The sequence below is a fragment of the Actinomadura sp. 1N219 genome (assembly GCF_044326405.1).
In the GTDB taxonomy this organism is placed as follows: Bacteria; Actinomycetota; Actinomycetes; order Streptosporangiales; family Streptosporangiaceae; genus Spirillospora.
The window spans coordinates 1-55,700 of sequence record NZ_JBIRAY010000004.1 but is presented as its reverse complement, the minus strand read 5'-3'; the positions used below and the strand labels follow the sequence as shown (position 1 = coordinate 55,700).

General features: G+C 69.9%; 53 protein-coding genes and 1 riboswitch (1 of these 54 running past the window's edge). Of the genes, 28 read left to right on the top strand and 25 right to left on the bottom strand.

Translation table 11 applies throughout. The features are described from left to right. The 3 genes in view from ACH35V_RS15065 to ACH35V_RS15055 are tightly spaced (at most 26 nt apart) and all read right to left on the bottom strand, a layout consistent with a single transcriptional unit that may run on beyond the window. Positions 1–857: the 5' portion of a N,N-dimethylformamidase beta subunit family domain-containing protein gene (locus ACH35V_RS15065; protein ID WP_395972806.1), read on the bottom strand. 775 nt of this gene lie to the left of the window's left edge; only the first 857 of its 1,632 coding nucleotides appear in the window; its start codon is at positions 855–857; the stop codon falls past the left edge of the window. 6 nt (positions 858–863) lie between these two features. Beyond that, positions 864–1,826, bottom strand: coding sequence for an agmatinase (speB, locus tag ACH35V_RS15060; protein ID WP_395972805.1), 963 nt, complete (start codon positions 1,824–1,826; stop codon positions 864–866). A gap of 26 nt (positions 1,827–1,852) precedes the next feature. Beyond that, positions 1,853–3,310, bottom strand: coding sequence for an aminobutyraldehyde dehydrogenase (locus ACH35V_RS15055; protein ID WP_395972804.1), 1,458 nt, complete (start codon positions 3,308–3,310; stop codon positions 1,853–1,855). Positions 3,311–3,565: 255 nt separating this feature from the next. On the opposite strand from ACH35V_RS15055, the gene ACH35V_RS15050 reads away from it, so the two are divergent. From ACH35V_RS15050 to ACH35V_RS15030, 5 genes are all read left to right on the top strand, one after another. After that, positions 3,566–4,396, top strand: coding sequence for an SAM-dependent methyltransferase (locus tag ACH35V_RS15050; RefSeq protein ID WP_395972803.1), 831 nt, complete (start codon positions 3,566–3,568; stop codon positions 4,394–4,396). After that, the gene (locus tag ACH35V_RS15045) at positions 4,393–4,611 is read left to right on the top strand and encodes a DUF397 domain-containing protein (protein WP_395972802.1); all 219 of its coding nucleotides are present in this window, start codon (positions 4,393–4,395) and stop codon (positions 4,609–4,611) included. Before ACH35V_RS15050 ends, ACH35V_RS15045 begins: the two co-directional genes overlap by 4 nt. Before the next feature lie 139 nt (positions 4,612–4,750). Beyond that, positions 4,751–5,593: a helix-turn-helix domain-containing protein gene (locus tag ACH35V_RS15040; protein WP_395972800.1), complete on the top strand. Its 843-nt coding sequence runs from the start codon at positions 4,751–4,753 to the stop codon at positions 5,591–5,593. A 23-nt stretch (positions 5,594–5,616) separates the two neighbouring features. Further along, positions 5,617–5,814 carry a DUF397 domain-containing protein gene (locus ACH35V_RS15035; RefSeq protein ID WP_395972799.1) on the top strand — a complete coding sequence of 66 codons (198 nt, stop codon included), beginning with the start codon at positions 5,617–5,619 and terminating at the stop codon, positions 5,812–5,814. A 378-nt stretch (positions 5,815–6,192) separates the two neighbouring features. Beyond that, positions 6,193–6,963 (top strand): ATP-binding protein, encoded by a 771-nt coding sequence (locus ACH35V_RS15030; protein ID WP_395972798.1) that lies wholly within the window; start codon positions 6,193–6,195, stop codon positions 6,961–6,963. 70 nt (positions 6,964–7,033) lie between these two features. Here the strand turns inward: ACH35V_RS15030 and ACH35V_RS15025 are convergent, their stop codons facing one another. Further along, the gene (locus tag ACH35V_RS15025) at positions 7,034–7,996 is read right to left on the bottom strand and encodes a superoxide dismutase (RefSeq protein WP_395972797.1); all 963 of its coding nucleotides are present in this window, start codon (positions 7,994–7,996) and stop codon (positions 7,034–7,036) included. A 94-nt stretch (positions 7,997–8,090) separates the two neighbouring features. Here ACH35V_RS15025 and ACH35V_RS15020 point away from each other — a divergent pair, with 94 nt between their 5' ends. After that, positions 8,091–8,621 carry a MarR family winged helix-turn-helix transcriptional regulator gene (locus ACH35V_RS15020; protein ID WP_395972796.1) on the top strand — a complete coding sequence of 177 codons (531 nt, stop codon included), beginning with the start codon at positions 8,091–8,093 and terminating at the stop codon, positions 8,619–8,621. Between the two features lie 291 nt (positions 8,622–8,912). Here ACH35V_RS15020 and metE read toward each other — a convergent pair whose 3' ends face one another. Next, a complete protein-coding gene (metE, locus tag ACH35V_RS15015) occupies positions 8,913–11,195 on the bottom strand; it encodes a 5-methyltetrahydropteroyltriglutamate--homocysteine S-methyltransferase (RefSeq protein WP_395972794.1) in 2,283 nt (760 codons plus the stop codon). 101 nt (positions 11,196–11,296) lie between these two features. Further along, positions 11,297–11,506: riboswitch (cobalamin riboswitch) on the bottom strand. 243 nt (positions 11,507–11,749) lie between these two features. Between metE and ACH35V_RS15010 the strand changes: the two genes are divergently transcribed. Next, positions 11,750–12,406 (top strand): hypothetical protein, encoded by a 657-nt coding sequence (locus ACH35V_RS15010; protein WP_395972792.1) that lies wholly within the window; start codon positions 11,750–11,752, stop codon positions 12,404–12,406. Positions 12,407–12,471: 65 nt separating this feature from the next. Here the strand turns inward: ACH35V_RS15010 and ACH35V_RS15005 are convergent, their stop codons facing one another. Beyond that, the gene (locus tag ACH35V_RS15005) at positions 12,472–13,023 is read right to left on the bottom strand and encodes a hypothetical protein (protein WP_395972791.1); all 552 of its coding nucleotides are present in this window, start codon (positions 13,021–13,023) and stop codon (positions 12,472–12,474) included. A gap of 189 nt (positions 13,024–13,212) precedes the next feature. On the opposite strand from ACH35V_RS15005, the gene ACH35V_RS15000 reads away from it, so the two are divergent. Beyond that, entirely contained in the window at positions 13,213–13,998 is a 786-nt protein-coding gene (locus tag ACH35V_RS15000) for an SDR family NAD(P)-dependent oxidoreductase (RefSeq protein ID WP_395972790.1), read from the top strand. A 21-nt stretch (positions 13,999–14,019) separates the two neighbouring features. Here the strand turns inward: ACH35V_RS15000 and ACH35V_RS14995 are convergent, their stop codons facing one another. From ACH35V_RS14995 to ACH35V_RS14985, 3 genes are read right to left on the bottom strand one after another with little or no spacing between them, the layout of a single operon-like run. Further along, complete coding sequence (locus ACH35V_RS14995; RefSeq protein ID WP_395972789.1) at positions 14,020–14,217, bottom strand: DUF397 domain-containing protein; 198 nt, start codon at positions 14,215–14,217, stop codon at positions 14,020–14,022. Positions 14,218–14,250: 33 nt separating this feature from the next. Continuing rightward, positions 14,251–14,436, bottom strand: a complete 186-nt coding sequence (locus ACH35V_RS14990) for a DUF397 domain-containing protein (protein ID WP_395972788.1) — start codon at positions 14,434–14,436, stop codon at positions 14,251–14,253. Further along, positions 14,427–15,239 carry a helix-turn-helix domain-containing protein gene (locus ACH35V_RS14985; RefSeq protein WP_395972787.1) on the bottom strand — a complete coding sequence of 271 codons (813 nt, stop codon included), beginning with the start codon at positions 15,237–15,239 and terminating at the stop codon, positions 14,427–14,429. The genes ACH35V_RS14990 and ACH35V_RS14985 overlap by 10 nt, the downstream gene beginning before the upstream one ends. A 154-nt stretch (positions 15,240–15,393) precedes the next feature. Here ACH35V_RS14985 and ACH35V_RS14980 point away from each other — a divergent pair, with 154 nt between their 5' ends. Together ACH35V_RS14980 and ACH35V_RS14975 are read left to right on the top strand one after the other, a co-directional pair. Continuing rightward, positions 15,394–15,792, top strand: coding sequence for an ATP-binding protein (locus tag ACH35V_RS14980; protein ID WP_395972786.1), 399 nt, complete (start codon positions 15,394–15,396; stop codon positions 15,790–15,792). Further along, positions 15,771–16,148 carry a hypothetical protein gene (locus ACH35V_RS14975; RefSeq protein ID WP_395972785.1) on the top strand — a complete coding sequence of 126 codons (378 nt, stop codon included), beginning with the start codon at positions 15,771–15,773 and terminating at the stop codon, positions 16,146–16,148. Before ACH35V_RS14980 ends, ACH35V_RS14975 begins: the two co-directional genes overlap by 22 nt. A 26-nt stretch (positions 16,149–16,174) precedes the next feature. Here ACH35V_RS14975 and ACH35V_RS14970 read toward each other — a convergent pair whose 3' ends face one another. From ACH35V_RS14970 to ACH35V_RS14950, 5 genes are all read right to left on the bottom strand, one after another. Further along, positions 16,175–17,494 (bottom strand): hypothetical protein, encoded by a 1,320-nt coding sequence (locus ACH35V_RS14970; protein WP_395972784.1) that lies wholly within the window; start codon positions 17,492–17,494, stop codon positions 16,175–16,177. A gap of 52 nt (positions 17,495–17,546) precedes the next feature. Beyond that, positions 17,547–18,446, bottom strand: coding sequence for an SRPBCC family protein (locus ACH35V_RS14965; protein ID WP_395972783.1), 900 nt, complete (start codon positions 18,444–18,446; stop codon positions 17,547–17,549). Between the two features lie 111 nt (positions 18,447–18,557). Then, on the bottom strand, positions 18,558–19,652 hold the full coding sequence (locus ACH35V_RS14960; protein ID WP_395972782.1) for an EcsC family protein: 1,095 nt from the start codon (positions 19,650–19,652) through the stop codon (positions 18,558–18,560). A 140-nt stretch (positions 19,653–19,792) separates the two neighbouring features. Further along, the gene (locus ACH35V_RS14955; RefSeq protein WP_395972781.1) at positions 19,793–20,626 is read right to left on the bottom strand and encodes a phosphoribosylaminoimidazolesuccinocarboxamide synthase; all 834 of its coding nucleotides are present in this window, start codon (positions 20,624–20,626) and stop codon (positions 19,793–19,795) included. A gap of 68 nt (positions 20,627–20,694) precedes the next feature. Next, positions 20,695–22,152, bottom strand: coding sequence for an aminotransferase class I/II-fold pyridoxal phosphate-dependent enzyme (locus ACH35V_RS14950; RefSeq protein ID WP_395972780.1), 1,458 nt, complete (start codon positions 22,150–22,152; stop codon positions 20,695–20,697). A 133-nt stretch (positions 22,153–22,285) separates the two neighbouring features. On the opposite strand from ACH35V_RS14950, the gene ACH35V_RS14945 reads away from it, so the two are divergent. Next, positions 22,286–22,642 (top strand): DUF3140 domain-containing protein, encoded by a 357-nt coding sequence (locus ACH35V_RS14945; protein WP_395972779.1) that lies wholly within the window; start codon positions 22,286–22,288, stop codon positions 22,640–22,642. Positions 22,643–22,702: 60 nt separating this feature from the next. After that, positions 22,703–22,900, top strand: a complete 198-nt coding sequence (locus tag ACH35V_RS14940) for a hypothetical protein (RefSeq protein ID WP_395972778.1) — start codon at positions 22,703–22,705, stop codon at positions 22,898–22,900. Positions 22,901–22,922: 22 nt separating this feature from the next. Here ACH35V_RS14940 and ACH35V_RS14935 read toward each other — a convergent pair whose 3' ends face one another. From ACH35V_RS14935 to ACH35V_RS14925, 3 genes are all read right to left on the bottom strand, one after another. Next, complete coding sequence (locus tag ACH35V_RS14935; protein WP_395972777.1) at positions 22,923–23,111, bottom strand: hypothetical protein; 189 nt, start codon at positions 23,109–23,111, stop codon at positions 22,923–22,925. A 115-nt stretch (positions 23,112–23,226) separates the two neighbouring features. Beyond that, positions 23,227–24,114: an arylamine N-acetyltransferase gene (locus tag ACH35V_RS14930; RefSeq protein WP_395972776.1), complete on the bottom strand. Its 888-nt coding sequence runs from the start codon at positions 24,112–24,114 to the stop codon at positions 23,227–23,229. After that, positions 24,111–27,251 carry a BTAD domain-containing putative transcriptional regulator gene (locus ACH35V_RS14925; RefSeq protein ID WP_395972775.1) on the bottom strand — a complete coding sequence of 1,047 codons (3,141 nt, stop codon included), beginning with the start codon at positions 27,249–27,251 and terminating at the stop codon, positions 24,111–24,113. The genes ACH35V_RS14930 and ACH35V_RS14925 overlap by 4 nt, the downstream gene beginning before the upstream one ends. Before the next feature lie 72 nt (positions 27,252–27,323). Between ACH35V_RS14925 and ACH35V_RS14920 the strand changes: the two genes are divergently transcribed. After that, positions 27,324–28,220: an NAD(P)-dependent oxidoreductase gene (locus ACH35V_RS14920; protein WP_395972774.1), complete on the top strand. Its 897-nt coding sequence runs from the start codon at positions 27,324–27,326 to the stop codon at positions 28,218–28,220. Here ACH35V_RS14920 and ACH35V_RS14915 read toward each other — a convergent pair. Continuing rightward, positions 28,195–29,595, bottom strand: a complete 1,401-nt coding sequence (locus tag ACH35V_RS14915; RefSeq protein ID WP_395972773.1) for a sensor histidine kinase — start codon at positions 29,593–29,595, stop codon at positions 28,195–28,197. The genes ACH35V_RS14920 and ACH35V_RS14915 overlap by 26 nt on opposite strands. 121 nt (positions 29,596–29,716) lie before the next feature. Here ACH35V_RS14915 and ACH35V_RS14910 point away from each other — a divergent pair, with 121 nt between their 5' ends. Further along, the gene (locus ACH35V_RS14910; RefSeq protein WP_395972772.1) at positions 29,717–30,877 is read left to right on the top strand and encodes a DUF2332 domain-containing protein; all 1,161 of its coding nucleotides are present in this window, start codon (positions 29,717–29,719) and stop codon (positions 30,875–30,877) included. A 33-nt stretch (positions 30,878–30,910) separates the two neighbouring features. Here the strand turns inward: ACH35V_RS14910 and ACH35V_RS14905 are convergent, their stop codons facing one another. After that, complete coding sequence (locus tag ACH35V_RS14905) at positions 30,911–31,708, bottom strand: class I SAM-dependent methyltransferase (protein ID WP_395972771.1); 798 nt, start codon at positions 31,706–31,708, stop codon at positions 30,911–30,913. Between the two features lie 102 nt (positions 31,709–31,810). On the opposite strand from ACH35V_RS14905, the gene ACH35V_RS14900 reads away from it, so the two are divergent. The 3 genes from ACH35V_RS14900 to ACH35V_RS14890 all read left to right on the top strand — a co-directional run bounded on the left by ACH35V_RS14900 (position 31,811) and on the right by ACH35V_RS14890 (position 39,753). Next, the gene (locus ACH35V_RS14900; protein ID WP_395972770.1) at positions 31,811–34,921 is read left to right on the top strand and encodes an ATP-binding protein; all 3,111 of its coding nucleotides are present in this window, start codon (positions 31,811–31,813) and stop codon (positions 34,919–34,921) included. 1,692 nt (positions 34,922–36,613) lie between these two features. Continuing rightward, positions 36,614–38,020 carry an FAD-binding oxidoreductase gene (locus tag ACH35V_RS14895; protein ID WP_395972769.1) on the top strand — a complete coding sequence of 469 codons (1,407 nt, stop codon included), beginning with the start codon at positions 36,614–36,616 and terminating at the stop codon, positions 38,018–38,020. 503 nt (positions 38,021–38,523) lie between these two features. After that, a complete protein-coding gene (locus tag ACH35V_RS14890) occupies positions 38,524–39,753 on the top strand; it encodes a DUF222 domain-containing protein (protein WP_395972768.1) in 1,230 nt (409 codons plus the stop codon). 2,286 nt (positions 39,754–42,039) lie between these two features. Here the strand turns inward: ACH35V_RS14890 and ACH35V_RS14885 are convergent. Beyond that, complete coding sequence (locus tag ACH35V_RS14885) at positions 42,040–42,522, bottom strand: pyridoxamine 5'-phosphate oxidase family protein (RefSeq protein WP_395972767.1); 483 nt, start codon at positions 42,520–42,522, stop codon at positions 42,040–42,042. A 241-nt stretch (positions 42,523–42,763) separates the two neighbouring features. On the opposite strand from ACH35V_RS14885, the gene ACH35V_RS14880 reads away from it, so the two are divergent. Continuing rightward, a complete protein-coding gene (locus tag ACH35V_RS14880) occupies positions 42,764–43,207 on the top strand; it encodes an ATP-binding protein (protein ID WP_395972766.1) in 444 nt (147 codons plus the stop codon). Here the strand turns inward: ACH35V_RS14880 and ACH35V_RS14875 are convergent. Continuing rightward, entirely contained in the window at positions 43,191–43,343 is a 153-nt protein-coding gene (locus ACH35V_RS14875; protein WP_395972765.1) for a hypothetical protein, read from the bottom strand. The two genes, ACH35V_RS14880 and ACH35V_RS14875, sit on opposite strands and share 17 nt — an antisense overlap. Before the next feature lie 309 nt (positions 43,344–43,652). Between ACH35V_RS14875 and ACH35V_RS14870 the strand changes: the two genes are divergently transcribed. The 3 genes from ACH35V_RS14870 to ACH35V_RS14860 all read left to right on the top strand — a co-directional run bounded on the left by ACH35V_RS14870 (position 43,653) and on the right by ACH35V_RS14860 (position 46,428). Then, positions 43,653–44,612, top strand: a complete 960-nt coding sequence (locus tag ACH35V_RS14870) for a GlxA family transcriptional regulator (RefSeq protein ID WP_395972764.1) — start codon at positions 43,653–43,655, stop codon at positions 44,610–44,612. 2 nt (positions 44,613–44,614) lie between these two features. Continuing rightward, complete coding sequence (locus tag ACH35V_RS14865; RefSeq protein WP_395972762.1) at positions 44,615–45,217, top strand: DJ-1/PfpI family protein; 603 nt, start codon at positions 44,615–44,617, stop codon at positions 45,215–45,217. 77 nt (positions 45,218–45,294) lie between these two features. Then, on the top strand, positions 45,295–46,428 hold the full coding sequence (locus tag ACH35V_RS14860) for a hypothetical protein (RefSeq protein WP_395972760.1): 1,134 nt from the start codon (positions 45,295–45,297) through the stop codon (positions 46,426–46,428). On the opposite strand, the gene ACH35V_RS14855 is transcribed toward ACH35V_RS14860, so the two are convergent. Beyond that, positions 46,421–47,344, bottom strand: coding sequence for an arginase family protein (locus tag ACH35V_RS14855; RefSeq protein WP_395972759.1), 924 nt, complete (start codon positions 47,342–47,344; stop codon positions 46,421–46,423). The two genes, ACH35V_RS14860 and ACH35V_RS14855, sit on opposite strands and share 8 nt — an antisense overlap. Before the next feature lie 34 nt (positions 47,345–47,378). On the opposite strand from ACH35V_RS14855, the gene ACH35V_RS14850 reads away from it, so the two are divergent. Then, positions 47,379–48,986, top strand: a complete 1,608-nt coding sequence (locus ACH35V_RS14850) for a CocE/NonD family hydrolase (protein WP_395972758.1) — start codon at positions 47,379–47,381, stop codon at positions 48,984–48,986. On the opposite strand, the gene def is transcribed toward ACH35V_RS14850, so the two are convergent. Next, entirely contained in the window at positions 48,983–49,570 is a 588-nt protein-coding gene (gene def, locus ACH35V_RS14845) for a peptide deformylase (protein ID WP_395972757.1), read from the bottom strand. The genes ACH35V_RS14850 and def overlap by 4 nt on opposite strands. Positions 49,571–50,317: 747 nt before the next feature. On the opposite strand from def, the gene ACH35V_RS14840 reads away from it, so the two are divergent. Further along, positions 50,318–50,572, top strand: a complete 255-nt coding sequence (locus ACH35V_RS14840; protein ID WP_395972756.1) for a hypothetical protein — start codon at positions 50,318–50,320, stop codon at positions 50,570–50,572. 9 nt (positions 50,573–50,581) lie between these two features. Then, positions 50,582–51,382 carry a hypothetical protein gene (locus ACH35V_RS14835; protein WP_395972755.1) on the top strand — a complete coding sequence of 267 codons (801 nt, stop codon included), beginning with the start codon at positions 50,582–50,584 and terminating at the stop codon, positions 51,380–51,382. 48 nt (positions 51,383–51,430) lie between these two features. Here ACH35V_RS14835 and ACH35V_RS14830 read toward each other — a convergent pair whose 3' ends face one another. Then, positions 51,431–51,667, bottom strand: coding sequence for a hypothetical protein (locus tag ACH35V_RS14830; RefSeq protein WP_395972754.1), 237 nt, complete (start codon positions 51,665–51,667; stop codon positions 51,431–51,433). Positions 51,668–51,738: 71 nt separating this feature from the next. Between ACH35V_RS14830 and ACH35V_RS14825 the strand changes: the two genes are divergently transcribed. Beyond that, positions 51,739–51,990, top strand: coding sequence for a hypothetical protein (locus ACH35V_RS14825; RefSeq protein WP_395972753.1), 252 nt, complete (start codon positions 51,739–51,741; stop codon positions 51,988–51,990). Positions 51,991–52,003: 13 nt separating this feature from the next. On the opposite strand, the gene ACH35V_RS14820 is transcribed toward ACH35V_RS14825, so the two are convergent. Continuing rightward, entirely contained in the window at positions 52,004–53,239 is a 1,236-nt protein-coding gene (locus tag ACH35V_RS14820; RefSeq protein ID WP_395972751.1) for an MFS transporter, read from the bottom strand. A gap of 119 nt (positions 53,240–53,358) precedes the next feature. On the opposite strand from ACH35V_RS14820, the gene ACH35V_RS14815 reads away from it, so the two are divergent. From ACH35V_RS14815 to ACH35V_RS14805, 3 genes are all read left to right on the top strand, one after another. Further along, on the top strand, positions 53,359–53,715 hold the full coding sequence (locus ACH35V_RS14815; protein ID WP_395972750.1) for a DUF488 domain-containing protein: 357 nt from the start codon (positions 53,359–53,361) through the stop codon (positions 53,713–53,715). 303 nt (positions 53,716–54,018) lie between these two features. Next, a complete protein-coding gene (locus ACH35V_RS14810; RefSeq protein WP_395972749.1) occupies positions 54,019–54,678 on the top strand; it encodes a DUF4360 domain-containing protein in 660 nt (219 codons plus the stop codon). Between the two features lie 13 nt (positions 54,679–54,691). Further along, a complete protein-coding gene (locus ACH35V_RS14805; RefSeq protein ID WP_395972747.1) occupies positions 54,692–55,339 on the top strand; it encodes a DUF4360 domain-containing protein in 648 nt (215 codons plus the stop codon). Positions 55,340–55,700 lie beyond the last annotated feature (361 nt).

Here is a 55,700-nt window from a genome sequence, read left to right as displayed (position 1 = left end):
CTCCAGTACTCGTCGTGCCCCACCACGATCACGCAGCGGTAGTCGTCGAGGACGGTCTCGTCCACATGCAGGTCATGCTGGGTGAGGTAGTCGAGTTCGTAGCCGTGCCGCTCCGCCCACAGGACGAACAGCCGCTCGTACGTCGCCCAGAACGCGTCGGCGTGGTGGCGGCTGTAGCCGTTCAGGCGCGCCCATTCGTAGGTCGCGTAGCGCGGCGCGCCGCCGATCGGCAGCGTGAGGTGGTTCGCCTCCCGGGGCGCGCCCGCCGGCTTGCGGATCATCCCGCGCGCTATCGGCCGCCGCGTGGACGACAGCGGGCTTCCGGCGTCGTCGCGCGGATCGTCGCCAAGCCCCCGGTAATGGTTCGCGCCGCCCCAGTCGTTGTACGCCAGCATCGTGCCCGTCGTCAGGACGAGCGCCGCCTTCGGACGCCGCCCCGGTACGGCCTTGACCACGAAGAAGTGCTCGCGCTCCCAGAGTTCGCCGTCGCTGAGCACCGCCCGGACGGTCACGATGTAGAACCCGGGACGCCAATCGTCCGGAACGGTCAGCCTGAGACCGGCGGGCCAGCCGCACCCTTGCGCGTACGCGTCGGCGGGCGCGTCGAACCGTCCGGCGGTGACGCCCTCGCGCCGCCACACCGTCTCCGGGTTCAGGCCGTCACGGGTGATCTCCAGGGTGAACGCCGGGACGCTCGCGCTCAGATGGAAGGCGACCGTCTCGCCGGGAAAGTAGGAGAACCGGTCGGTGTAGCACCACACCTCCTCGGCGTCCGGGGCGGCGAACGCCGTTTCCGACGGCCACCCCCGCGGCGACCAAGCGAAAGCGGGCTTGGTGGTGTGCACAGTGCCTCCCATCCGGGCTCAGTCCCCCTTCGTCCGATGCTCGACGGCGAGCACGCTCAGCAGCTCGTACCCGACGTGAGCTGCGGCGATTCCGGTGATCTCGGCATGGTCGTAGGCGGGCGCGACCTCGACGACGTCCGCGCCCACCAGGTTCGCCCCGGCCAGGCCGCGCAGCGTGCCGAGCAGCTCCCTGCTGGTCAGCCCGCCCGCCTCCGGGGTGCCGGTGCCGGGCGCGTGCGCCGGGTCCAGCACGTCGATGTCGACCGACACGTACACCGGACGGTCGCCCAGCCGCGCCCGCATCCGCTCGACGGCGGCGGCGATCCCGCCGGTCTCGTAGTCGTCGGCGCGGACGACCTGGAACCCGAGCACGCCGTCGTCCACCAGGTCCTCCCGCGAGTACAGCGGCCCGCGGATGCCGATGTGCATGCAGTGCTCGGGGTCGAGCAGCCCCTCCTCGGCGGCCCTTCGGAATGGCGTGCCGTGCGTGTAGGGGGCGCCGAAGTAGGTGTCCCAGGTGTCGAGGTGCGCGTCGAAGTGCAGCACGGCGATCGGGCCGTGGTCGCGGTGCAGCGACCGGAGCAGCGGCAGCGCGATCGTGTGGTCGCCGCCGAGCGTCAGGAGCTTCGCGCCGTCCGCGCGCAGCTCGTCCGACCGCCGCTCGATCGTGCGGATCGCGTCCTCGATGTCGAACGGGTTCACGCCGATGTCGCCCGCGTCCGCGACCTGCTGGACGCCGAACGGCTCCACGTCCAGCGGCGGATGGTACGGCCGCAGCAGCTTCGACGACGCGCGGACGTGCCCCGGCCCGAACCGCGCGCCCGGACGGTAGGAGACGCCGGTGTCGAAAGGCACCCCGACGATCGCCACGTCCACGTGATCGACCTGGTCGGTGCGCGGCAGCCGCGCGAACGTCCCCGGTTCGGCGTACCGGGGCACCTTCGTCGCGTCGGTCGGCCCGATTTTGGGTGCGTCCGTCATGGGGTCGCGGCCTCCAGACTCAGGGGTCACCCGTGCTCCTCGCCGAGCGCGGACAGGACGTGCTTCACGCGCGTGTACTCCTCGACGGAGTAGAGCGACAGATCCTTGCCGTAACCCGACTGCTTGACGCCGCCGTGCGGCATTTCATGGACGGGCGGCAGATGGCAGTTGACCCCGACATGCCCGGCGTCGATGGCGCCGGACACGCGCAGCGCCCGCGCGTGGTCGCGCGTCCACACGCTGGACGCCAGCCCGTACGGCGAGTCGTTGGCCTGCCGGACCGCGTCGGCCTCGCCGCTGAACGTCTGCACGGTGACGACCGGTCCGAAGATCTCGGTGCGGCTCAGCTCGTCGGACGCGCTGACCCCGTCCACGACGGTCGGCCGGTAGAAGTAGCCGGGCCCGGCGGGCTCGCCGCCGACCAGCACCTTCGCGTGCGACGGCGCCCGCGCGACCAGCCCGCCGACGTGGGCGAGCTGGTCAGGGTTGTTGAGCGGCGGAATGTAGAGCGCGCCATCGTCAAGCTCATCCGGCTCGTCCGGCGAGAACCCGACCGCACGCGCCTGCTGGACGAGGGCGTCCACGAACGCGTCGTGCGCGTCCTCCGCCACGATCACCCGGGTCGCGGCCGTGCAGTCCTGCCCGGCGTTGAAGTAGCCCGCGAACCCGACGCCCTCCGCCGCCGCCTCGATGTCGGCGTCGCCGAAGACCAGCACGGGCGCGTTGCCGCCGAGTTCCAGATGGGCGCGCTTGACCGTGTCGGCCGCGGACCGGGCGACGGCCCGTCCCGCCGCCGTGCTCCCGGTGATCGACACCATCGCCGGAACGGGATGCGCGGCCAGCGCCGCGCCCGTCTCCCGGTCGCCGCACACCACGTTGAAAACCCCGGGCGGCAGGATCTCGGCGAACAGTTCGGCCAGGTACAGGGCACTGGCCGGGGTCGTGTCGGACGGCTTCAGCACCACCGTGTTCCCCGCCGCCAGCGCGGGACCGAACTTCCAGACCGCCATCATCGCCGGGTAGTTCCACGGCGCGATCGCCCCGACGACCCCCACCGGCTCCCGCCGGACGGACGACTCGTGCCCGCGCACGTACTCCGCCGTCGCCTTGCCTTCGAGCATCCGGGCCGCCCCCGCGAAGAACCGGAGCTGGTCGACGATCGGCGCGACCTCCTCGCGCAGCGTCAGCGCCAGCGGCTTGCCGGTGTCGCGGCACTCGACCGCGATGAGGTCGCCCGCGTTGCGTTCGATCGCGTCCGCCATGCGGAGCAGGTGGGCCATCCGTTCGGCGGGGGTCGTCCGGCGCCACCCGGCGAACGCCCGCCGCGCCGCCGCGCAGGCCCGGTCGACGTCGTCCGCGCCCGATCGCGGCGCCGTCGCGTAGACCTCCCCGGCCACCGGGTCGACGATCTCCATCCGCCCGCCGCCGGACGGCGCGGTGAACTCGCCGTCGATGAAGTTCCGCAGCTCGGTCCCGCCACTCATCGCGCCCCCTCCGATCACCGCGTCCCCTCCGATCACCGCGTCCGCTGCTCGCCGCGTCCTGCCTGCCACGATCGGCTCGCCATGACGCTTCGCGGCCATGCTAGGAAGCCGCCCCCGCGCTCCTCGCCGTGCGAATGGACCCGTCCGGCCGGGCCGGTTGTACGTTTCGTCCCTTCGGGGCCGTAACGATCGCCGGGGCGGGGAAGCTGTTTCATAATTCGTGCATCACAAATCGCGGCAACGGAGGCGCATTCAGTGGACGAGATCGAGCAGGCTCCCCCCGGGGTGGACATCACCGTCCCCAGCCCGGCCCGCATCTACGACTACATCCTCGGCGGCACGGCCAACTACAAGGTCGACCGCGAGGCCGCGGAGAGGGTCCGCCAGGCCATGCCCGACATGGTGGACACCGCCTGGGCCAACCGCGGGTTCCTGCAGCGTTCCGTGCGGTGGCTCGCCGAGAACGGCGTCCGGCAGTTCATCGACGTCGGCGCCGGACTGCCGACGGGCAACAACACGCACGACGCCGTGCAGGCGGTCGCGCCCGACGCCCGGATCCTGTACGCCGACTTCGACCCGCTGGTCGAGATGCACGCGAAGACGCTGCTGCGGGACGTCCCGGGCACGGCCTGCATCACCGCCGACTTCCGCGACCCGGACGCGCTGCTCGGGAACGAGGAGACCCGCGCGATGATCGACCTCACGGAGCCGGCGGCGCTGCTGCTGGTGACCCTGACCCACTTCATCTCGGACGAGGACGACCCCTGGGGCCTCATCCAGGAGTACATGCGCCGGCTGGCGCCGGGAAGCTACCTCGCCCTGTCCGCCGTGACCAGCGACCGGCAGGTGGAGGGCGCGATCGACGACCTCAAGAAGGTGTTCGCCAGGTCGTCGTCCGGCGGCGCCTACCCGCGGCCCCGCGCGGAGATCGAGCGCTTCTTCGCCGGGCTGGAGATCGTCCCGCCGTACGAGGGCGCGCCGGCGGAGATCTGCTACCTCGGAGAATGGGGCGCCGAGGACCCCGAGGCGGCCGACAGTGAGGGCTCACGCTGGGGATACTGTGCTGTGGCGAGGAAGAACCCATGACGCGAAAGCCGACCGTGGAAGACCTGGGCGTCGACCCGGACGCCCTCGACTGGAAGCGCTCCGGAAACGACGAGGGCGCGATCGAGGTGGCGTTCACCGGCGAATGGACGCTGGTGCGCACGTCCGGCGACCTGATCTCGGTGTTCGACGAGAACGAGTGGGCCTGCTTCCTCGACGGGGTGAAGAAGGGCGAGTTCGACGACGCGGCGTCCTGAACCGGCGTCGCGTCCTGAACGGCGTCCCGAACTGGCGCCGGGTCCTGGACCGGCGCTTTGAATCCGGTGCCGTATCTGTGATTCACAAATTCGGAAGGCGTATGCTGATGGCGGTCGTCTGTCAAGGGAGGTGGTTCCGTTGAGCGAGGCTTACGGGGCCACCATCGCCAAGCGGGGGCTGGCACGCCGTCTGAGGGACCTGCGCGTCGAGGCGGGATACACGGCCAACCAGGTGTGCGACCGGCTGAACTGGGGCCGGGGCAAGGTCGGCCGGTTCGAGGCCAACACCTGGGTGCGGCCCGAGCTGAGCGACATCCGCGACCTGGCGCGCATCTACGACGGCAGCGACCTCAACGAGCTGGAGGAGCTCGCGGCGCAGGCGCGGCAGCGGGCCTGGTGGCGCGAGTACTCCGACGTGTTCGAGAACGAGTTCCCGGGCTACGAGGGCGACGCGTCCAGCATCCGGGTCATCATGCCGCTGGTGCTGCCGGGCCTGCTGCAGACGCTGCCCTACATGCAGGCCCTGCTGGCGTCCGGGACGAAGTCCCCGGAGTGGCGCGAGCGGGCGCTGCGGGCGCGGCTCCGGAGGCAGCAGGTCCTGGACCGTGCCGACGGCACGGCCCCGCAGCTCATCGCCCTGATCACCGAGGCGTCGCTGATGTACGAGTGGGGCGATGCGGGCGATCGCCGCGCCCAGCTCCGCCACCTGCTGACCGCGTCCGCGCGCCCGAACGTCGAGCTGCGGCTGCTCCGCCTGTCGGACGGCCTGCACCCCGGCATGTCGACGCTGGTCAACATCTTCCGGTTCCCGGGCGACGAGCCGCCCGTGGTCTTCCTCGAGAACGACGCCGACATCCAGGAGATCGACACCCCCGGCAAAGTGGAGGCCTATGACCAGATCTTCGAGCAGATCCGCGCGGCGGCCTTGAGCACCGCCGACACCGCGGAGCACCTGGAGAAACTGATCGCGACACTGGAGTAAGACTTACCTGGAGAAGAAGCGACATGAACCTCTCTCAGGCACGGTGGTTCAAGGCCACCGCGAGCGCGAGCAGCAACGGGGGCTGCGTCGAGGTCGCCGACCTCGAGACGGCCACGGGGCTGCGTGACAGCAAGACGCCGGAGGCCGGGGCGCACGTCGTCCCCCGGACGGTGTTCGCCTCGTTCCTCGACGACGTGCGGGCCGGCCGATACGACCGCTGACCGGCGGAAAGCGCGACCCGGGTGCGCTGGACGCCGGGCCGCACACTGGATCCCCCAGGGCTGCACCCCTGGGGGATCTTCACGTGTGCGGCCCTCTCTCAGGCGCCGTCCACGCTACAGCGCGGGGGACGAACCGTCCCGTGTCCGCCGGTACATGCTTCGATCACTCCGGGCAGGACTGTTCTGGGCGCCTTCGGGCGTATCGGTGAACGTCTCATTTGCAGTTGCGGAACCTTTGTCGTGAACCGGGTTTCGGCCGCGGGAATGTGCGAAGCTTGGATCTGTGATTCACACATAGCGAGTCGCGAACCACTGAGGTTCATGTCGCGAATGTCTGAATCACACCGATGGCTCCGCGAAACTCGGAGAGTGGGCGTCATGACGAAGACCGCGGCAGTGTGCGGGATTCCCTGGAGGCTGGAGGACGGCGGCTGCGCCGTCCTTCCCCTGCCGGGCGACGAGTCCATCGCCGCGGTGGCGCGGTCCCAGGTCAAGGGGCTGCTGCCCGCGCTCGGGCTGTCCGTCCGGGACGTCCACGACCTCGCCATCATGGTCAGCGAGCTGGCGACCAACGTGCTGCAGCACGCCACGTCCGCCTCCGGCGACGGGCTCCCGGGGGCCGAGCTGTGGGTGTACCAGCGGAGCGGCGAGCGGGGCCGCGACGAGCTGGTCGTCAAGGCGTTCGACACGCTCCGGCAATGGCGCCGCCGCCGCGAGACGGCCGGTGACGTGCACGAGCACGGCCGCGGCCTGGAGATCATCCGGATTCTGGCGGACGGCCGGTGGGGGCATCACCCGTCCCGGTCCCGGCTGGGCTCCCCGGCCGTCCGGGGCAAGGCCACCTGGTTCGCGCTGCCCATCACCCGCACCGTGCCCGGCCGCCGCCACGCCCGGCAGGTCGACGGGCCGCAGGCGATGCGGAACCTGGAGACGCTCCTCGTCCAGCGCGGCGTCGGCCGTCTCAGGCGCAAGGACGAGCTCGGCGTCAGCATGCTCACCGGTCCCGGCGATCTGACCGTGTGGTGCGAGACCGCGACGTTCCGCTGGTGCGCACGCTCCGGCGAGACCGGAAAGCTCCCCGTCTCCGACATCACGGAGGTGTGCGAGCAGGTCGTCCGGCTCTACGAGGCCCTGGACGACCGGGAGTAGGAGGGGGCCGCGTAGCCTGACCGCACCGGAGAGCGGCGGTCAGGCCATGCGGCACCGTTCCGACGGCCGCTCAGGGACGCGGAATGGCGACGGCGTCGTACGAGACGTGCGGGGTCGGTTCCGTGCTGAAGAACTGGATGTTCGGCAGGTACAGCCGGGAGCCGAACGCGGCGATGGTCGTCGGCAGGTCGAACCGGCTGTCCGTCACCCGCCGCACGACGCGCCCTTCGGTGCCCGCCGCGTTCAGCCGCAGGACGGCCACGGTGTTGAACCGGTTCTGGACGGCGTACAACGTCCGGCCGTGCAGCAGCATGCCGTCGCCTTCCGAGAGCGACTCGCCGTGCAGGTCCACGCGGCGGGTCGTGCCGGACGCCGGGTCGACGTGGAACAGTCCGCCGGTGTTCCCCTGCACGACGAGCAGGCCCCGGCCGTCCGGGGTGGGCGTGATGCCGTTGGCGTTGAAGGCGGCGCTGCCGGGCCCGGTCTGGTAGACGAGGTCGCCGGTCAGCGGGATCCGGACGGCGTCGTCCGGCAGCCGTCCCCCGTCCAGCGGCAGCTTGTAGAGCACCGGGTTGGTGGAGTCGGTGATCCAGGCGGCGCCCTGCGTGAGGATCACGTCGTTGACGAAGGTCGCGCCGGTGGCCAGCCGGTAAGAGGCCAGCAGCTTGCCGGTGCGGGTGTCGATGACCCGCGCGTCACCGCCCGCGCCGCCCGCTACGAACAGCCGTCCGTGCGCGTCGGTCTTCATCCCGAGCGCCTGCGTGCCGGGGCCGGGCCCGCGGCTGAGGATCGCGCCGCGTCCGGTGCGCAGGTCGGCGCGGTAGACGGAGCCGTCGGCCATGGAGCCGACGTAGGCGAACGGGCCGGGCCCGGTCGCGATCCCCTCGGGCTGGAACCCGTCCGGCAGCCGGATCGTGGACGGGAACGGGTCGACGGCGGCGGTCTGGTCGGCGGCGGCCTGGGCAGGCGCGCTCAACGTCCCGGCCAGGACGAGCGGGAGCGCGAGCAGAGCGGAGATTCTTGAACGTCGCACGGGAGGACCTTTCAACGCTGAAATGTTCAACACTGAAGACCGTACGCCGGTGATACCTTGGCGTCAAACACTTCAACGTTGAGAGGTGGAGGTCGTGGAGCAGGAACGTGACGCCGTGGACCTCATCGTGGAGCAGTGGGCCCGCGCCCGCCCGGACCTGGACGCGTCCCCCATGCGGGTTCTCGGCCGCCTGTCCCGGGTGACCCGGCTCGTCGAACGCGAGCTCAAGGCGCTCTTCAGCGAGTTCGGGCTGGAAAGGGGCGAGTTCGACGTCCTGGCCACCCTCCGCCGCGGCGGCTCGCAAGACGGGATGACCGCCGGCATGCTGGCCCGCTCCTCGATGGTGACCTCGGGCGCCGTCACCAACCGGCTCGACCGGCTCGTCGCCAAGGGCTACATCACGCGCGACGTCGACCCGGCCAACCGGCGCACCGTCCTCGTCGCCCTCACCCCCACCGGCCGCGACCTCATCGACCGAGCCGTCGCCGCCCACCTCGACAACGAACAGCGCATCCTCGCCGCACTCGACCAGCACCAGCAGGACGACCTGGCCGCGACCTTGCGCACCCTCCTCCTAAGCCTCGGCGACGAGTCGACCGCCCCCCGCCCACTAGGCGACCCCTGACCCTCGGCGACGAGTCACGCGACCCCCGGCACGCCAGGCGGCCTTTGAGACCCGCCCGCAGACCAGCACCAGGCCGACCCCGGGAGTCTCGCAGGGGCCGGCCTGTCGTGCTGGGTCGGACGTGGTCTGGCGGTCGTGTCGGCTTGCCGTCACGCTGCTGTTCGGGCTCGGCGACGACGCACGCGACCTCCGGCACGCTGGGCGGCCTTGGAGCCCCGCTTCCAGATCAGCACAGGCCGACCCCGGCGGGACGTCCCGTCGGGGTCGGCCTTTGCGCTGGTCGGACGGGGGTCAGTTGGTCGTGGGCGTGACGTCGGCGCGGACGCGGCGGGCGGCCGTGACCAGGTTTCGCAGGGACGCTTCCGTCTCGGGGTAGGCGCGGGTCTTCAGGCCGCAGTCGGGGTTGACCCAGAGCCGTCCGGGGTCGACGGCCCGTAGCGCGCGCCGCAGGTTCTCCTCGATCTCGTCGGCGCCGGGGACGCGCGGCGAGTGGATGTCGTACACCCCCGGCCCGATGCCGTTCTCGTACCCGGCGGCGCGCAGGTCGGCGACGAGTTCCATGTGCGAGCGGGCCGCCTCGACGCTGGTCACGTCGGCGTCCAGCGCCCCGATCGCGCCGATGATCTCGCCGAACTCGGAGTAGCACATGTGCGTGTGGATCTGCGTCGTGTCCGCGACGCCCGAGGTCGCGAGGCGGAACGCGCCGACGGCCCACTCCATGTAGGCCGGACGGTCGGCGCCCCGCAGCGGCAGCAGTTCGCGCAGCGCGGGCTCGTCCACCTGGATGACGCGGATCCCGGCCGCCTCCAGGTCGGCGATCTCGTCCCGCAGCGCGAGGGCGATCTGCCGGGCGGTGTCGGCGAGCGGCTGGTCGTCCCGCACGAACGACCAGGCCAGCATCGTCACCGGGCCGGTCAGCATGCCCTTGACCGGCTTGCTCGTCAGCGACTGCGCGTACGTCGCCCACTCCACCGTCATCGGACGCGGCCGCGCGACGTCGCTGTGCAGGATCGGCGGCCGGACGTACCGCGACCCGTACGACTGCACCCACCCGTGCTCCGTGGCGGCGTACCCGTCGAGCTGCTCGGCGAAGTACTGCACCATGTCGTTGCGTTCGGGCTCGCCGTGGACGAGGACGTCCAGGCCGAGGTCCTCCTGCAGCGCGATGACGCGGGCGATCTCGTCCTTCATCGTCTGCTCGTAGGCGTCGGCGGTGAGGCGTCCGGCGCGGAGGTCGGCGCGGGCGCGGCGGATCTCGGGGGTCTGCGGGAACGAGCCGATCGTCGTCGTCGCCAGCGCGGGCAGGCCCAGCTCGTCCCGCTGCGCGGCGAACCGGACGGCGCGGTCGCCGCGGCCCGTCCCGTCGCCGAGCGAGTCCAGCCGGGCGCGGACGCCCTGGTCAACGCTCGCGGGCGGCGCCGGCGTCTCGGCCGGGGACGGGCCGTCCTCCAGCCCCTGCAACGGGCCGTCTTCGCGCAGCGCCCGCCCGACCGCGACGACCTCCGCGACCTTCTGCCGCGCGAACGCGAGCCGTCCTCGGACGCCCGGGTCGAGCGAGGTCTCGGCGTCCAGGTCGATGGGGACGTGCAGCAGCGAGCACGACGTGCTCACCACGATCTGATCGACGAGCCCGAGCAGCGACGCGCAGGTGGCCTTGGCGCGGCGCTGGTCGGCGCGCCATACGTTCCGTCCGTCCACCACACCGGCGACGAGCGTCTTGCGCGGCAGCCCGCCGACCGACGCGAGGACGTCGAGGTTGTCCGGCCCGGCCGCGAAGTCCAGGCCGACCGCCTCGACACGGCTGCCCGCCAGGACGCGCAACGCGTCCGCGCCGATCGTGCCGAAGTACGTGGCGACCATCAGCCGCGGCCTGCTCGTCAACCGCCCCAGCCGCGCATACGCACGAGCGAGCGCCGCGATCTCCTCCTCGCTGCGGTCGGCGACGAGGGCGGGCTCGTCCAGCTGAACCCATTCGGCGCCCGATCCCGCCAGCCGTTCCAACACCTCCGCATACACGTCGATGAGCCCGTCGAGCAGATCGAGCGGCCGGAATTCGCCCGGCGCGTCCTCCGCCGGCTTGGCCAGCAGCAGGTAGGTGAGCGGCCCGACGAGCACCGGCCGCGTCTCGATCCCGAGCGCCTTGGCCTCCCGGTACTCGACCAGCGGTTTGGCCGCCGAGCCGTCCGCCAGCCGGAACCGCGTGCCCGGGCCCAGCTCCGGGACGATGTAGTGGTAGTTCGTGTCGAACCACTTCGTCATCTCCAGCGGCGGGACGTCCTGCACCCCGCGCGCCATCGCGAAGTACCGGTCGAGCCCGCGCAGATGGCGATACCGGTCGGGGACGGCGTCGACGAGCACGCTCGTGTCGAGCACCTGGTCGTAGAACGAGAACGTGTTGGACGGGATCGCGTTTAGACCGGCGTCGCGCAGGCTCGTCCAGACGTTTGCGCGCAGCTCGGCACCCGTCTTGGCGAGCGCGTCGGCGTCGGCGCGTCCGGCCCAGAAGTCCTCGGTGGCGAACTTCAGCTCCCGGCGCGGCCCGATTCGGGGATATCCCAGGATCGTCGTGTTCATGGCGCTTTCCCTCGCTGTGCCATTGGCGGACGCGCGGGGAGGTGCGCACGATGGACCGTACGCCGCTGACCTTCCCGCGAGGCCGCAGACCACCGCGCGCCGGGCGGCGCGCGGGCGGAGGCAGGTCTTCGGACTCGCGGGCATCGCTTCCCGGAAGAAGCGTCCTACTAACCGTCGCTTCCCAGGCCGTCAGGCCCAGTGCGTGATGACGGCGGTCGTTCCCACTCACCGCTGCGGGGCAGTCCCGGATTCGCACCGGGTTCCCTCTTACGACACTCGAAACCGAGTGAACCGTCCGCAATCCGGAGTCTATCGACACCTCGACCCGGTGAACTCAGGCGAGCGCCTCGCAGTGAACGCGACGGCCTTCGGCCCGACTCCGCGACGTCCCCGGCGTCCCCGGCGGCCGCTCGCGCCACCAGCCGCTCCGGCGCCCGCGAGAGCCAGGCGCGACGTACCCAGTGGTTGAGCTGACCGCGAATGTGACGATTCCAGAGTCGGTGACATGGTCTGTCCGAATGCGGCCAATGATCTTGTTAATGGGCGCATGTGCGGTGACCGTGGTGATTCACGCTCCCCATCTCAGCGGGCTGGCGCCGTTTGCCGCTGAACCCGGCACGTCCCTTTCAAGGACGTCGATTCTGTTTCGCATGCCAGCATTTCCGGAGGGCTCATTCATGAGTGCCATTTCCACGACCGCCAGACTGGGCATCGTCGGCGCCGGTGTCGCCGCCCTTACCTCGACCGTTCTCGCCTTGGGCGCGTCGGCCGCCGCCGCCCCGTCCGTCACGGGCTCCACCCTCATGGAGACGGCCACGCACCAGCAGTGCGTGGCCGAGATGGACACCACGTCCATGAGGTGCTTCCAGACCGAGCAGGAAGCCGACGCCTACGCCAATGCCAGGCAGGCCACGTCGGCATGGAAAGTGCATGTCATCCTCTACGACCCGAGCGGCTACGCCAAACCGTCGATCAGGCTGGGGTCCGAGGGCAAATGCACGAAAAAGAAGGGGGACGTGGACGGCGTCCAGCCGGATCTCGGCGACCTCGGCTGGAATGACAGGGCAAGTTCATTCGTCACCCGCAACCGCTGCGACATGAAGGCATGGAACGGCAAGGGATACGACGGCAAGCACTTCAAGAAATACCGCGACCACGACATCGAGCTCACCGGCTTGAACAACAAGATCTCCTCGTTCAAGACCACGTGACCCGGTGACGTCCACGCCGTTCAGGGAGGACGTCCGGGACGTCCTCCCTGAACCAAAGGCGCTGGTCAGGTGCGGAGATTGTCCTGCGTGGCGCAGCCTCGGCTGTTCACGCAGACCTGGATCTTGACCGGGAGCCCCTCGCGGAAGCCGCCGGTCCAGTTCTTACGCTCGTTGGGCTTGAGCTTCCACTGGAAGTAGATCTTGTTGTTGACCCACGCGAAGAAGTAGGCCGTTGTGCCCGTGCTGTTGGCGACGCCCCATTTCTCGCCACGGGCCCTGAACCTGACTTCCGCCCAGGTGTCGCCGGCATCGCCGGACCAGTACCGGTGCGCATAGCCGCTGACGCCGCCGTCGTCGCCGTCCACTGGCTGGCGGTCGGTCAGCGACTTCCATTCCCCTCGCAGTTGCGACGCCTGCGCAGGCGCCTTGGACGGCGTCGTCCCCGTAGTCGCTTGCGCCGGTGAGACGAGCCCCCCGGCCATTACCGGCGCGGTCACGGCGAAGACCGCGGCAGTCGCCATCGCGCCGACCTTGCCGGCGCGCCCTCTGGTGCGGATTTGCATGAGCTTTTCCCCCGTAAGTGAGGTGATCACGTACACCCATGAGATGCCGCTCATGTCAGCGCGGTTCGTGTCCTAAACACGCCACAACCACCCCGCCCACCCCCACGTCCGCACGCACGCGGTACCAACCACCGGGGGCGGCTCAAAGAAAGAGTCAAATCCAGGCGTACGTCACCCTGGATAAGGTCGGAATGACCTGAGTGATGGTGATCACCGGACTGCGCGACGACGGGAGTTATGAGCATGCTCGAGAACAAGAACGCCATCATCTACGGCGGGGGCGGCTCGCTCGGTGGCGGTATCGCCAAGACCTTCGCCCGCAACGGGGCGAAAGTCTTCCTGACCGGGCGGACCCGCGACAAGCTCGATGCGGTGGCCGGAGAGATCACCGATGCCGGTGGCGTCGCTGAGGTGGCCGTGGTCGACGCCCTGGACGAGCGGGCCGTGGACGAGCACGCCAGGAGCGTTGTCGCCGCGGCAGGCAGCATCGATGTGTCCCTGAACCTCATCACGCGCGGGGACGTGCAGGGGATCCCGCTGGCCGAGATGACCACCGCCGACTTCACCCGTGCCATCACCACCGGGGTGACGACGAGCTTCATCACCGCGCGGGCGGCGGCCCGGCACATGATCGAAAAGGGATCCGGCGTGATACTGGCGTTGAACAGCGGCTCAGCTCACGGCAGCCCGATGATGGGCAACACGGGACCGGCCGACGCGGCGATCGACACCTTCATCCGCAATCTCGCGGCCGAGGTCGGGCCGCACGGCGTCCGCGTCCTCGGCATGTGGGTGGCCGGAGTTCCCGACACCTTGTCGCCGGAAAAGCTCTGGACGGCCGACCACAACCTGAACCTTGCGGATGAGGCGGCCTTTCAGGGACTTCTCACTCAGTTGGATGAGATGCGGATGCTTCGCCGCTCACCGCGCCTGGCCGACATCGCGGAGTTGGCCACGTTCCTCGCCTCCGACAAGGCCGACGCCGTGACCGGTTCCTTCGTCAACGCCACCGGAATGTTTCCCAGCTAACACGCGCACCCACCTGCAGCTTCAGGATGGAAGACACTCACCCTTGAGGGTCTCCGCGAAACGCCGAAAGTCGCTGCGGCTCAGGATGAGCTTAGGCCCATCGGGATCTTTGCTATCCCGAACGGCCACACTCTCAGTAACGGCGGCAACTTCTACGCAGTCTCCGCCGTTCTCTGTGGACTTGCTTGCCTTGCGCCACGCGGAGTGATTTAGGTCCATTTCTCGACCTCATTCCTGGAGACCGGCTTGCTACTAGATGTTGTTGAGGATCTGAGTGAGGCGGCGGAAATCGGTGTGGCTCATGGTGAGTTTGGGGCCTTCAGGATCCTTGCTGTCGCGGATAGCCACGGTCTCAGGATCGCTGGCGACCTCTACGCAAGCGCCACCATTTTCGCCGCTCTTCATGGCTTTGCGCCAAGTGAGGTTGCTCAAGTCCATTTGGTTTCTATCACCTTTCTTATCATCTCCCGTGTCATGTTCGCCGGGAGAGCCTTGCTTCCCAATGTCCTCAGAGCTTGAGCTAGCCCAGTGAGATCGTTCTCGTCTTCGGTCGTGATGCCGCGTACTGTCGTCTCAAGATACGCCACCTCGCTCCGGTCGTTCATTGTCGCGAGAATGAACGCCCCACCGGTCGCGGCAGGAACACCATCATCGTGCATGACGACTTGGATCGTGACGTTCGGTAGCTCGCTCATTACTATCAAGTGCTCTAGCTGCTCCCTCATGATCTCTGGCGAACCGGTGAGGGTGCTGAGCGCATTCTCGCTCACGAATGCAAGCAGAGTGGTGGGAGCGGGGACATCGCGCGTAAGGATCTCCTGACGGGCCATGCGCGCCGCTACCTTCTCATCGGTCCCTAGGAAGGCGCGAGCGTAGCGCTCTTTCTGGAGGAGGCCGGGGATGATGGTGTGCTCCCACCAAGTCAGTACGTTGGCCTCGGCCTCTACCTCGGGCCAGTCGAACCAGGTAGGGACGCCCAGGCGCCCGTCGTCCCTGGCGAGGTCGTCGTAGAGGTTGAGCAGGACGCCGCCCGCCTTGAGTTCCGGGTCCATGATCTCGACGAACTGGCGTTTGCACCGTTTCTTCCCGCTCTCGACCTGCGAGACGAAGGATGCGGTCTTGCCGGTGCGCTGCCCGACGCGGGCCTGACTCAACCCAGCACGTTCTCGGTACCGCCTGAACTGGCGTCCAAAAGCCGCCAGCGCGGGTGACGTCACTGCACGTCGTCGGGGGGATGCCATGATCGTCACTCCTCAACCGGCCGAAACCGCTCGTTACCGAAACGACAAGATCGCTGACGAGATGTTGTGTCTTTCCGAAGGTTAACAATAACTCTCTGTCGATGGGTGGCTTACTGAGAGAAATGAGGACCCAACACGTTCAGAGGGCGGAGCGATGACAGCAGGGGCTTTTGCGCCGGAGAGGCCGGCGCTTGTTCTGGAGCCGACGGACCAGGCGCCCGCCAAGGCGCGGCGCTATCTCAGTGAGCGGTTCCGTGAACTGGGGTGCGACGACGACTACGTTGGACGGGTCGTGGTTACGGAACTGGTTACGAATGCGTACAAGCACGTCGGATTCGGGCAGATCGTGGTGCGGGTTTTCCCGGACAAGCGGGACGATCTGGTCGTGATCGAGGTCGGGGACGAGGGCGTGGGGACGCCGGTCGTCCGGGACGAGGACCACGCGTCCACGAGCGGGCGGGGGCTGCTGCTGGTGGTGCAACTCGTCCGCGACTGGGGTGTCCGGTCGCTCGACGGGGAGGGGAAGGTCGTATGGGTTCGTTGCGGCCGCTGAACGTCCGGGCGGAGCTGTTCGTGCTGCGGTGGCGGACGCGTCTGGGGCGGGCCACGGCGATTCACTACCTCGATCTGCTCGACGTGGCGGTCGCGTCCAAGGGCTACAGGTGCGTCAAGGTCTACCAGGCTGAGGAGGTCCCCATCCGTCCGCCGCTGCTGTGGGTCTTCGCGTTCAGCCCGGACAACCACGTCAAGGTGGCGGTGAGCGTGCGCGCCACGCCTGGCGGTACCTGGAGCTACTACGAGGCCGGACGAGGCAGGCACGGCTACCTCTCGCCCTGCGGCGACGCCAAGCACGCCACCGAGCAGGTGGACGCGCTTCTCAGGCACCGCATGTTCCCCGCCACCTGGTAGGCCGTCCGGTGCGGTGTGTCCGCGACTCAGGGTGAGTCAGGGGCGTCCAGTTTTGCCGCGATGGCGTAGTGGATTTCGATGTCGCGGTAGGTGGTGTTCTCTTCGACCTTGTCTGGCAGGTTGGTGCGGTCGCTGCCGGACGTGGAGTCGCCGCTGGCGTTCCCCGTGAACACGACCGAGACTTCGGGGGCCACATCGAAGCGGAGTTCGTCGGCTTTCACCTTGGCTGTGAAGAGGATGTCGGCTGTGCGGCGGCGTTCTGCGTCTGGGAGCCCGTCATGAGTCATGGTCGGTCGGCTCCTTTTCGGATGAGCGGGCTGCTGGGAGATCATCCGGAGTAGTGCCCGGCCGAGATCACGTACGGACTCCTCGGTCCCGTGCAGGGCGGTCTGGAGGTCCGTGCTCTCCTCGCTGTCGGACTTGGCTTCGTGTGTGTCGTCCTCGTCGCCGGTGCCGTTGACCGCCTCGCTTGCGCTTTCGCCCGCGTTTTCGGCTGCGCGCCCGGCGCTCTCGGCTGCTCCGCCCGCGCCTCTGCCCGCGTTTTCGGCTGCGTGTCCGGTGCTCTCGGCTGCGCGTCCGGTGCCTGCGCCTACGTCTTGGGCTGCTTTGCCTGCGCCCTTGCCGACGTCTTGGACGGCTCCACCTGCGCCTTGGCCCACGTCTTGGACGGCTCCGCCTGCGCCTTGGCCGACGTCCTGGACGGCTCCACCTGCGCCTTGGCCCACGTCTTGGACGGCTCCGCCCGCGCCCCGGCCGACGTCCTGGACGGCTCCGCCCGCGCCTCGGCCTACGTCCCGGACGGCTCCGCCTGTTCCCTCGCCGACGCTTTCCACTGCGCCGCCTGCGCCCCGGCCCACGTCCTGGACGGCGCCCTTCGCGCCCCTGCCGACCTCGCCCACCGCGGTGCCCGTGCCGGTGCCGATGTCGCGGACCGCGGTCTCCACACCGCGGCCGATGTGCTGGAGGATCTCGGGGTTGCGGTCGAGCGTGGTCAGGACGCGGTCGACGATGACGGCCACGTTGTCGAGCCGGACCTCTAGGTGCGCCTGCGCCTCGACGCCTTTGATGTCCAGCTTGACCTTGCCGAGGAACACGTCCGCGCCGACGTTCAGCCTGAGCAGGTCGAGGACTTGGGCGACGAGTGAGACGTGCGCGTCCAGGTTCTCGACTTCGAGGGAGATCTCGTCCACCTTGAGCTGCGGTACGTCGAGATAGACGTCCGGTCCCTCGCTCGGTTGCGGCCGACTGTCGGGAGTCACGGGCCTGCCGGTGAGACCTTCCGGCCTGTCGCCGGATGCGTTCCGCTCGCGTTCTGGTTCCGGATTGCCGGACGCGTCGTCGCCCATCGTTTCCCCCGATATTCGGTCCGTTTGAATTGCCGTACCCGCGGACGCGGGTCTATGCCCGGCCGTGCTCGCGGTCCCGGCCTTCGGACTCCTGTTCCTCCTTGACGGCATCCTCGTGGGTCCTGACCACTTCGCCGTCGCGGATCTCACCGCGCCAGCCCTCGACCTCCTCCTGGTTCAGGAGCGTCTGCGTCATCATGTGGCGCTGGACGTTCTTGAATTCCAGGCGGAGGCGGCGGCCCTGGGCGCGCCACAGGTTCGCGGTCTTCTCGAAGAATCCGTCCGGGTGGTATTCGGCCACCAGCAGGACCCGCGTCATGGTGGGCGCCAGCTCGTGGAAGGTCACGGCGCCGTCGACATATCCGTGGGGGCCCTTGGACGTCCACACGATCCGCTCGTCGGGGACCTGTTCGGTGATCGTGGATTCCCAGCTGCGGTGGGACCAGAGGATCTGCGCCCGCCAATTGACCTTCTCGTCGGACTCCTGCTCGACGCTCTCCACCTTCTTGGTGAAGCTCGGGAAGTCGGTGAACCGCGTCCACTGGTCGTAGGCGACGCGCCGCGGCAGGCCCACGTCGAACTCCTCGACGATGTTGGTGGCCTTCGCCTTTCCGGCGCCTCCGTCCTTTCCGGAGCCGCCGCCGCCAACGGCTTCCTTCGCCTTCTCCTTCGCGCCCGCCACGCCCGCGCCGAGGCCCGCCTTCAGTGGGCCCGCGCCCTTGGCGAGCTTCTCCGCGCCGGCCGCCGCTGCCTTCTTTCCGGCTCCATCGCCGTCCGCGGCGTCGTTCAGCCGCCGGGTCATCCCCTCGATCCTGCCGCTGGCCTTCTCCAGCGTCCGCACCATCAGCGTCTGGACGAACTCCCGGCCGGCGTCCTTGAGCCCCTCCACGGGACCGCGCTGGCCGGTCCTGCCGTCAGCGCGTTCGTCGGTGCCTGTCTCCGGCATGGTCATCACTTCGCTTCGTCATTGCCTCCGTCTTAGATGGCATAGCCGAGAAAACCCAGACAAAACGACAAGACGGCCTCTGAGCAGCGAAAACGAAAGATCTACCGTCCGGCCGGGTCACTCGCCGTCGTCGGGGTGCCGGAGGTTTTCGGGGAGCGGCAGTCCGTACTTCTCGGCCAGGTGGAGGGTCTGGGCGTAGAGGCGGGCCTGATGCACGACGTCGCCAAGGACGTACGCGTTGGTGCCAGCTCCGGTGAACACCGCGACCACCGGCATGGCTTTCGTGACCTTGCCGACTGGAACCGCGCGGCCGTTCGCGAACTGTTGCATGAGCCTCTCGACCGCCGCCATCAGCTTGTGGTCGTCTCGCAGCTTCTGGCTCCACCGCACCCGGTTCTTGGCGGCGTTGAACGCCGCGCCGGCCTTCAGAACGGTCTTGGCCTTCGGTGCTTGGTTGCGGTAGGCGCGCAGGACCATTCGATCGACAAGGTGCCTCATCTCGTCGTCGGTCACGTCGAAGCCGTAGGCGTAGCAGACCCGCGTCGCGACGGCCGTGCTCAGCACGTGCGTCACGAGCGCGTCCAGGGTGACGGCTGCGACGCCGCCCGCGAACGGGACCATCGCGAGCACACCCATCGCTCCACCTTGAAGCGCTCCGCTCGTGCGCCATTTCAGGGCCATTTTCCGGGTGAAGTCGTCGAGGAGTTCGAGGTCGAATTCCTTGAGATCCTCCAGCTTCGCGACGTCGCGGCCTGCCGCTCGGTGGTGCTCCAGCACTTTCTCGGGCGCCATGAGCTCGGTCGTCCAGTCGGTCACGAGTTCGAGGAGATGAACCCCTCCTTTGACGGCGGGGATCAGTGCCGCGTCGGTTGCCCGCTCAATGCCGTCCTTGATGACCGGGGGCGTTGCGTCCGAGACGACCTTGCCGGCCTTCCGGGCGGCGCCCCTGACTTGGTCACCGGCCTCACCGAACGCGGCTCGGGCCTTCGGCGGGATTAGTTGGCGGCGCTCGACCTTCTTCGCCCAATGTCGCTGCAGATCCGCCCACCGCCGCTCCTCGTAGGGGGACATCGCGCGGACTTCTTCGGGGCTTTGGCTCACATCGGCGAAGGCTAACGAGAGAACCGCCATTAATTGCCGGTTCGGGAATTGCCGCTCGACGGGCCGTCGGTGTGCCCGGGGCGTCTCGGTGGTCGGCCCGCTCTCGCTCACTGGTGGTGAATCTGGCCGTCTAGCTGCTCTGATGACGGTGCGGAGGGGTGTGTCTCAGCCTGATTCCGCAACTAGACCGCCGGTGCCGGATGCTGGGGCTGGCCACAGCCGGACGGCTAGTACGGCTGGGTGAGCTGGGGTTAGGAGTGCCAGGAGTGGCCCGTTAGGCGTTCGTAGACTTCTATGTAGCGGGCGCGGGTGGCTTCTACGACGTCCTGGGGGATGGCGGGGCCGGGTGGGGTGCGGTCCCAGTCGAGGGTGCTGCTCCAGTCGCGGACGTACTGCTTGTCGAGCGAGTGCTGCGGGCCGCCGGGCTGCCATTGGTCCGCGGGCCAGAAGCGGGACGAGTCGGACGTCAGGACCTCGTCGCCCAGGGTGAGGGTGCCGTCGGGGGCCCGTCCGAACTCCAGTTTCGTGTCGGCGATGATGATGCCGCGGTCGGCGGCCACGGACGCGCCGCGCCTGTAGATCTCCAGTGTGACGTCCTTCAGGCGGGCGGCGGTGTCGTCGCCGATCTCGGTGACGACGTCGTCGTAGGTGATGAACTCGTCGTGCCCGACCGTGGCCTTGGTGGTGGGGGTGAAGATCGGCTCGGGGAGCTTCGAGCCTTCGACCAGGCCGGATGGGAGGGGGACGCCGGAGACGGCGCCGCCCTTCTCGTACTCCTTGAGGCCCAGGCCGGCCAGGTAGCCGCGGGCGATCCACTCGACGGGGAGCATGGTGAGGCGGCGGCAGCGGACGGCGCGTCCCTCCCACTCGTCCGGGACGTTCGTCGCCGAGATGATGTGGTTCGGGACGATGTCGGCGAGCTGCTCGAACCACCACAGGGAGAGCTGGGTCAGGATCTTCCCCTTGTCGGGGATCAGCGTCGGCAGGACGACGTCGTACACGCTCACCCGGTCGGACGCGACGAGGATCAGGTCGTCCCCGTCCGCGTAGACGTCCCTGACCTTGCCCGAGTGGACCAACTCCATGACGCTCCTCAACTCGTCGTCCGCCGAAAAGGAGTTTGGCATAGGGGATGTGCGGGGCGGTCGCCCGGTCAGTCCTCGACGAACACGCGGACGGTCTTGACGGACGAGTCCGCCGCGTCCGGGACGACCATTCCCGCGTCGACGCCGCTGCGCAGGTAGTCCATGACCGGGGCGGTGATGCGCTCGCCGGGCAGGACGACGGGGATGCCCGGCGGGTACGGGGTGAGCATCTCCGCGCAGATCCGTCCGGCGGCCTCGTCCGCGGACACCTGCTCGGCGGGGCCGAAGAAGGCGTCGCGGGGGAGGACGGCGAGTTCCAGGCGCAGTTCGTCCGGCGGCGGGACGTGGACCTCCGGCGCAGGCTCGATGTGTTCGCGCAGGTCGCGGAGGGCTGCGAGCAGGGGCGTCACCGTCTCCTCGCTGTCGGCGACGGTGAGCTGGGCGCTGATCCGGCGGTGGTCGGCGAGATGCAGATTGATGTGATGGTGCGCGCGGAGCCAGTCGGCGGCGCGGTAGCCGGTGGTGCCGAGGTCGGCGATGTCTATGACGATGGGCAGCGGGTCGAGGCTGTGGGCCAGGCCAGGGCCGGTGAACTCGTCCGGGCCCTGGACGGTGAAGCCGGGAACGGCGGAGATCTGCTCGCGGACGTCGGCGGCGAGATCGAGGGCGTGCTGCAGGAGGTCGCGGCCGTGCTCGACCATCTGGCGGCGCCAGCCGTCGAGGCCCGCGTAGAGCAGCACGGACGGGCTGGTGGTGCCGAGGAGGTCCTCCCGGGCCTTGAGGACGGACGGGTCCACCAGATCCCCTTGCTGATGGAACACCGAGCCCTGCTCCAGCCCGGCGCCCATCTTGTGGACGCTCGTCACGCACACGTCGGCGCCCGCGTCCATCGCCCAGGTCGGCAGGTCGGAATGGAAGGGGAGGTGCGCGCCCCACGCCTCGTCCACGATCAGCGGGCGGCCGCGCTTGTGGCAGGCCGCCGCGATCGCGGCGAGGTCGGCGCACGTCCCGTACGGGGTGGGGCTCGTGACGAGGGCGCCGCGGGCATCGGGGTGCTCGTCCAGCCGGGCCGCGAACGCCTCGGCGGACGGCGGGTGCGCCAGCCGCCGGGACGCGTCCCACTGCGGCTCCACCCAGATCGGGCGGACGCCGGACAGGATCAGGCCCGACACGACCGACTTGTGCGCGTCCCGTCCGACCAGGAGTTTCTCCCCGGGCCCGGCGACCGACAGCATCGCGCTCTTCACCGACAGGCTGCTGCCGCAGGTGGAGAAGAACGTCTGCTCGGCGTGGACGGCGTCCGCCATCAGTTCCTGCGCGCGTTCCAGCACCCCGTGGCTGGACGTGCGGTCGTCCAGGCCGGAGATCGCGAGGACGTCGGAGCGGAACACCGCGTCGCCCAGCACGGCCCGGACGCGCGGGTCCGCGCCGCGGCCCTGCTTGTGGCCGGGCGGCGTGAACGGGACCTGGCCCTCCCGGTGGAACGCGGCGAGGGCGTCGAGGACGGGGGCCTGCGAATGGTCCATGCCCGCCGTCTTCCCGAGCCGCCCGCCATCTAACGGCCCCGCGATCGAATGGCCCCGCGGCCGCGGGACGGGTGAATGGGGTGGGCGGCGTCGGGTAGGGCGGGTTCGGAATGGGCGACAGGGAGTTTATCCAATGAAAGATCGCATACCGGCCGAGGCCGAGCTGGCCTGGGAGGACTTCCACCGGCTCGTCAACATGACCTCCGACGAGCTGCGCATCTGGCTGATGACGGACGCCTCCGGCGAGGAGGCGTTCCCGCCCGGCCCGAGCCCGGGGGTGTCCGAACTGGGCGCCCGGGTGGTGGACGTCCTGCGCAAGCGGAAGGTCGACCTGACCGAGGGCGACGCCGACGTGATGCGCCAGGTCGTGGACTACGTGGAGGACCGGCTGGAGAACCGTCCGCCCGACGCGGAACGGGACGAGCAGTGGCGGCACGCGCTCATGACGGTGGGACATGACCCCCTGCGTCCCGAACCGTCCAGCGCGTAGACGTCGTCGAGTGTGTAGACGCCGTCGAGCGTCTAGGCGCCGTCCAGCCGCAGAGGAGGGATGAAGATGCCGAACCCGCAGCAGCCCGAGATCCGGCGATCGGAGCGGACCTCGGTGACGAACGAGCCCGCGCCCGAGGCCGCCGACCCGAAGAAGACGAGGGCGAAGGGCCACGCGCACGGCACCGACAAGGGCGGCAAGGGAGGCGGTGAAGGCGGCGGAACGCCCCCCGACCAGCAGCCGCCCCACCCCGACTAGCGGTGGCAGCGGAGAGACGCGGTCAGGGGACTTCGGTCTGCGGGCTGTAGCCGTCGTCCTCGCCGCCCGGGGTCTCGGCCTCGGCGACCGGCGGGTCGGTGGGGCCGGGGGTGTGCTCGTCCGCGAAGTCGTGGTCGTCCTCCTGCGGCGCGTTCCCGTCGGCGCGGCGGTCGGCGACCGGTTTGTCCTCGTCGTTCCTGCGTTCGCTCATCACCCCTCCAAAACGGCGGTTCCGACGTCTGGGCGATACCCGGAGGACGCGGTTCAACCGCCGCTTTTGGCTAGGGTGGACGACACCGCGGCGAACTCGCCCGCCTCGACCTCTCCTAGCCGTCCTGGTCAGCGCGGTTGCGTTCGAAGTCGATTAGGCGGGTCACGTCTTCGCCTTCCAGGACGATTCCGAACTCGTCCGCCAGCGTCTCGGGCAGCTGTTCCGGGGTGAGCGTGCGGGTCTCGGTGGAGGCGTTGGGGCGATTGGTGGTCAGGGTCGTCCCGTCCAGGACGAGGTGTGCGTCGACCTTGAACTTCTGCGTGAACGGACGGGTCGAGAACGGCGAATGCGGGTTCGCCCAGACGAAGAAATTGCCCACCTCGAAATCGATGCGGAACTGCTCGTTCATCGTGAACGTGTGGCGCTGGACCCAGCCGTCCTTCCCACGCTGGTGGAGTTCCCAGCCGACCGTGCTGGGCGTCCAGGCGGTGGCGGTCCGGCCCTTCTGGAGGCGGAAGCCCCAGCCGTCCTGGTCGGCCTCCTCGCCGTCGAGCAGCCGCAGCGGTTCCAGCGGCCCGGCGCCGAAGCCCACGTCGCACAGCCAGGCGGGCTCGTCCCGCGGCTGGCCCGGCGGGCGGACGTGGAGCAGCGCGTGCGTGGCGGGCAGCAGCTTGCGGGCGCCGAGCGTGACCCGTCCGGCCAAGGCGGTGACCTCGTAGCCGAGCCGTTCCAGCACCGCCGCGAACAGCCGGTTGTGCTCGTAGCAGTAGCCGCCGCGTGACCGTCCGACCAGCTTCGCCTGGACGGTGTCCAGCGACAGGACGACCGGCCGCCCCAGCATGATCTCCAGGTTCTCGAACGGGATGGACGTGGTGTGCGCGCGGTGCAGGGCGCGCAGCGTGTCCCCGGTCGGGGCGAGATCGCCGTCGTGGCCGACCCGCTTCAGGTAGGCGGGCAGGTCGAGGAGGTCGCCCTGCCATCCGTATCCGAGATCCTCGCTCATGGTCTCCCCTGTTTCCTCTCGCCGTGGACCGTGCCCCCGTGAGAGGTAACACCGGACGCGGCCCGGATCCTCCCGGCGATGCGGTCGACGTCGCGGCGTTCGGCGGCGGGCAGCGGCGCCCCGGCGGCCTCGCGGAGCGCGGCGGCCTCGGCGAGCAGGCCGGTCGCCGCCGCGTGATCGCCCGCGAGGGAGCGGGCCCCGGCGAGACCTTCGAGGGCGAGCGCGACGGCGCGCGGGTCGCCGACGGCGCGGGCTTCGGCGAGGCCCTCGGTGTGCAGGGCGAGCGCGGTGTCGGCGTCGCCGCGCTCCTCCGCGACGAAGCCGAGCTGGGCGTGCGCGAACGCGATCCCGGCCGTCCCGCCGATGCCGCGCAGCCAGCCGAGCCAGGTGCGCAGGTGCGCCTCGGCGGCGTCGAGGTCGCCGCGCGCCCGCGCGACGAGCCCGAGCCCGATCTCGGCGAACTCCTGCGCGGACCTGGCGGCGTGCCGTCCGGCCAGATCCAGGGCCCGTTCGTGCAGGTCGCGGGCCTTGTCGAGGTCGCCGGTGAGCAGTGCGACGCGGCCCAGCCCGGACAGCCGGTACGAGACCTCGGGCCACATCCGCAGGTCCTCGGCGACGCGGAGGGCGGCGCGGTGGCGGCGGGCGCACTCGTCGTGGTCGCCGGTGATCTCGGCGTGGCGGGCGAGGGCATCGGACGCCTCCAGCCGTCCCCACGGATCGCCCAGCTCGTCGAAGATCGCCAAGCTGGTCTCGGCGTCGTGGCGGGCGGCCGCGAGCCGGCCGTGTCCCAGGGCGGACTTGGCGCGGGTGGCGAGCGCGGCGGCCGTGAACCACCGGTCGTCGCGTGCGCGGAACACCGACAGGGCGTGGTCGACGCGTTCCTCATTCGCGGCAATGTCGCCGTATGCCCAATGGACGTGGCTGAGGAACCATTCCGCTTTGGCTTGCGCGAATTCGTCCTCTCGGGGGGCGGAGACGGAGGGGGTGGCGGCGGTTAGGGCGGTTTGGCGGAGGTGTTCTGAGTCCTTGCTTTCGCCGGACAGCATGGTGAAGGCCGCCAGCCACATCGCGGTTTCGCCCGAGGGTGGGGCGGACGGGGGCGATGCCGATTCGAGGGCGCTGCGGGCCTCGCCGAAACGTCCGCGCAGGAACCAATACCAGCCCAGCGCGTTCGCCAGCCTGACGGCGTCGCCGTGTTTGAGCGCGGCGGTGAGGTTGGCGGCCTCGCGGTCGAGAACGTCCAGCCAGCCGGCCTGCTCGGGGCCGCGCAGCCGCTCGGCCGCGCGCTCGGCGAGGCCGGTGTAGTAGCGGGCGTGACGGCGGCGGAACTCGTCCTCCTCGCCTGCCTCCTTCAGCCGCTCCAGGCCGTAGGCGGCGACCGATTCCAGGAGGCGGAAGCGGCCGTTCGCCGCGTCTCCCTCCGCCTCCGTCCGGGTGATCAGTGAACGGTCGACCAGTCTCGCGAGCACGGCGGCGTCGGTGTCGCAGACCGTCTCGGCCGCGTCGAGGGTGCAGCCGCCCGCGTGGACGACGAGCCGCCGCAGCGCGACCCGCTCCGGCCCGGTCAGCAGCTCCCAGCTCCAGTCGATCATCGCGCGGAGCGTCCGCTGCCGTGCCGGGCCGCCGTGCCTGCCGCCCGCGAGGACGCGGAACCGGTCGTCCAGCCGGGCCGCCAGCTCCCGCACCCCGAGCGCGCGGACGCGGGTCGCCGCCAGTTCGAGCGCGAGCGGCAGCCCGTCCAGCCTCCGGCAGATCGACGCGACCCACGGCGCGGACGACTCGTCCAGCGCGAACCCCGGCGCCGCCGCCGCGGCCCGCGCGACGAACAGCCGCACCGCGCCGGACTTCAGCAGCGCCCCCGGCGCCGTCTCGCGGCCGGGCAGATCCAGCGGCGGGACGATCCGCAGCCGCTCCCCCGGCAGGCCCAGCGGTTCGCGGGACGTGGCGAGGATCCGCAGCCCCGGAGCCCCGGCGAGGAGCCGTCCGGCCAGGTCGGCGGCGGGTTCGATGACGTGCTCGCAGTTGTCCAGGACGAGCAGCGAACGCCGGGCGCTGAGCGCACGCGTGAGCCGCTCCACCGGACCGTCGCCGCCCTCGTCCCACAGTCCGAGGACGCGCGCGACCGGCTCGGCGATGTCCGACGCCGATTCCGCCTGCTCGGCGGCCAGCTCTACGAACCACACCCCGTCCGGGTGGTCGGCGGCCGACCGCGCGGCCGTCTCCAGGGCGAGCCGGGTCTTGCCGACGCCGCCGGGCCCGGTCAACGTCACCAGCCGGTCCGACACGAGCTGCGCGCGGGCCCGTTCGACGGCGTCGCCGCGCCCGATCAGCTCCCCGAGGGCAGTCGGCAGTTTCGGCGCGGCGCGCGGCCGTCCCGCCTCGGACGGCGCCTGTTCCAGCATCGACATGTAGAGCGCGACCAGCTCGCGGCTCGGGTCGACGCCCAGCTCGTCGGCCAGCCGTTCTCGCAGGTCGTGGTATCCGGCGAGGGCTTCGCTCTGGCGTCCGGCACGGTAGAGGGCGCGCAGGTGCGCGGCGCGGAGCCGCTCCCGCAGCGGATGCCGGACGACCTCCGCCGCCAGCTCCGCACTCAGCGCGGCGTGCTCGCCCAGCTCAAGGCGGGCCTCGGCGTGCTCCTCCAGTGCGGCCAGCCGCCGATCCTCAAGCTCGGTCGCGACGCCGTGCGGAAGGTCGAGGCCGTCGAACGCGGGGCCGCGCCACAGCGCCAACGCCTCTCCCAGCAGGCGCGCCTTGGCCAGCGGATCGGTCACCTCGCCCGCCTGGACGACGAGCGCTGCGAACTGTCCGGAGTCCACGGCGTCCGGGGGCACGTCGATCAGATAGCCGGGCGGACGTGACACGAGCAGCGCCCGCGCACCCGGTTCTGCATCGTCCAGGACCCGGCGCAACTGCGAGACGCGGGCCTGCAGCGTGCCGGACGGGTTGCGCGGCGGACGGTCGCCCCACAGCGCGTCCACCAGCCGATCGACCGAGACCGGACGCCCGGGTTCGGTCAGCAGCATCGCCAGCAGCGTCCGGACCTTCGGCTCGGGGACGTGCACACCCGCGCCGTGGTCCGCGCCGTCGGCCTCGCTGCTCGTCCACACGGCGAGCGGCCCCAGCACCCCGAAACGCACGATGTCCAGCGTACGCACCCGCTACGGAACCACCCGAAGCATTTCCGTAGCGCCCGAAGCGACGCTGAATCCATGACGAAATCACCGGTCACGGTCATCGGCCTCGGCCCAATGGGCGCGGCCATGGCAGCCACGTTCCTCGGCAACGGGCATCCGACCACCCTGTGGAACAGGACCGCGGCCAAGGCGGAGCCGCTCGTCGCGAAAGGCGCGACCCTCGCCGCGACGCCCGCCGACGCGCTCGCCGCGTCCGACCTGATCGTCATCAGCCAGACCGACTACGCCGCGATGTACGACTCCCTCGACGGCGACGGCGACGGCGACGTCGCCCACGCGCTCAAGGGCCGCGTCGTGGTCAACCTCAGCTCCGGCAGCCCCGACGAGCTGCGCCGCGCAGGCGAATGGGCGTCCCGGCACGGCGCGGACCTGCTGACCGGGGGCGTCATGACGCCCCCGCAGGGCATCGGCCAGCCGGGCGCGTACGTCTTCTACAGCGGCCAGGAGGCGACCCTCGACCGCCACCGCGAAACGCTCAGCGAGCTGGGCGACGCCATGTTCGTCGGCTCTGACCTGGGCTTGTCGATGCTGTACTACCAGGCGCAGCTGTACCTGTTCTGGTCGACGCTGGCCGCCTACATGCACTCCGTGGCGCTGCTGGGCACGGCCGGCGTGTCCGCCGAGCAGTTCCGCCCGTTCGCCGCCACGACCGTCCGGGACCTCGCGACGGACGGCCCCATGGGATTCCTGAAGATCCTCACCGAGATGTTCGACGCGGGCGTCCACCCGGGCGACGACCACACGCTCAGGATGCAGGCGGTCGGCGCCGACCACGTCGTGGAGGCCGCCCGCGAAGCGGGGATCGACACGGCCGGACCGCTCGCGCTCAGGGACCTGTTCTGGCGCGCCGTGGACGCCGGACACGGCTCCGACGGCCTGTCCAGCGTCATCGAGGTGATCCGCCGTCCTTGACGAGAGGGAGGCGGAGGACGAACCGGGCGCCGCGCGGGCTGTCCGCGATGCGCAGCGTGCCGCCGTAGACCTCGGCGATCTCGCGCGCGATGGGCAGCCCGAGCCCGGTGCCTTCCGGGTCCCGGGTCCGCGACTCGCGAAGCCGCGCGAACCGCTCGAAGACCCGTTCCCGCGCCTCCTCCGGGATGCCTGAACCGTCGTCCAGCACCTCCAGGACGGCGTCGTCCCCGTCCCGCGCCACCGAGACCCGGATGTCGTCCGTCGCGTGCCGTTCGGCGTTGCTCAGCAGGTTGCCGAGCACCCGCGCCAGCCGCACCGGGTTCGCCCGGACGAGCACGCCCGGCGCCAGGTCCGTCGTGATCGGGACGCGCGGCGGGCGCCGCTCGACCTCCCGGCGGGCGAGGCCCGCGAGGTCGATCCGCTCCACTGGGACCGGGGCGCGGGAGTCGAGCCGCGACAGTTCCAGCAGGTCGACGACGATGTCGTTCAGCCGCCGCGTGTCGCGCAGCGCCGACTCGACCATCGGTCTCCACTCGAAGCCGTCGGGCTCGTCCAGCGCGGTCTCCAGTTGCATCTGCAGCGCCGCGAGCGGGTTCCGCAGATCGTGCGACGCGTCCGAGATGAACCGGCGTTCCCGCTCCGTCGCCTCCTGCAGCCGTTCGAGCGTCGCGTTGACGGTCTCGGCGAGCGCCTGGATCCTCACGCCCGTCTGCGGGACGGGCACCCGGTGGCCGAGGCCCCGCGCGCTGAACTCCGCCATCTCCGCGCGGATCTCGTCGACCGGGACGAACGTCCGCCCGATCGTGTGCCACGTCCACCACGCGATCAGCGCCAGCAGCGCCGTCGTGATCAGCGCGAGGCCCAGCGGCAGCAGCCACACGTTCAGCAGCGTCGGCAGCGGCGTCACCGCGATCACCATCACGCCCGGACCCCACGGCGACGTCCGCACCCGCGTCCCGAACATCCACACGCACTCGTCCAGGAACTCGGGGCAGATGCTGCGGTCGAGGAGCATCCTGTCCTTCCGCACGTCCTCGGCCGCCAGCGGCGGGAGCCCGCTCAGCTCGACGCTCGCCGCGACGACCTCGCCGTCCGGGCCGAGGACCTGCACCATCGGCGTCTCGTCCGGCCTGGGGGCGAGCACGTCCTCGTACCGTCCCCGGACGATGTCGGTCACGACGCGCTCGACCGTCCGCTCGGACTTCCGCCAGACCGTGCTCTCCGCCCATTCCCGCGCCAGCAGCATGAGCAGCAAGAACACCACGGTCAGGATCACCGCCGACGCCGCCGTGGTGGTGACCGTGGCGCGTCCCCGCACAGTGAAGAACAGCCGCCTGTGCCACCGGCGGCACGCCTCCCACCTCTCCGTCGCCACAGCCGATCCCCCGTATCCCGAACGGCCGGACACTAACAGTAACAACTCACCCACTCAGCGTAGGTGATCGTCATCTTCCGCCGGACGGGGGGATTCGTTCCCGATGGCTAGAATCGTCGGGATGCCAAGGTCGGCCATGGGAAACCGCAGCAGGGCACGCACGCTCGCCCAGGTGTACCGGCGTTTCGCCGAGGTCGACGCCGCCGAGACATCGGCGCTGTACGAGCGCGTCGCCATCGCCTTGAGCGAGTCCGACGAGGCGCTGCGCGCGATCGAGACGGCACCGGCCCGCAAGCGGCACCCCACGATGATCCTCGCCGCGCTCCACGACCTCGCCCTCACCGGCCGCGCCCCAGCCCTAGCCACCGCCTACGCCGCCAGTGGCACCACCACCGCCGCGAACGCCGACGCCTCAGCGGAAGCCGACGCCGCCGCAACCGCCGGCGCCTCGGTGGGCGGCGATGCCGCTGCCCGCGCCGCGATCGATGCGCTCCTGCGGATGACCGATTCGGTCGTGGCCATAGCCGCCCGCCGCCGGACGCGGTCCGACGAGACCGGACGCTGCGCCGTGCTCTACCCGGCCATTGCCGAGGCGGCCCGCCGGGTGGGCGCGTCCGCTGTCGGCCTGATCGACGTGGGCTGCTCGGCTGGGCTCAACCTCAATGTCGACCGCGTCGGCATCACCTACAGCGATGGGCGATTGCTGGGTGACGCGTCCTCTCCCGTGCAGCAGTCGTGCTCTCTCGTGGGGGAGCGGCCCGTCCCGGCGCAGGCGATGCCCGAGGTCGTGACCCGCATCGGTATCGACGTCGACCCGGTCGACGTGACCGACCCCGATGAAGCCCGATGGCTGCGCGCCTGCCTGCCGCCGGATCAGCCGGAGCGGATCGCCAGGCTCGAAGCGGAGCTGGCGTTGGCGGCGACTGCCCCTCCGCTGCTGCTGCAAGGGGACGCCGTCGAATTGCTGCCCGACGCCCTATCCCGCGTGCCCGCGGACGTCCTGCCCGTGGTCACCACGACGTGGGCGCTGTCGCGCTTCTCGCTCGAAGACCGCCTGCGCTTCCTGCACCGCCTCGACGAAGCGGCGACCGGACGGACGGTGGCGTGGGTGTCGGCCGAGGGCGTCGGAGTCGCTCCGGCGATACCGACCTTCGGCGACCGGCGCGCGTCCGGTCACAGCGTCATCGGCCTGGCGCTGTTCGACCACTCGTCCCTGCGCGCCGAGGGCCTCGGCCGCTGCTGGTCGCGGGGCCGCCTGCTCGCCTGGCTGGCCGGCTCCTAGCCGGTGGCCTGTCAGGCTCGTAGCGGTCGCCCGTCAGGACGATCCGTCCGCGACTCCCCGCACCGCCCAAGCTCTGGCGGTGAGGGCGATGGACCCGTCCGGGCCGGCGGGCAGGCGGGCGCGGAGCAGGTCGCGCAGGGCGTGCCGGTGCTCCTCGTCCAGCGACATCGCGTATCCCGGCGCCGGGCCCTGTCCGCCGAGGAACGGGCGCCAGTAGTCGTCGAAGCCGGAGAACACCGTCGCCACCTCGATCGGCTCGACGGCGATGTCGTCCAGACCTGTGTCGGCCCACAGCCGATGCAGGCGTTCGGGGTGGCACAGGGGGAAGCGGCGGCCCTCGTCCAGTTCGGCGGCGGCCGGGTCGAGCGTGGTGGCGGCGTCCCAGAAGTACCGGATCATCGCCATGCCCTCGCCGTAGTCCCATACGTAGGCGGCAACCGTGCCGCCCGGTGCGGCGACCCGGCCGAACTCGGCCACGGCCAGATGCGGCTCTGGGACGAAGTTGAGCGCCAGCCCGCTGACCACGGCGTCGAACCGGTCATCGGGGAACGGGAGCGTCCGGGCGTCCCCGGCGCAGAAGCTCGCCCGGGTGTCCGATACCTGCGCGCGTGCGCCGGCCAGGAATCCCTCCGAAGGGTCCACCCCGATGACCTGGCCAGGGTCTTTCAAGGCCAGGACGGCCGCCGTCAACGCCCCGGTGCCGCAGCCGACGTCCAGCCAGCGCTTGCCGGCGGGCACGTCCAACCGGCGTAGGAACGGGCCCGCGACCCGGCGGCTCCACCGGCCCACGTAGTCCTCGTAGGCGTCACTGCCAGCCCATACGTCGCCCATGGCGTCAGGACGATACAGCTAGCCTGGGGTTTCGGGAGGCGGAGTGACATGCTTTACGCGTCTCTATTGGGGGATCAGGTAATCGGAGACGATGAGTCCGGAGTGCGGTCTCGTTCACCGCGAACGGTCGGTCTCGTCGCATATCTGGCCGCCCATGCGGGCTCGTCCCAGACCCGGCAGCACATCGCGGGGATCTTCTGGCCGGACTCCACGGACGCGCAGGCGCTCACCAATCTGCGCCGCGAACTGCACCACCTGCGCCGGGTTCTCGGCCCTGAGCCTTCGCTGGTGGTCACGTCCAGGGATCTCCGCTGGCGAGACAGCGGGACGTGCCGCGTCGACCTGCGCGTCTTCGCCGTCCAGTGCGAGGGCGCCCGGGAGGCGCTGGCCCTGGGGGACCGCAAGGCGGCCGCCGAGCACGCCGCCAGGGCCGTCGCCGAGTACAAGGGCGATCTCCTGCCGGGGGTGCACGACGACTGGGTGCTGGACGCCAGGTCGGAACTTGAGCGCCAATGTGTGGAAATGTGCGATCTGGTCGCCGCGGCGAGCGCCGAAACCGGCGACCTGGCCAGGGCCGTGGACGCCGCCCGCCGCCGGATCCGGCTCCAGCCGCTGGAGGAGGTCGGCTACCGGGTCCTGATCCGGTTGCAGGCGGAACTGGGCGATCGCGCGGGCGCCATCAGCACCTACCACCATTGCGCCTCGGTCCTGGAGCGCGAGCTGGGCGTCGTCCCGGACCCGTCGACGCGGCGCGCCTTCCAACGCCTGATGGCGGACGCGGGCTCGGGCTCGGGCGAAAACGAAAACGACGGCGAGGACGGTGGCGAGGGCGACGAGACGGCACGGGTGGGGCAGATCGCCGGCCGGCCCGGTGTCGCCGTGGCGCGGCTCATCGGCCGTTCGCGGGAACTCGACCAGCTGTGCGATCTGTGGCGGACGGCCGTGGCGGGCCGTCCCGGCTGCACCCTCGTACGGGGCGCCGCCGGGGTCGGGAAGACCCGTCTGGTGACCGAGTTCGCCGAGCTGGCCCGGCGGCAGGGCGCCGTGGTGGCGGGCAGCCAGTGCTTCGGGTCGTCCGGACGGCTGGCGCTCGCACCGGTGGCGGACTGGATGCGCACACCGGCCGCGCGATCGGCCACCGCGACGCTCGACGAGACGTGGCGCGCCGAGGTCGACCGGCTCGTCCCGGTCAAGGGCCACGGGTCGCGGGGCGCCGGAGCGTGGGCCATGGCGGACGCCTGGCAGCGCCCCCGGTTCTTCGAGGGCCTGGCGCGGGCGCTGATCGCCGTCGGCCAGCCGATGCTGCTCGTCCTGGACAACATGCAGTGGTGCGACCAGGACACGCTGGCGTTCCTGACGTTCTATCTCGGGTTGGCGGGCGACGCACCGGTCATGATCGCCGGAACCGTGCGCGACGAGGGTCTCGGGGACGGCCCGGTGCTCGCGGACTGGACCGTCCGGATGCGGACCGCCGGGCTCCTCACCGAGTTCACCCTCGACCCCCTGGAGGCCGAGGGCACGGCGGGGCTGGCCGCCGCGATCGTCGGGCGCCGTCTCCCCGAGACCGACGCGAACCTGCTCCACGCGACGACAGGCGGCTTCCCGCTCTACGTAGTGGAAACCCTCCGCGGCGCCCCCGACCCACCCGGCACCGCCCCCGCCAGCCCCGACGCCGCCGGCCCGGAAGGCGTCGAGCAGGGCGCCCCGCCACCCATCGGCGATCTCACCTCGGTCCTGCGCAACCGGCTGGAACGGGCGTCCGCGCCGGCCCGAGAGATCGCCGGGCTCGCCGCCGCCGTGGGGACCGACTTCACCCTGGACCTGCTCACCGAGGCGAGCGACCTGGACGCCGGCGTCGTCGTCGAGGCCGTCGACGAACTGTGGCGCCACCGGATCATGCGGGAGTTCCGGGGCGGCTACGACTTCTCCCACGACCTGCTGCGCGACGCCGCGTACGCTGGCGTCACCCCGCCGAAACGGTGGCTGCTGCACCGCCGGGTCGCGCAGGGACTGGAACTGCTGCACGCCGACGACACCGACGCGGTCTCGGCGCAGCTCGCCGAGCAGTACGCGCGCGGCGGGCGCCCAGACCGCGCACTGGCCTACTACCGGCGGGCCGCCGAGGTCGCGGCGGGCCTCTTCGCCCACACCGAGTCGATCCGGCTGCACAGAGAGGCGCTGTCGATCGTGCGCGCCATGCCCGAGGGCCGCGACAGGGACACCAAGGAACTTGAAGTGCTCCAGGCCGCGGCGGCGCCGATCAACGCCAAATACGGGTACGCCTCTCCGCACCTGCAGGAAACGCTCGAACGATCCGTCGCGCTGGCCGAATCACTCGGTCACGACGACTCGAAGCTCGCCGGCCTGGTGGCGCTCTGGGCGTCCCGGTTCGTCCAGGGCCGTACGGCCGACGGGTACCGGTTCGCCGTCGAGGCGCTGAACATCGTCGACCCCGGATCCGAGCCGAGCGGCTCGGCCCACTTCGCCGCCGGCGGGACGGCGGTGAGCCTCGGCCGGCCCGCCGAGGGACTGCGGCACCTGGAACTCGCCGTCCAGACGCGCGGCGCCTTCATGCTGAACGTCGGCACCCGGCTCGAGATCCACGGCACGGCCTGGGCGGCCCACGCCCACTGGCTCCTCGGCCACGACGCGGAGGCGCTGGCCGCCTGCACCAGCGTGATCGAGGAAGCCCGGGCGATCGGGCACCCCTACAGTCTGGCCGTGGCGCTGGCCTACGGCGCCGTCACCCATCAGATGCGCCGCGACCTGCCCGAGCTGAGGGACACCGTCGCCGAGCTGCGAGAGCTGTGCGACCGCTACGACTTCGCGTACTACCGGGAGTGGGGCCTGGTCCTGGACGGCTGGTACCGGGGCGGCCAGGCCGGCGTGAACCTCGCCCGGCAGGGCATCGGGAACCTCAGGGCCGAGGGGTCGTTCGCCAGGATGCCCTACTGGCTCTCGCTGCTCGCCGACCTGCTGGCCCGCGACGGCCGCCCAGACGCGGCCCGGGCCACGCTCGACGCCGCTCTAGCCGCCGCACAGTCCCACGACGACCTCTGGTGGCTACCCGAGGTGATGCGCATGCGCGCCGCCTACGACGACCCCGAACAGTCCGTCTCCCGACTCCGCTCCGCCGCACAGACGGCATCAGAACACGGCAGCGTAGCCCTACTCCACCGCTGCAACCGCGACCTGGACGATCTAGAGACGTAGGCGGCGCGATGCGGACGCGCACCCTGCGCCGCACGTGCCAGTCGGTGTCGCCCCTGCCTTCCGCCGCACAGACGCCGTCTGGGCACGGCAGCGTAGCCCTACTCCACCGCTGCAACCGCGATCTGGACGATCTAGAGACGTAGGCGGCGTGATGCGGACGCGCACCCTGCGCCGCCCGTGCCAGTCGGTGTCGCCCCTGCGTTCCGCCGCACAGACGCCGTCTGGGCACGGCAGCGTAGCCCTACTCCACCGCTGCAACCGCGATCTGGACGATCTGGAGACCTAGGCGGCGCGATGCGGACGCGCACCCTGCGCCGCACGTGCCAGTCGGTGTCGCCCCTGCGTTCCGCCGCACAGACGCCGTCTGGGCACGGCAGCGTAGCCCTACTCCACCGCTGCAACCGCGATCTGGACGATCTGGAAACGTAGGCGGCGTGATGCGGATGCGCACCGCCTGCGCCGCACGTGCCCAGTCGGTGTCGCGGCTGCGTTCCGCGGCACAGACGGCGTGCGTGCATGGCAGCGTCGCCCTACTGCACCGCGGCACCGCGATCTGGGCGACCCGGCGCCCTAAAACGGCCTGAGCGGCTTTGGGGGCCTGAGCGCGCTGAGGGCCTGAGCGGTCTGAGCGGCTCAACGGCCTGGGGGGCTGAACGGGCCCGAACGGCCTGGGCGGCCTTGGCGGGACTGAGCAGCATGAGGGCCTGAGTGGGTGCTGTGGGCTCAGCGTGCTGCTGGTGGCGACCGCGTTCATCACTGCCGGTCACGCCCAGGCTGTCCGGGTTGCGGGGCGGTGACCGAGGACAGCCGCAGGCCATGTCCGGCCGACGGGTAGCGGGCCTCTGGTGGCGTGGGCGGCCTGAGAGCCTGAGGGCCTCAGCGGCCTGAGGGGCTGAACCGGCCTGAACGGCCTGGGCGGCCTTGGCGGGACTGAGCGGCATGAGGGCCTGAGTGGGTGGCCTGAAGTCCTGGGCGGCGTGGGTGGTGTGGGCTCAGCGTGCTGCTGGTGGCGACCGCGTTCATCACTGCCGGTCACGCCCAGGCCGTCGGGGTTGCGGAGCGGTGACCGTGGACAGCCGCAGGCCGTGTCCGGCCGACGGGTAACGGGCCTTCGGTGGCGTGGGTGGCCTGAGTGCTTTGGTGGCTTCGGCTGCCCCAGCGGCGTGTGCCTGAGCGGACTGGTGGACGGACGACACTCGCATCGTCCTGTATCCAGCCGCACGATGTGCTCCCACGCGGACCCGGCAGCGGCGAGGCGTGGGTGGCGCGGGCTCGCGCTGCTGGTGCCGCAGACCTGGCTGGCCGACGGGTGGCGGGCCTCCGGTGGCATGGGTGGCCTGGGTGCTTTGGTGGCCTGAGCGGCTTGGGGCGCCCCAGCGGTGTAGGTGCCCTGGGCGGGCCGGTGGACGGACGACATCCGCATCGTCCTGTACCCACTGCATGACCTGCTCCCACGCGGACCCGGGGGCGGTGAGGCGTGGGTGGCCTGAGCGGCCTGAGGGGCAGGGGTGGGTTCGGTGGTCTGGTGGGTCGGGCGGGTTTGGTGGCCTGGGGTGGGCGTTCGGGGCGTTCGGGGTTCTGGCGCCAGCGTTCCGCCTATCGATTGATAAGGGACTGGTTGGACGAACGCTTCGCGAACGCCTCGCTTCCTAACGTCGCTCATGTCGAGCACAGCATCCAAGGGGGAGCACCATGAGCACGGCAACAGATACGACCGCGACGGCACCGTACGAAGAGGTGTCCGGTGTCCTGCACGGGGAACTGATCAGACCCGGGGACGTCGAGTACGACGCCGCCCGCGCCGTCTACAACGGCATGATCGACAAGCGTCCGGCCGCCATCGCGCGGTGCCGGGACGTCGTCGACGTCATCTCCTGCGTCCGGTTCGGCCGCGCGCACGGTGTTGAGCTCGCCATCAGGGGCGGCGGGCACAATGCCGGAGGTCTCGGAGTCTGGGACGACGCGCTGGTCATCGACCTGTCCATGCTGCGCAGCACCACCGTCGACCCCGCGGCCCGGACCGTCCGCGTCGACGCCGGGTGCACCTGGCAGGACGTCGACCACGCGACCGTCGGATTCGGCATGGCCACTCCGTCCGGCTTCCTCGGGTCCACCGGGGTCGGCGGGCTGACGCTCGGCGGCGGCATCGGCTACCTGTCCCGCCGGTTCGGCCTCACCGTCGACAACCTGATCTCCGCCGACGTCGTCCTGGCGGACGGGACGTTCGTGATGGCGAGCGAGACGTCCCACAGCGACCTGTTCTGGGCGCTGCGCGGCGGCGGTGGGAACTACGGAGTCGTCACCTCGTTCACGTTCCGCTGCCACGACATCGGCGAGCACGGCGTCGTCATCGGCGGACCGGTGCTGTACGGCCTCGCCGACACCGACGACGTCATGCGCTGGTACCGGGAGCTGCTGCCCTCGCTGCCGGAGGAGCTGAGCGGCTGGCTCGGGATCATGACCGTCCCTCCGGCGCCGCCGTTCCCGGAGGCGCTCTGGGGTCGCAAGGTCTGCGGGATCGTGTGGTGCTACACCGGTCCGCACGACAGGGCAGACAAGGTGCTCGAACCGGTCAAGACGTTCGGCTCGCCGCTGCTGATGGGCCTGCACGAAATGCCGTTCAACGTGCTGCAGGGCGCGTTCGACGGCCTCTACCCGGCCGGCCTGCAGTGGTACTGGCGGTCGGACTTCTTCAACGAGATCTCCGACACCGCCATCGACATCCACTGCAAGTACGGCGAGCAGTTGCCGACCGGCCACTCCACCATGCACCTCTACCCCATCGACGGAGCCGCCGCCCGCGTCCCCGCCGACGCCACCGCCTTCGCCTACCGCGACGGCGGCTGGGCCGGCGTCATCGTCGGCGTCGACCCGGACCCGGGCAACTCCGCCCTCATCACCCAATGGGCCCAGGACTACTGGAAAGAGCTGCACCCCACGTCGGCCGGCGGCGCCTACATCAACTTCATGATGAGCGAGGGCCAGGACCGTGTCCGCGCGTCCTACCGAGGCAATTACGCCCGCCTGGCCGCCATCAAGAACCACTACGACCCGGACAACACTTTCCACATCAACCAGAACATCCAACCTTCTCACTAGTCGAACCAGCGAGAGCCCACCCTGAACTGCCCGGGGGTGGCTCTCGTTGGCGGCCGCGGCTTTGGCTGCAGCTTGGCCGCAGCCGCTGGAATGGCGAAGTCGGGGGCCGCCATTCCCGCGGTTGTGCTGTTCGGAGTCTGGGCGAATTGCTCTGGCTTCGAGGTTCTAGCCTTTTATGTTCTATGGTTCGGGTGGGGTGGCGCTGCGTACGGGGCCGCCCCTCCAAAGTCAAGGGCGCTTCGCGTCGCTACGCGATGGGACTCCGTCCCACCCTTGACTTCGGAGCCTCTACGGCCCCTGGGAGCAGCTTACGTCGGGCAGGCTCCGCCTGCCCCCCGCCCGACGCGCCACCCCACCGTCCAAGTCACCGAGTTTGGAGATCGAACAAAGAGAGGGCTCTGGAATCAGGTTCTGATTTAGCTTGACTCCGACTATCCAACTGGTGATAAAAGTCCAACCCCAACCGGGCGTGAATAGAAGACCGCCCTTGATATTCTTAGAATATGAGTTCGATTGAAGTTGATCTCGGAGCGGCGTCCACCATGGAATTGGTGAACGCCATCGCCGCGATCACTCACGAACTCGCCGGACGCGACGCACCCGAATCACCCGCAGCGTGCATGGAACTCGCCGAAACTCTCGCAGCGGCCTCCGATCAGCAGGAAAGCGCACTGGCGGAACTGATCGGCCGGGTGGACGCCTCCGGTGAAATGCGCCGCTGGGGCATACCGTCCACCCAAGCGTGGCTGCGGTCCCGGCTGGGGATGCGCGAGTCCCGCGCCAAGGAGCGCATTACCCTGGCCCGGCAGCGGCACCGGCTGCCCCGCGTCGCCGAACTCCTGGCCACCGGCGAACTGACCTACGGCTACGCGACCACCGTCGCCGACGCGGTCGCCCGCCTAGACGACACCGACTGCGCCAAGGCCGAATCGCTGCTACTGGACATGGTCCACCAGGGCTTCTCCGCCGGGAAAGTCGCCACCTTCGGCCGCCGCATCCGCGACGTCATCGCCGAACGCGACGACACCGAAACACCCGACCAGGACACTCAACGCGGGTACGAGCAGTCCTGGGTCACCTCTACCCGCTCCCTGGACGGCGGCCGCTACATCAAAGGCTGGCTGAACGCCGAAGACACCGCCGTGTGGGACGGCACCCTGGCCCCACTGGCCAAACCCGCCGGGACCGATGACCGCCGCGACCTGCCAGAGCGCACCGCCGCCGCCCTCACCAGCGTCCTGGCGGGCGGGCACCGCGCCACCAAGGTCACCGTCATCTGCGACCTGGACACCCTCACCGGCGGCACCACCCCCGGCCGCCTCACCGACGGCACCCCGATCCCCGCCGCACACGCCCGCCGCATCGCCCTGAGCGCCGGAGTCTCACCGCTCATCCTCGGACGCGGCCACATCCCCCTCTACCTCGGCCACCGCACCCGGTTCGCCACCCCCGGCCAACGCCAAGTCCTCGAAACCCTCTACCCCACCTGCGCGGTACGGGGATGCGAGGTACCCGGCACCCTGTGCGAGGTCGACCACGTCACCGGCTGGGCCCTCGGCTCCCCCACCGACATCGACCAACTCGCCCTGTGCTGCGGATGGCACAACCGCTTCAAACACACCAACGCCGAACAGATACGCATCGTCCGCGACACCACCGGACGACACATCTACCGCGTCCTGCCACCACCACACGCCACCGGCCCACCGATCCAACTCCCCCAGGCCGCGTAACCACCCCACCCCCAGGCGAACACTGGGCTAGCGTTGCCCCGCCACTGACCTGCCCGATAGGCCCCGCCCAGCGGGCGGTGATACGCACGACCGCTGCAGCAGCCGCCTGGGACTCCCGGCTGACCTGGTCGCGGACGTCTCCATCTCGCCTACCACAAGCCCGGAAAGAACTGGAAACGCGCGCTGGAAGGCCGGATCTCCCTGCCGCTCTAGACCTGGCCAGCCCGGAAGAGGATTCAACGCCGATCCGCATGGCAGCGTCGCAAACGCGAAGAAGCCCCTAGCAGGAATCGCTGTCGTTGCCACGCCAAAGGCCGGAGTCGTCCTCGGCATGCAGACCCGGGCCTACCTACAGCAAGGCGACACCTACACCGAACTCCACGCCGGATTCACGCTTCCACGTTCCGACCACCGCACGACCACGCGAAGATCCAAACCGAGCAACCGTCCGGCCTGGGGGGCACCGCCTAACCCGCGTTCCTGCGCCCGCTCGCCCCGGCCCTTACCGAAAGCGGGGGGCGGCGAGGCCAGGGCCGCCACTCGGAGATTCGCATCAGAGACTCGGCGGCCGTGAGCCCTGCCGCCCTTCCAACCCTAATGTCGGTCGCGAGGGCGGCGTGTCACTCGGCCATGTGAAGGTCAGGATGTCGCCGGTGGCGTCCTGAGTCGTGTCCGGCGACCACCAACGCGGTGGCCCGTCCAGTCTGGGCGCGGTGGTGGGCTGGGTTGGGCCGTCGCCAAGATCGTCGACGACCTGGACGAGTTGCCGGCCTTCCACGACTTCCCGGCCGAGCACTAGCAGCACCTGCGCACCACGGATGAAATCGTCAAGGAGTACGGGCCTGTTTTCGAGCTGTTCCTCCCTCATTTGGCGGCGCGGCACCCGCAGGCCCGGTCAGGGCTTGGCCAGGGCCTTCAAGCTTTGAGTCTGCCCAGACCCGCTGGTGCTTGGTCAACGCACCCACCTGGTCGCCCTGGTCCGCGCAGGCGCCAGTTCGTCGAACGACCCGACGATCAGACCCACCAGCCTCAGCCCAAAGATCTTGATTCACAAGTTTTGACTATTGCTCCCACTCGGCCTGCTTTCAACTATCCTAGTCATCGATTTTGCAGCGGTATCCGGCCGAGGGGATGCCATGGCGAGTCCTGCACCCAGGGAAGAGAGCGACGGGCGGCGGCCAGGGGATGTGCGCCACTTCTGGAAGACCGCAGGTCCGGTCGCGGTACTTGGTGCTCTTGCAACAATCATTGCCGCTTTTGTGACCGGATTTCTCGGCCTGTCCAATAAGCCAGATGAGAAGCCTTCAACCACGTCTTCTGCTGCGGTTACGCGAACCCCTGAATCTGCTTCAGAGTTGCCATCTGGAACCCCTCCTAGCGGCACCTTACCAGAAAAGCCAGGTTCATACGTCCAACTATACCGAGACAGAGAGGTCAGCTTCCCTGACCTAGAGTGTCCCCGAAAAGTTCAAATAGCCTTCGACCCTCTTACCGTCTCGCGTTCTCCGCTCCCCGAGGTCGACGGTTACATATGCGCCTTTGTAGTCGACCTCGTCTACCAGTTGCAGGGGGCGCGCGGATCTAAAATAGTTGCGGCTGAAGTGGGAGTTACTCCTACTGAGTGTCGACAATTGATTGAGGATGGAAACCATGTCGATGAAGCTACGCTTGGGCCAAACCCCTGGTGTGTGTTGACTCAGAGCGGGATGATTGTTTATGTCGAATCCAGGACCGGGGACAACAAGATGCTGGTGTCTGCCTGGAAGGCAGGCCCCTAAGACCGGGTCCTATGTGGTGAGGCGGATCAGTCGTTTGTAGCAGCACAGGGCGGCCGCGAGGCTGAGGAATGCCAGGTAATTGCGAGGATTGTGTTCGTAGCGGTGGTTGAGCCTGCGGTAACCGGTCAGCCAGGACCGGTGAGCTCGGAGACCTATCTTCGGCGGCCTAATCGCTGGCTGGATTCGATGCCTTTGCGGGCGATGCGCACGCCGATCCGCTGGCCGCGTAACCACTGGCGCAGGTCGGGCTGGTCGTAAACTTTGTCGGCGTAGGCGCCGGGGCTTGACGTAGCGGTCGGGGTCGTGCCTCGTTAGCCAGCTTTTTGAGCGGCCGTAGTGGCGGCGGGCGGGGTCGGCGGTTAGGTTGTTGGCTTTGCGGTCTTTCGGAGGGCCGAGCCGATGCGGCGGAGTCGCGCTGTGGGATGGTTTCCGGGAGGGCATTCACTCGCGTTGTTACCCTCCGTGCGTGATTGGGGACGGATTGGCGGGGAGAGTGTTCGGGCGGGGCTTATGGGGTGACTTGGCGGCGGGTGTCTATGCCGGATTCGTTTGACGGGTCGCGGCCTGGGACGTGGACTTCGTGGCTTGTGGCGTGGGCGAGGTAGAGGCGTAGGCGGGCGTCGCCGGTTAGTTGTTCGGGTTGGAATGCTGTGGCGCCTGGGGCGACGTTGGCGAAGGCTTCGGCGCAGCGTTGTGGGAGTTCTTCGTCCGGGACGATGGAGGCGGTCGCGTCTATGTAGACGCAGCGGCCATCGCCGATTTCCGCGGTTGAGTCGTAGATGGCGAGGGCGACTTCCGGGCGGACCTCGATGTTGCGGGAATGCCGTGCCGTTGGTGATGAGACCCAATAGAAGGTTCTGTGGTCGGCGTGGGTGAAGTAGACCGGGGAAAGGCGCGGGCGGGTGTCGGGTTCGGTCGTGCCCAGTGTCATGTAGCGGTTCGCGTCGATGATGGCACGTGCCAATTCGTTGAGGTCGTCGGGCAGATTCATGATGCGTCCTCCCCCTTATGCGGATGGGCGCGATCATGTCATGTTGCTTGTGGGACGGGTGGTGCGATCAGGGAAAACGTTCGTGCCGGACGTGAACGGGAGACGGGTTCCTGCGCGTACAGCGAGAGTGACGGGCGACTTTCCAGAGGCGAAGGGAGCCGTCGTGGACGCGTTGCGAGCTGCCGGCCGAGGCGAAGCGGGCCTTGGAATCGACCGTGCCCGGCGTCGGGGAGGCGGGGCTGTGGGGGAGGCGCGGGACCGGGTGGTGGTCGGCGAGATCACGTTGCCGGGGGTGCGGCGGTCGGTCGGGTTCGCGCGGGGCTTCGTCCGGGATCTGGCGCTCGACTTCGCCGGGCTGGACGACATGATCATGGTGGTGAGCGAGATGGTCGCGAACGCGGTCAGGCACACGGCGTCGGGGCGGGATGGGGGGCGGGTCTCGGTCGTCCTCACCATCGGGGACGGGGTGTATCGGCTGGAGGTCGCCGACGACGGGGGCGCGGGCGGTGCGCCGCACGTCAAGGGGGAGGTGGGGGCGGAGACGGGGCGGGGGATGCGGATCGTGGAGGTGCTCTCGTCCCGCTGGGGGTTCCGGGTGGACGAGGGCCGGGGGGTCACGTGGGCGGAGTTCCCGGCCCCGGTCGCGGAGGACCGGGGCCGGGAGCCGCTCAGCGGCCCCGGTTGAGCTGCCGGGTGGGCAGTTGCCTCGCGTTGCGCCGGTTGTTCGCGAAATTCGCCGACCTGAAGTCGGTGTTGTTCCGCTTGCCCTTCTTCTTGGACTTGGCGAACGGGTTCGATTCGGGGTTGTTTGGAGCACGCATGGAAAGGACACCTCCGGGCACGTTTGAATTCGGCCATAAAGGGGCCGATAAAGGAGTTCTTGCGGCATGACGGCGCAGGTCGCGGTGTGGTGCGAGTGGTGGCGCCGGTGGATGGACGGGAGCGGGCCCGCTCATCAGGCGGGTGGCTCAACCGGAGGAATGATCACAGCTCCATGCCTAAGAGTTAGCCATAGCCGTTCCAATTGTGTCAACCCGTAATTCTGTGATCGAGCCCTCATTCGGCTGGTGGCGCGATGTGTGGGGTGGCCGTCGTTGACGCCAGGGCGGGTGCGGCCACAGCCTGGAGGCATGCGCGTCGCGTTCGTGATCTATGACGGGTTCCAGGTGCTCGACCTGGCCGGGCCCCATGAGGTGTTCCGGATCACCGGGCGGTATGAGTGCCTGGTCGTCGGGCCGGAGGCGGGGCCGGTGGCCTCGTCTGGAGGGCTGCCCGTCCATGCGGGGGCCGGTATTGGCGAGCTTGACCCTGGTGATGTCGACACGCTTTTGGTGGCCGGTGGGACAGGGGTCGACCGGGCACTGAAGGACGCGGCGCTTGTCGGCTGGGTCGCGGAAGCGGCGGCGGGTGCGCGGCGGGTCGCGTCCGTGTGCAGCGGGGTGTTGCTGCTCGCGGAGGCCGGGCTGCTGGACGGACGTCGCGTCACGACGCACTGGGAGCGCGAGGAGCAGTTGAGGAGGGAGTATCCGCGCCTCGACGTCGACTGTGATCCGATTTTCGTCCGGGACGGGCGCGTCTGGACGTCCGCCGGGGTCACGGCCGGGATGGACCTGGCGCTGGCGATGGTCGAGGACGACCACGGGCGGGATCTGGCGCACGAGGTGGCGCGGGAGCTGGTGCTGTTCCTGCGGCGGCCGGGGAGCCAGTCGCAGTTCAGCGTTCCGCTGTGGTCGGCGCAGCCCGCGTCGGACCCGATCCGGGCTGCGGTGTCGTCCGTCCAGGCCGATCCGGGCGCCCGGCACACCATCGCCGACCTGGCCGGACGGTCCGGGCTCAGCGCGCGGCATCTGCAGCGGAGGTTCACGGCGGAGCTGGGCGTCCCGCCGGCCGCGTACGTCGAGCGGGTTCGGGTCGAGGCGGCGCGGCGGGCGCTGGCGGAGGGGGACGAGCCCGTCGAGACGCTGGCGCGGAGGCTGGGTTTCGGGACGGGCGAGACGTTGCGCAGGGCGTTCCACCGGCATGTGGGCGTCGCGCCGTCCGACTACAGAGAACGGTTCAGAGGTACAGGCTTTTTGAAGGAGAGGGTGTAGTTGTGACCACGTATGGGCTGCTCATCTTCGAGGACGCGGAAGAACTGGACTTCGTGGGTCCGTGGGAGGTGTTCACTGCGTCGGCGATGGTGCGTGGGGAGGACGACAAGGCGGTGCTCATCGCTGAGGGGTCCGGTCCTGTGCGCTGCAATAAGGGGATGAGGGTCGTGCCGGATCATGTTCTGGACGACCATCCGAAGCTTGATGTTCTGCTGGTGCCGGGTGGGCGTGGGGCACGCGAAGCACAGCTGGAGAACCCGTCCGTCACGGGGTGGATCGCGAAGGTCGCCGGGCAAGTTGATTGGGTGACCAGTGTGTGTACGGGCTCGGTCTTGCTGCATGCGGCTGGTCCGGCGAGGGGGCGGAGGGTCGCGACCCATTGGTCGTGGGAGGACGCTCTAGAGGCGCGTGGCGACGTGACGGTTGTACGCGACGCGCGCTACGTCGTGGACGGCAATCTCGTCACGAGCCAGGGTGTCTCGGCGGGCATCGACATGGCTCTCTGGCTGATCGGACGCGTCCACGGCCGCGACCACGCGCGGACGGTGCGGCGCTACATCCAGTACGAGCCCGCCCCGCCCTACCTGGCCGACGAGCCGTTGTAGCGATGGCGGGCGGCCTGATCGGGCCTAACATTCCGCCACACAGGTGATGATCTTCGCTTATCGGCATAATCACCCGGATGGCGATATCGCTACCGGTGCGGTTCCGCAGCGACGGCGTGCGGGTCTCCGTGGAGACCGATCCGCTGCACGCCCCGCTGCGCGACTTCCTCATCAACGACCTGGGCGAGGACGTGTCCGCGATCGTCCGCGCCCGGGGGCGGGTGAGCGGGGAGCCCGGCGACCCGGGTGATCTGAACGAGCCGTGGCAGGAGCAGTACCGCTACCACCGCCTCGACTTCGACGGGACGATCGTCCAGGTGCGGGACGTCGCCGGATGGGCGTCGTGCGATCTCGACCCGGCCGTCCTGCGGAAATGCCTGGACGAGTACCTCCAGGAGGTCGGCGCCCTGCAGAGCCGCCGCAACCTCGAACGCGCGCTGAGCGAGGCGTCGTCCGGTGAACCGATGGCGACGTCGCTCGCTCTGGGCGCCGTGTCGCCCCGGACGCAGGGCTGGGGCCTGGTTCAGACGCCGCGCGCCGTGCTGGAGGACGTCGCGGGACTCACCCCGCACCCGGACGCGTGCCTTCCGCATGGCGTCTTGGAGACCGGCTCTGGGCCGTGCTGGGCCGACCTTGCCGTCCTGGATGGGACAGGGACTCGCCTGCGCGGCGGCACGAAAACGTTCATGCCGCGTGGCATCGACCTGGAACGGCTCATGGCCGAACTGGGGAAGACCCTGACGCAGGCTCGTTTTGTTAGGGCCGTGCCAGGAGCGTGGTCGGGGGTCGTCGCTGGTGTCCCTGTGCACGGCTATGTCGACCCGGAGGCGGTTCTGCGTCTCCCCTGTGAGCCGATAGAGGTCGGTGGGGTCATTCAGCACGTGCGGGTGTTCTTCCCAGCGCTGGCTGACTCTGGCGTTGACCTGGAGGCGGCGGCGTTGAGCGCTAGTGCGTTCGCGCCATCGGTGAACGGGCCGGGTTACGTCCTTATGGCGTTTCTGCTTCATGACGTCCAGAGCCATCGGCACCATCTGGACGTTGTTCGTAACGCGCGTCCTGGCTGGGAGCACTCGGGGAACGCGTGTCATCTGCGGGTGGACGTCCAGACCGTCCGGTTGGAGCATCTGTGGCTTCCCGGGCATGCGTGCGAGGTGCCGACAGGCGAATTCGCCAGCGTTCTCTATGAGTACGAGCGTCTGCTGGCTACTTGACGACACCGGATTCTGAGAACGCGGCGACGATCGTGTCTGTTAGGGCCGCGCCTGCCATGCCGTCCGGGTCCAGTTCGGGGTCGTAGATGCCTACGTGGAAGCCAAGCGCGCGCGGGCTCGCCGCCAGTGTCGTCAGGACGGAGGTGAGTTCCTCGAACGACAGACCGTCCGGGTTGGGTGAATCGACTGCCGGCATGACGCTCCGGTCGAGGATGTCGGCGTCCAGGTGAATCCAGAACCCTTCGATGGGCGCGGCCTCCAGGTGCTCTCGTGCTCCTTCGGCGGCGGCGTCCGCGCCGTGCTGGCGGACGTACTCGATCGGATAGCGGCGGATGCGCGAATTGTCGAACGCGGCGAGGTCGACGATCTCGTGATCCTCGGGTTCCCGCTGGACGCCGATGTGCGCGACATGCTCCTCGGCCACGTAGGGACGCAGCCCGCCGAGGTCGGCCAGCGCGTCCGGGCCGTGGCCCGTGACCAGGCCGAGCGCCTTCCCGCCCGCCGTCAGCCGTCCCGCCCAGGCGGCCGGATCCCGCCGCGGCGAGTAGTCGTCATGCCCGTCCAGGTACGCCAGGCCGAACACGCCACGGCGGCGCAGCGCGAGCATTGGGCCGAGCAGGATGCTGCAGTCGCCGCCGAGCACGACCGGGAACCGTCCCGTGTCGAGCAGTTCTCCTATGCGGGACGCGAGCCGCCCTGAATAGTCGGACATGCCCGGGCCGTTCAGGTAGCCGGTCTCCTCGTCCGGGCCGAACACGTAGGGCGGCGGGTCCACGCGGCCCGCGTCCTCGGCGTTCAGGCGGCCGACGATGCCGTGCCCGCGCAACGCGCGCGCGAGGCGGCGGACCCCGGGCTCGTGTTCCTCGCGGGGCGGGCGAAGCCCGAGGTTGGACGGGGCGTCGAGCACTGCGATCATTCTTGCAATCTAGAACATGGCGAAGGAGCCTCCGATGACCTTCACCGGACGGGTCGTGGAGCGCCTCCTCCGCCTTCCCGAGGCTCCGGCGCGGCCCTTCGGGGTCGTCCGCGATGTGCGGGCGCCCATGCCGGACGGCGTCGTGCTCATCGCCGACCTGTACCGTCCGCGCGGCGCGGGCCCGCTGCCTGTCGTGCTGATGCGGACCCCGTACGGCAAGCGGCAGCCCGTCATTCGACTGTTCGCCGGGGTGCTCGCACGGCGCGGCTTCCAGGTCGTGGTGCAGAACGTGCGCGGCGTGCATGGATCGGGTGGCGAGTTCCGCGCTTTTCACCATGAGAAGGACGACGGCCTAGCGACGCTCAAGTGGCTTCGTGACCAACCGTGGTGCGATGGCAGGGTCGCCATGGTCGGGGCCAGCTATCTGGGGTTCACCGAGTGGGCGGTCGCGCCCTACGCAGACCCGCCCTTGGCGGCGATGGGTGTGGGCATCACCGCCTCCGAATTCGTGAGTTCCTTCTACCCGGGTGGGGCGCTCGCCCTGCACAACACGCTCGTGTGGTCGTCGTCGATGGGCACGCAGGACGGAAACAGGCCGCCGTTCCACAAACAACGCGTCCGCCAGGCGATGCGGCACCTGCCCGTAGGGGAGGCGGACGAGGCGGCCATCGGACGTCCCGAACCGTTCCTCCGCGAGGTCACCGCCCACGCAGAACCTGGCGACGACTTCTGGAAGGCCACCGACCACAGCGCCGCCGTTCCCGCGACCACCACACCCACCACGATGGTGACGGGCTGGTGGGACCTCTTCCTCCGCCGCCAGCTCCGCGACTTCGCGGCCCTTCACGCGGCCGGACGCCAAGTCCGCATCACCATCGGCCCATGGGGACACGACAGGCAATCCCTCCGAGCCACACTCCACGACCAGCTCTCCTGGCTGGACGCTCACCTGAACGGCGATAAGGCTCAGCTACGCAGGGCCCCGGTAAGGCTCCACCTGCAACAGGCCGACCGTTGGTTGGACTTCGACCAGTGGCCGCCGCCCGAAACCCGTCCCACGCCGCTCTACCTTGCACAATCTCTCGTCTGGGACGTCCCGGCCGACGCCGAGCCCGCCACGTTCACCTACGACCCTCTCGACCCCACACCGACCGTTGGCGGCCCGCTCCTTTCACCTGGCAGAGGCGGGCAGCGTGACAATTCGCGTGTTGAACGCCGTGCCAACGTCGTCGCCGACGTGGTCGTCCTTACCTCCGCGCCCTTGAAGAGGCGGCTCGATCTGATCGGGCCGGTCTCGGCGACGATCCATGTCCGGATGAGCACGGGTCACGGCGACCTGTTCGTCCGGCTCTGCGATGTCGACCGCGACGGCGTCTCCCGCAACGTCACGGACGGCATTCTGCGCATAACGTCGCCGGGCGTCGTCCGAGCCGAGATCGAGATGCACCCGACCGCGTACCGCTTCCTGCCTGGTCACCGGCTCCGCGTCATGCTGGCCGGCGGCGCCTTCCCCCGCTTCGCGCGCAACCACGGCACCGGCGAGCCCGCCGCCCAGGCCGTCGCGTCCCGGCGCGTCCACGTCGAGGTCTTCCGCGATGCGGCCCGCCCGTCGGCCGTCCACCTGCCCGTCTGGGACGCCTAGCCGGGGAGCGCGTCGGGCTCAGCGCCAGCCCCGGCCCCGGCCCCGGCCCCGGCCCCGGCCCCGGCTTCGGCCCGCAGGGATTCGTACTCCTTGAGGACCTTCTTGCGCGCGCGTGCTGAGAGCCGGTCGATGTAGAGGCGGCCTTCGAGATGGTCGGTTTCGTGCTGGAGGCATCGGGCGAGCAGGCCCGTCCCTTCCACCGTGATAGCCGCGCCTCGGACGTCGTAGCCGTGGACGGTCGCATGGTCCGGACGCGCCAGGCGCGCATGCGGGCCAGGCACTGAAAGGCAGCCCTCGTCGCCATCGTCCAGACGCCGGTCCTCCAGCGCCGGCAGCTCCAGGACGGGATTCACGACGGCTCCCCTGTGCCGTTCGCCGTCATCGTCTGGGCAGTCGTAGACGAACACGCGCAGGTCCACACCGATCTGGTTCGCGGCCAGGCCGACCCCGTCCGCCTCGTACATGCTCGCCAGCATGTCGTCCACCAGGCCCTTCAACGCCGCGTCGAAGTCCTCGACCGGCCTGCACGGCCGGTGCAGGACCGGTGTCCCCACCAGCGTGATCGGCCGCACCTGTCCCGCCATCGCCTGCGCTCCTCCTGTCGGGGCGTTCTTCGCACGCCGCGCGAAACAGGCTACCCAGGGTGACCGCCGCATGCCGGGCATCGCCGGTCGCGCTGCGCCACCGGCCGGACGCAGAGCGTGTTCCGTTCGTCGCACGCAGTCGCCCGCTCATCGATGGACGGGGCCGAAGCGGCGATGCCGCCGCCCGCGGCTCGCTACGTTCGACGCATCCGCTGAACGGCCGGTGCGAGCCGCTTCGGGGGGAGCGGCCGGTCCTGTGTACGCGCCCGGGCCGACGCAGCGGAACGGGGGGAGAGGGGTCACTTCGGGGGAGTGGCCCCTCCGTCCGTTTGCCCGATCGGGCTTCGCTTCTCTTCCCGCTCGCCATCGCCGGAAACCGGGCACCTGCCCCACCGCCCGACATTCACCGAGCGTCTCCTCACCACGGCAGATCCGGAACCAGACGACCCACCCGTTCCCGAGCGCGGGTGATTCCGCGACGGGCCCGGACGGTCTCCGGGGTGTTCAGCGGCGCGTGGACGGGGATCTCCGCCGCCCGCCGGAACCGGAATTCTTCGTCAAGGAATTCCCGCGTCCGGTGAAACGGGATTGGCCGACGGGCAATGGAAAGAAGATCAGCTCATGCCGCCGGACGTTTCCGGCGTAACGGCAGGCCCGTCGGAAATGGACGCGGCGAACGGGTCAGGTCGCGAAAATTTGACCCGGCGGACGTCGACTTCCGGACGCGGCTCCGGAATGGTCTTCCCCATGCATTCACGAATTCGAGCCGCCAGGGCGTCCGGCCCCACCCGCTGGCTGCTGGCATTTCTCGGCGCGCGCGAGCAGGCGCTGCGCACCCACACCGGACTGGCGGCGGGCCCCGCGGAATGGCTGCTGGTCTTCCTGGAGGTCACCCGCACCGAGCTCGCGGCGCGGCAGCGTCCCGCGGCGCTGCCGGCGCGGCGCGGCGCAGGCAGGTCCGAGGAGTCCCCGTTCGGCCGGCTGGCCGCCCGCAGCGCGTAGAGGAAGGCCATGACCGTCGAGATGTTCCTCGCCGCCCTGATCGGCGGCGCGATCGGCCTCGCCGAACTGGTCGCGCGGTACCGCGACAAGCCGATCACCGCGGCCCTGTCCCCGGGCGGGCTGCTGTTCGTCTTCGTCAACGCGAGCGCGTCGATCGTCGCGCTGATCGCGGTGACCGCGTCCGGCTGGACGTTCGGGCTCCCCGCGACGATGCCCCCGGCGAGCCTGGTGGTCGTCCAGGTGATCGCCGCCGGGATCGGCTCCGCGGCCGTGCTGCGCATGTCGTTCGCCCCCGCCCAGAGCAGAGCCGTCGGCACCGGACCCATCGCGCTCCTCAACGGCGTCCTCCGGATCGCGGACGGCGAGCTGGAACGCAAGCGGGCGCTCAGCAGGCTGTCGCACAACGACCTGGCGGGGCTGTCGTTCGAGCGCGACCACGCGGCCCTCGCCGAGCTGTGCTGCCACCTGATGCGCGAGTTCGACCTGGCCGAGGCGCAGCGGCTCGGCGGGCTCGCCGCCGAGCTCAGCAGCCGCGACGACCTCACCGACGCCGACAAGCTGGACTGCTGGGGCCTGGAGCTGACCCGCCTGGTCGGCGAGCGCGCCATCCGGCAGGCGGCGCGGCGGCTGCGGGACCGGCCGCGCGAGGAGCCGCGCCCGGCCGCGCCCGAGGAGCGGCCGGCCGCCCCGGCGCCCGACGCCGAGTACGCCGTTGACCCCGCCCCGGCGCGGCCGCCCATCGCGAAGACCTCCCGCCTCGCCGCGAGTTCGAACGGCAGGACGGAACGCAAATCCTTCAGCGATGTCTGAGACGCCATGAAATACCGGTGTGCTCCCCGCGGGTGCACCGGTATTTCACTATTCAGGCCGGGCGGGCGCCGACCGCTTTTCCACCGGACCCGGACGGGGCGAGCGGGGATGTGGCACGCTTTCGGCGCCGTCCCGTTCTTCCAGGACGGACGCGATGCGGTGCAGCGCCTCCGCCAACGAGACCAGTGCCTGCACCTGCGCGGCCGCCATCAGATTCCCCGGCGAGGGATCGGCGGCCTGCGCTTCCGCGGCGGCGTCAAAGGCCTGCTGGCTCCACCAATGCACGCGGCGATCCTATTCGAGGCGGCTAATGCGTCACCCGCCGCCGCGCCGCTGAAAAGGAAAGGGTGTGACACGTGAACTCGGAACCGCGCGCGGCGCCGCCGCCCGGACGCCCGGATCCCGCGCTCCCGCGCTGGGCCGCGAAACCGGTGCGCCGCCTGACCGCGGGGGAACTCGCCGAGGCCCTCGCCTACCTGGAACGGCACCATCCGGACGACGACGTCCTGGGCCGCGCCCTGGCCGGCGAGTTCGCCCGCCGCACCGCCGCCTCCGAATTCGCACACCGGACCACCTCCACCCGCCCCGGCCCGCCTCACCGCCCGTGACCCGGCACCCGGGTCAGGTCGGGCCGGGGACCCGGTCTTCAGCCACTGGGCGGGGGGCGGGGGCGGGTTGTGCGGGGGCGCGGCGGAGGAGCAGGGGGACGCAGAGGAAGATGAACGTGCCCATGACGGCGAAGTACGGCGTGGTTCCGGCGTCGAGCAGGAAGCCGCCCGTGAAGGGGCCGAGGAAGAAGCCGAGCTGGCGCACCTCGGACAGGCCGAAGTAGGCGCCCTTGTTCCCGTCGTCCGCCATCTCGTGGACGGCCATGTCCGGCATCGGCAGCAGGATGCCCTCGCCGATCGTCCAGAACACGATCCCGGCGTACAGCCAGGCCAGGCCGGACGGGCTCGCCCAGAAGCAGGCGAACGCGACCGTGAAGTTCGCCGCGCCGACGACGACCATGACGTTGCGGCCGAGCCGTCCGGACACCCGGTCGATCGGGAGCTGGAGGGCCAGCGCGAGGACGGCGTTGGTGATGAACAGCGCGGCGAAGTACTCCTCGGTGCGGTCGCCGTGCCTGCCTTTCATATAGAGCGGGATCATGGACTCCAGCTGGGAGAAGACGAAGAAGACCACGATCCCGGCCGCGACGACGGCGAGGAGGCGGCGGTCCCGCAGCGTCGTCGCGATCGGATGCCGGGACGATGCGCGACCGCGCGCGGCGGGCGGCTGGAGCGCCACCAGGTCCGAGTTCCGCAGCACGACGAGGACGAGGTAGGCCGCGTAGAAGCAGGCGGGGACGGCGAAGAACGCCACCGCGCCGACCTGGTAGAGCGCGCCGCCGATCGCCGGGCCGCCGATCGCGCCCGCGCACAGCGTCATGTAGCGGACGCGGAACACGCGGCCCTCCCCGTCCGCCACCTGGGACAGCAGCTTCTTCGCGCCCGGCTCCACCAGCAGCCGCGCCACGCCCAGCAGCAGGAACAGGACGATGATCGCCGCGGCGCCGCGGGCCGCGGCCAGCAGGGCGTAGACGGCGACGTAGAGCACCAGGCCGACCCGCATGAGCGGGACGGCGCCGAGCCGGTCCACGATCATCCCGCCGAGCAGGCCGCCGAAGGCGGCGGTGAGCGCCACCGCCCCGACCACCGCGCCGACCGCGGGCTTGCCGAGGCCGGTGTGCTCGCTCAGGTACAGCGGCGCGAACGGCATGGCCGCGAAGAAGGCGAGCGAGTTCAGCAGCGCGCCGCCTTCGAGGAGCCGCTGCGCCGGGCTGAGCCGCCACAGCGGCGCCCGCACCTCATCCGCCACCCTGGGCACCGTACGCGGCGCCACCGACATTCCGGGTTCGAGACCCGCCGGCGGCGGTGGTCGCCGCGGCGGCATCCTCGGGGCGGCATTTTCGGGGGATCGGCGGGGAGGGGTGGGGAATGGAGGTACGACTGCGCAGGGTGTACGAGCCGGTTTCGTCCGGTGACGGAAAGCGGATCCTCGTCGATCGCGTGTGGCCGCGGGGGCTGTCGAAGGAGAAGGCCCGCCTGGACGAATGGGCCAAGGACGTCGCCCCGTCCACCGGGCTTCGCAAGTGGTACGGCCACAGTGTTGATAAGTTCGACGAGTTCACCCGCCGATACGAGGCCGAACTTGACGAACCCGGCCGCGCGGCGGCCCTGGGCCGCCTTCGGGAGCTCGCCGGGCAGGGGCCCGTCACCCTCCTCACCGCGACCAGGGACGTCGACCACAGCCAGGCCGCAGTCCTAGCGGAACTGCTGCGACACGGTGGGTAAACACCTCCGGGCTGGCCAGAATACGCCACGGCATAAAGATGCCATCGGACGCCGCGTCCCGCCCCACGTCACACGGGTTCCAGAACGTTTTCTATGCGGTCTGTATGGCCAATTGAATTCTATTGATCGACTTGATGGAACGTTCCGTTCACAATGAATTACGTTGGACGCTCCATTTTTGCTGATCAACACCGGTGTATCGAGGTCAAGGCCGGGTTTTCGCGTGTTGAAAGTTCGTGATTGACCGTTCTAAAGGCCCAGCTTTACGCTCCGTTTGCGCAGGCTCCAGCAAGGAGGAATCGCATGCGTAAAGGGATCGTTTTCTCGGCGGTCGCTGCAATCGCCATGGCCGCCGCGACAGCGGGGCCGGCGGCGGCCGCATCGCCCGGGTCGTACCTGGTCCCGGGTCCCGACGGTGTCACGATCGAGATCGCCACCGTCAACGGGTCCGGCTGCCCGGCGGGAACGGCCGCCGTCGCAGTCTCGGACGACAAGGAGGCCTTCACGGTCACCTACAGCGACTACATGGTCCAGGCAGGCGGTGGCGCGGCTTCGACCGACTTCCGCAAGAACTGCCAGATCAGCATGAAGGTGCACGTCCCGCAGGGATTCACCTACGCGATCTCGAACACCGACTACAGGGGCTTCGCGTCCCTGCCGGCCGGTGCGACCGGTGTGCAGAAGGCCAGCTACTACTTCCAGGGCCAGCAGCAGACCGCGGCGAAGACGCACACACTTCGGGGGGAGTACGCCGACAACTTCCAGTTCACCGACACCAACGACGTGGGTCAGATGGTCTGGAAGCCGTGCGGCGAAGAGCGGAACTTCAACATCAACACCGAGCTCCGCGTGACCAAGGGCTCGGACCCGGCGGAGATGTCCTTCATGGCGATGGACTCCGCCGACGGCAGCATCAAGACCATCTACCGCTTCGAGTGGATGAAGTGCCCCCCCGCGTGGTGAAGGAGTAAGAACAATGCGTAAAAGCCTGACTGCGGCAGCGGCGGCCATCCCCGCCCTGGCGCTGGCGCTGGCCGCGGCCCCCACCGCGTCCGCCGACGTCAACGACCCCCCGCCCGACGAGCAGATCACCATCAACGTGCTGACCGTGAACGGATCCGGCTGCCCCGCCGGCACCACCGCGGTCGCCCCGGCGAGCGACAACACGGGCTTCACCGTCACCTACAGCGACTACCTCGCGCAGGCCGGCGGCGACTCCAACCCGACCGACTTCCGGAAGAACTGCCAGCTGGCCCTCCGCGTCCACGTGCCGCAGGGGTTCACCTACGCGATCGCCGGAGCCGACTACCGCGGCTTCGCGCACCTCGAGGAGGGCGCGACCGGCCTGCAGCGCGCGAGCTACTACCACCAGGGCCAGTCGCTGACGAACCAGTCATCGCACACGGTCAAGGGCTCGTACTCCGACAACTGGCAGTTCTCCGACCGGACCGAGGTCGCCGAGCTCGTCTGGAAGCCCTGCGGCGAGGACCGCAACTTCAACATCAACACCGAACTCCGGGTGATGAAGGGCGCGTCGAAGGGCACCAGCTTCATGGCCTTCGACTCCACCGACGGTAGCGTCAAGACGACCTACCACCTCGCGTGGAAGAAGTGCGACGCCTGAGCTTGACGTCTGACATCTGATCTCGGACGTCGTGTCTCGCCGGGTCGCGTCCTCACCCAGGGAGGACGCGACCCGGTCCCTCACACCCCCGTATTCAACCCCTCATATCCGCCCCAGCCTGCCGCCCCCGCCCCGTCTCGACCGTTCCCCGTCCCCCCGGACGGCCCCCACGGTCGAGGCGGGGCGGACGGGCGGCGCGGACGTGCCCACGGACCGGCGGCGGACGGGCCGGGACTAGGCCGTGTCTGACAAAACACCGCCGCACAGCGGCGGTGTTTTGTTTGATGGTGTGTGTGGTCCGTCGTGGTGAGTTGACCGAAGCCGCCTGGGCGGCGATTGAACCGTTGTTGCCGGTGACCGA

Excerpts from the sequence above, each read along its gene's own strand:
- ACH35V_RS14955 (WP_395972781.1), bottom strand. The coding sequence starts at position 20,626 with ATGGAGTTGGTCCACTCGGGCAAGGTCAGGGACGTCTACGCGGACGGG.
- ACH35V_RS14805 (WP_395972747.1), top strand. The coding sequence starts at position 54,692 with ATGCGTAAAAGCCTGACTGCGGCAGCGGCGGCCATCCCCGCCCTGGCG.
- ACH35V_RS15000 (WP_395972790.1), top strand. The coding sequence starts at position 13,213 with ATGCTCGAGAACAAGAACGCCATCATCTACGGCGGGGGCGGCTCGCTC.
- ACH35V_RS14995 (WP_395972789.1), bottom strand. The coding sequence starts at position 14,217 with ATGGACCTAAATCACTCCGCGTGGCGCAAGGCAAGCAAGTCCACAGAG.
- ACH35V_RS14975 (WP_395972785.1), top strand. The coding sequence starts at position 15,771 with ATGGGTTCGTTGCGGCCGCTGAACGTCCGGGCGGAGCTGTTCGTGCTG.
- ACH35V_RS14855 (WP_395972759.1), bottom strand. The coding sequence starts at position 47,344 with ATGATCGCAGTGCTCGACGCCCCGTCCAACCTCGGGCTTCGCCCGCCC.
- ACH35V_RS14860 (WP_395972760.1), top strand. The coding sequence starts at position 45,295 with ATGGCGATATCGCTACCGGTGCGGTTCCGCAGCGACGGCGTGCGGGTC.
- ACH35V_RS14970 (WP_395972784.1), bottom strand. The coding sequence starts at position 17,494 with ATGGGCGACGACGCGTCCGGCAATCCGGAACCAGAACGCGAGCGGAAC.
- ACH35V_RS14890 (WP_395972768.1), top strand. The coding sequence starts at position 38,524 with ATGAGTTCGATTGAAGTTGATCTCGGAGCGGCGTCCACCATGGAATTG.
- ACH35V_RS14810 (WP_395972749.1), top strand. The coding sequence starts at position 54,019 with ATGCGTAAAGGGATCGTTTTCTCGGCGGTCGCTGCAATCGCCATGGCC.
- ACH35V_RS14930 (WP_395972776.1), bottom strand. The coding sequence starts at position 24,114 with ATGAGCGAGGATCTCGGATACGGATGGCAGGGCGACCTCCTCGACCTG.
- ACH35V_RS15045 (WP_395972802.1), top strand. The coding sequence starts at position 4,393 with ATGACGCGAAAGCCGACCGTGGAAGACCTGGGCGTCGACCCGGACGCC.
- ACH35V_RS14965 (WP_395972783.1), bottom strand. The coding sequence starts at position 18,446 with ATGACCATGCCGGAGACAGGCACCGACGAACGCGCTGACGGCAGGACC.
- ACH35V_RS14840 (WP_395972756.1), top strand. The coding sequence starts at position 50,318 with ATGCATTCACGAATTCGAGCCGCCAGGGCGTCCGGCCCCACCCGCTGG.
- ACH35V_RS14980 (WP_395972786.1), top strand. The coding sequence starts at position 15,394 with ATGACAGCAGGGGCTTTTGCGCCGGAGAGGCCGGCGCTTGTTCTGGAG.
- ACH35V_RS14885 (WP_395972767.1), bottom strand. The coding sequence starts at position 42,522 with ATGAATCTGCCCGACGACCTCAACGAATTGGCACGTGCCATCATCGAC.
- ACH35V_RS14990 (WP_395972788.1), bottom strand. The coding sequence starts at position 14,436 with ATGGACTTGAGCAACCTCACTTGGCGCAAAGCCATGAAGAGCGGCGAA.
- speB (WP_395972805.1), bottom strand. The coding sequence starts at position 1,826 with ATGACGGACGCACCCAAAATCGGGCCGACCGACGCGACGAAGGTGCCC.
- metE (WP_395972794.1), bottom strand. The coding sequence starts at position 11,195 with ATGAACACGACGATCCTGGGATATCCCCGAATCGGGCCGCGCCGGGAG.
- ACH35V_RS14935 (WP_395972777.1), bottom strand. The coding sequence starts at position 23,111 with ATGAGCGAACGCAGGAACGACGAGGACAAACCGGTCGCCGACCGCCGC.
- ACH35V_RS14940 (WP_395972778.1), top strand. The coding sequence starts at position 22,703 with ATGAAGATGCCGAACCCGCAGCAGCCCGAGATCCGGCGATCGGAGCGG.
- def (WP_395972757.1), bottom strand. The coding sequence starts at position 49,570 with ATGGCGGGACAGGTGCGGCCGATCACGCTGGTGGGGACACCGGTCCTG.
- ACH35V_RS14910 (WP_395972772.1), top strand. The coding sequence starts at position 29,717 with ATGCCAAGGTCGGCCATGGGAAACCGCAGCAGGGCACGCACGCTCGCC.
- ACH35V_RS14815 (WP_395972750.1), top strand. The coding sequence starts at position 53,359 with ATGGAGGTACGACTGCGCAGGGTGTACGAGCCGGTTTCGTCCGGTGAC.
- ACH35V_RS15055 (WP_395972804.1), bottom strand. The coding sequence starts at position 3,310 with ATGAGTGGCGGGACCGAGCTGCGGAACTTCATCGACGGCGAGTTCACC.
- ACH35V_RS15035 (WP_395972799.1), top strand. The coding sequence starts at position 5,617 with ATGAACCTCTCTCAGGCACGGTGGTTCAAGGCCACCGCGAGCGCGAGC.
- ACH35V_RS14875 (WP_395972765.1), bottom strand. The coding sequence starts at position 43,343 with ATGCGTGCTCCAAACAACCCCGAATCGAACCCGTTCGCCAAGTCCAAG.
- ACH35V_RS15030 (WP_395972798.1), top strand. The coding sequence starts at position 6,193 with ATGACGAAGACCGCGGCAGTGTGCGGGATTCCCTGGAGGCTGGAGGAC.
- ACH35V_RS14850 (WP_395972758.1), top strand. The coding sequence starts at position 47,379 with ATGACCTTCACCGGACGGGTCGTGGAGCGCCTCCTCCGCCTTCCCGAG.
- ACH35V_RS14870 (WP_395972764.1), top strand. The coding sequence starts at position 43,653 with ATGCGCGTCGCGTTCGTGATCTATGACGGGTTCCAGGTGCTCGACCTG.
- ACH35V_RS14920 (WP_395972774.1), top strand. The coding sequence starts at position 27,324 with ATGACGAAATCACCGGTCACGGTCATCGGCCTCGGCCCAATGGGCGCG.
- ACH35V_RS14950 (WP_395972780.1), bottom strand. The coding sequence starts at position 22,152 with ATGGACCATTCGCAGGCCCCCGTCCTCGACGCCCTCGCCGCGTTCCAC.
- ACH35V_RS14945 (WP_395972779.1), top strand. The coding sequence starts at position 22,286 with ATGAAAGATCGCATACCGGCCGAGGCCGAGCTGGCCTGGGAGGACTTC.
- ACH35V_RS14895 (WP_395972769.1), top strand. The coding sequence starts at position 36,614 with ATGAGCACGGCAACAGATACGACCGCGACGGCACCGTACGAAGAGGTG.
- ACH35V_RS15005 (WP_395972791.1), bottom strand. The coding sequence starts at position 13,023 with ATGAGCGGCATCTCATGGGTGTACGTGATCACCTCACTTACGGGGGAA.
- ACH35V_RS14905 (WP_395972771.1), bottom strand. The coding sequence starts at position 31,708 with ATGGGCGACGTATGGGCTGGCAGTGACGCCTACGAGGACTACGTGGGC.
- ACH35V_RS14985 (WP_395972787.1), bottom strand. The coding sequence starts at position 15,239 with ATGGCATCCCCCCGACGACGTGCAGTGACGTCACCCGCGCTGGCGGCT.
- ACH35V_RS14835 (WP_395972755.1), top strand. The coding sequence starts at position 50,582 with ATGACCGTCGAGATGTTCCTCGCCGCCCTGATCGGCGGCGCGATCGGC.